Origin of the sequence: Phytoplasma sp., assembly GCF_035187685.1 — a bacterium.
Lineage (GTDB): Bacteria > Bacillota_I > Bacilli_A > Acholeplasmatales > Acholeplasmataceae > Phytoplasma.
On record NZ_CP131022.1, the window covers coordinates 57672 to 115342 of the forward strand.

General features: G+C 24.8%; 33 protein-coding genes, 14 tRNA genes and 3 rRNA genes (2 of these 50 cut by a window edge). 26 read left to right on the forward strand and 24 right to left on the reverse strand.

Going from position 1 to position 57671, the window contains the following annotated elements:
* The 23 genes from ffh to Q2306_RS00365 form a co-directional block, all read right to left on the reverse strand.
* Positions 1–714 carry the 5' portion of a signal recognition particle protein gene (gene ffh / locus Q2306_RS00255; RefSeq protein ID WP_323847764.1) on the reverse strand. Its footprint begins 636 nt before the window's first position, so only the first 714 of its 1350 coding nucleotides appear in the window; it begins with the start codon at positions 712–714; its stop codon lies beyond the left edge, outside the window.
* Between the two features lie 47 nt (positions 715–761).
* On the reverse strand, positions 762–1718 hold the full coding sequence (gene ftsY, locus Q2306_RS00260; protein ID WP_323847765.1) for a signal recognition particle-docking protein FtsY: 957 nt from the start codon (positions 1716–1718) through the stop codon (positions 762–764).
* 71 nt (positions 1719–1789) lie between these two features.
* Positions 1790–3745, reverse strand: coding sequence for a type I DNA topoisomerase (gene topA, locus Q2306_RS00265; protein ID WP_323847766.1), 1956 nt, complete (start codon positions 3743–3745; stop codon positions 1790–1792).
* 46 nt (positions 3746–3791) lie between these two features.
* A complete protein-coding gene (gene ylqF, locus Q2306_RS00270) occupies positions 3792–4643 on the reverse strand; it encodes a ribosome biogenesis GTPase YlqF (protein ID WP_323847767.1) in 852 nt (283 codons plus the stop codon).
* 42 nt (positions 4644–4685) lie between these two features.
* On the reverse strand, positions 4686–5423 hold the full coding sequence (locus Q2306_RS00275; RefSeq protein WP_323847768.1) for a hypothetical protein: 738 nt from the start codon (positions 5421–5423) through the stop codon (positions 4686–4688).
* Positions 5424–5504: 81 nt separating this feature from the next.
* Positions 5505–6755 (reverse strand): tRNA lysidine(34) synthetase TilS, encoded by a 1251-nt coding sequence (gene tilS, locus Q2306_RS00280; RefSeq protein WP_323847769.1) that lies wholly within the window; start codon positions 6753–6755, stop codon positions 5505–5507.
* Positions 6756–6796: 41 nt separating this feature from the next.
* Complete coding sequence (aspS, locus tag Q2306_RS00285; protein WP_323847770.1) at positions 6797–8542, reverse strand: aspartate--tRNA ligase; 1746 nt, start codon at positions 8540–8542, stop codon at positions 6797–6799.
* Between the two features lies 1 nt (position 8543).
* On the reverse strand, positions 8544–9806 hold the full coding sequence (hisS, locus tag Q2306_RS00290) for a histidine--tRNA ligase (RefSeq protein ID WP_323847771.1): 1263 nt from the start codon (positions 9804–9806) through the stop codon (positions 8544–8546).
* A 9-nt stretch (positions 9807–9815) separates the two neighbouring features.
* On the reverse strand, positions 9816–12041 hold the full coding sequence (locus tag Q2306_RS00295; RefSeq protein ID WP_323847772.1) for a RelA/SpoT family protein: 2226 nt from the start codon (positions 12039–12041) through the stop codon (positions 9816–9818).
* A 78-nt stretch (positions 12042–12119) separates the two neighbouring features.
* A complete protein-coding gene (mnmA, locus tag Q2306_RS00300; protein ID WP_323847773.1) occupies positions 12120–13268 on the reverse strand; it encodes a tRNA 2-thiouridine(34) synthase MnmA in 1149 nt (382 codons plus the stop codon).
* A 42-nt stretch (positions 13269–13310) separates the two neighbouring features.
* Positions 13311–15068, reverse strand: coding sequence for a nitrilase-related carbon-nitrogen hydrolase (locus Q2306_RS00305; RefSeq protein ID WP_323847774.1), 1758 nt, complete (start codon positions 15066–15068; stop codon positions 13311–13313).
* A 61-nt stretch (positions 15069–15129) separates the two neighbouring features.
* Positions 15130–15882: a YitT family protein gene (locus Q2306_RS00310; protein WP_323847775.1), complete on the reverse strand. Its 753-nt coding sequence runs from the start codon at positions 15880–15882 to the stop codon at positions 15130–15132.
* Between the two features lie 129 nt (positions 15883–16011).
* The gene (gene prfB / locus Q2306_RS00315; RefSeq protein WP_323847776.1) at positions 16012–17100 is read right to left on the reverse strand and encodes a peptide chain release factor 2; all 1089 of its coding nucleotides are present in this window, start codon (positions 17098–17100) and stop codon (positions 16012–16014) included.
* A gap of 32 nt (positions 17101–17132) precedes the next feature.
* The gene (gene secA, locus Q2306_RS00320; protein WP_323847958.1) at positions 17133–19652 is read right to left on the reverse strand and encodes a preprotein translocase subunit SecA; all 2520 of its coding nucleotides are present in this window, start codon (positions 19650–19652) and stop codon (positions 17133–17135) included.
* Positions 19653–19885: 233 nt separating this feature from the next.
* Entirely contained in the window at positions 19886–21229 is a 1344-nt protein-coding gene (locus tag Q2306_RS00325; RefSeq protein ID WP_323847777.1) for an FAD-dependent oxidoreductase, read from the reverse strand.
* Positions 21230–22635: 1406 nt separating this feature from the next.
* Positions 22636–24735: an ATP-binding cassette domain-containing protein gene (locus Q2306_RS00330; protein WP_323847778.1), complete on the reverse strand. Its 2100-nt coding sequence runs from the start codon at positions 24733–24735 to the stop codon at positions 22636–22638.
* Positions 24736–25512: 777 nt separating this feature from the next.
* Positions 25513–30048, reverse strand: coding sequence for a DNA polymerase III subunit alpha (gene polC / locus Q2306_RS00335; protein WP_323847779.1), 4536 nt, complete (start codon positions 30046–30048; stop codon positions 25513–25515).
* A 138-nt stretch (positions 30049–30186) separates the two neighbouring features.
* A tRNA-Leu gene (locus Q2306_RS00340) sits at positions 30187–30273 on the reverse strand.
* Positions 30274–30412: 139 nt separating this feature from the next.
* Complete coding sequence (locus tag Q2306_RS00345; RefSeq protein ID WP_323847780.1) at positions 30413–32191, reverse strand: ABC transporter ATP-binding protein; 1779 nt, start codon at positions 32189–32191, stop codon at positions 30413–30415.
* A gap of 1 nt (position 32192) precedes the next feature.
* Positions 32193–33860, reverse strand: a complete 1668-nt coding sequence (locus Q2306_RS00350; protein WP_323847781.1) for an ABC transporter ATP-binding protein — start codon at positions 33858–33860, stop codon at positions 32193–32195.
* Positions 33861–34141: 281 nt separating this feature from the next.
* Positions 34142–35758 carry a chaperonin GroEL gene (gene groL / locus Q2306_RS00355; RefSeq protein ID WP_323847782.1) on the reverse strand — a complete coding sequence of 539 codons (1617 nt, stop codon included), beginning with the start codon at positions 35756–35758 and terminating at the stop codon, positions 34142–34144.
* A 77-nt stretch (positions 35759–35835) separates the two neighbouring features.
* Positions 35836–36111, reverse strand: coding sequence for a co-chaperone GroES (locus tag Q2306_RS00360; RefSeq protein WP_323847783.1), 276 nt, complete (start codon positions 36109–36111; stop codon positions 35836–35838).
* A gap of 826 nt (positions 36112–36937) precedes the next feature.
* Positions 36938–37450, reverse strand: coding sequence for a hypothetical protein (locus Q2306_RS00365; protein WP_323847784.1), 513 nt, complete (start codon positions 37448–37450; stop codon positions 36938–36940).
* Between the two features lie 980 nt (positions 37451–38430).
* Here Q2306_RS00365 and Q2306_RS00370 point away from each other — a divergent pair.
* The 20 genes from Q2306_RS00370 (at position 38431) to smpB (ending at position 48625) form a co-directional block, all read left to right on the forward strand.
* Entirely contained in the window at positions 38431–39606 is a 1176-nt protein-coding gene (locus Q2306_RS00370; RefSeq protein ID WP_323847785.1) for a hypothetical protein, read from the forward strand.
* Between the two features lie 242 nt (positions 39607–39848).
* Positions 39849–39934 (forward strand) — tRNA-Tyr (locus tag Q2306_RS00375).
* Between the two features lie 89 nt (positions 39935–40023).
* Positions 40024–41557, forward strand: a 16S ribosomal RNA gene (locus Q2306_RS00380).
* 80 nt (positions 41558–41637) lie between these two features.
* A tRNA-Ile gene (locus Q2306_RS00385) sits at positions 41638–41714 on the forward strand.
* A 75-nt stretch (positions 41715–41789) separates the two neighbouring features.
* A 23S ribosomal RNA gene (locus Q2306_RS00390) occupies positions 41790–44654 on the forward strand.
* Between the two features lie 44 nt (positions 44655–44698).
* A 5S ribosomal RNA gene (gene rrf, locus Q2306_RS00395) occupies positions 44699–44813 on the forward strand.
* Together the 16S, 23S and 5S rRNA genes with 13 tRNA genes alongside form the textbook arrangement of a ribosomal RNA operon.
* 7 nt (positions 44814–44820) lie before the next feature.
* Positions 44821–44896: transfer RNA gene (locus Q2306_RS00400), tRNA-Val, on the forward strand.
* A gap of 31 nt (positions 44897–44927) precedes the next feature.
* Positions 44928–45003: transfer RNA gene (locus tag Q2306_RS00405), tRNA-Thr, on the forward strand.
* Between the two features lie 8 nt (positions 45004–45011).
* Positions 45012–45087 (forward strand) — tRNA-Lys (locus Q2306_RS00410).
* Positions 45088–45129: 42 nt separating this feature from the next.
* A tRNA-Leu gene (locus tag Q2306_RS00415) sits at positions 45130–45215 on the forward strand.
* An 8-nt stretch (positions 45216–45223) separates the two neighbouring features.
* Positions 45224–45299, forward strand: a tRNA-Ala gene (locus Q2306_RS00420).
* A gap of 118 nt (positions 45300–45417) precedes the next feature.
* Positions 45418–45495: transfer RNA gene (locus Q2306_RS00425), tRNA-Met, on the forward strand.
* A 3-nt stretch (positions 45496–45498) separates the two neighbouring features.
* Positions 45499–45576 (forward strand) — tRNA-Ile (locus Q2306_RS00430).
* A gap of 21 nt (positions 45577–45597) precedes the next feature.
* Positions 45598–45686: transfer RNA gene (locus tag Q2306_RS00435), tRNA-Ser, on the forward strand.
* A 48-nt stretch (positions 45687–45734) separates the two neighbouring features.
* A tRNA-Met gene (locus Q2306_RS00440) sits at positions 45735–45811 on the forward strand.
* 52 nt (positions 45812–45863) lie between these two features.
* Positions 45864–45939 (forward strand) — tRNA-Asp (locus Q2306_RS00445).
* Positions 45940–45959: 20 nt separating this feature from the next.
* Positions 45960–46035 (forward strand) — tRNA-Phe (locus Q2306_RS00450).
* 140 nt (positions 46036–46175) lie between these two features.
* Entirely contained in the window at positions 46176–47468 is a 1293-nt protein-coding gene (locus Q2306_RS00455) for a hypothetical protein (RefSeq protein ID WP_323847786.1), read from the forward strand.
* Positions 47469–47546: 78 nt separating this feature from the next.
* On the forward strand, positions 47547–48083 hold the full coding sequence (locus Q2306_RS00460; protein WP_323847787.1) for an inorganic diphosphatase: 537 nt from the start codon (positions 47547–47549) through the stop codon (positions 48081–48083).
* A gap of 95 nt (positions 48084–48178) precedes the next feature.
* Positions 48179–48625 carry an SsrA-binding protein SmpB gene (gene smpB, locus Q2306_RS00465; protein ID WP_323847788.1) on the forward strand — a complete coding sequence of 149 codons (447 nt, stop codon included), beginning with the start codon at positions 48179–48181 and terminating at the stop codon, positions 48623–48625.
* A 1232-nt stretch (positions 48626–49857) separates the two neighbouring features.
* On the opposite strand, the gene Q2306_RS00470 is transcribed toward smpB, so the two are convergent.
* The gene (locus Q2306_RS00470; protein WP_323847789.1) at positions 49858–50064 is read right to left on the reverse strand and encodes a hypothetical protein; all 207 of its coding nucleotides are present in this window, start codon (positions 50062–50064) and stop codon (positions 49858–49860) included.
* Between the two features lie 406 nt (positions 50065–50470).
* Here Q2306_RS00470 and eno point away from each other — a divergent pair, with 406 nt between their 5' ends.
* The 6 genes from eno to Q2306_RS00500 form a co-directional block, all read left to right on the forward strand.
* Complete coding sequence (gene eno / locus Q2306_RS00475) at positions 50471–51763, forward strand: phosphopyruvate hydratase (RefSeq protein WP_323847790.1); 1293 nt, start codon at positions 50471–50473, stop codon at positions 51761–51763.
* 48 nt (positions 51764–51811) lie between these two features.
* Positions 51812–53338 (forward strand): 2,3-bisphosphoglycerate-independent phosphoglycerate mutase, encoded by a 1527-nt coding sequence (gpmI, locus tag Q2306_RS00480; RefSeq protein WP_323847791.1) that lies wholly within the window; start codon positions 51812–51814, stop codon positions 53336–53338.
* Positions 53339–53544: 206 nt separating this feature from the next.
* Positions 53545–54510 carry an ATP-dependent 6-phosphofructokinase gene (locus Q2306_RS00485; RefSeq protein ID WP_323847792.1) on the forward strand — a complete coding sequence of 322 codons (966 nt, stop codon included), beginning with the start codon at positions 53545–53547 and terminating at the stop codon, positions 54508–54510.
* A 137-nt stretch (positions 54511–54647) separates the two neighbouring features.
* Positions 54648–55853 (forward strand): phosphoglycerate kinase, encoded by a 1206-nt coding sequence (locus Q2306_RS00490; RefSeq protein ID WP_323847793.1) that lies wholly within the window; start codon positions 54648–54650, stop codon positions 55851–55853.
* A gap of 16 nt (positions 55854–55869) precedes the next feature.
* Entirely contained in the window at positions 55870–56880 is a 1011-nt protein-coding gene (gap, locus tag Q2306_RS00495) for a type I glyceraldehyde-3-phosphate dehydrogenase (protein WP_323847794.1), read from the forward strand.
* 141 nt (positions 56881–57021) lie between these two features.
* On the forward strand, positions 57022–57671 hold the 5' portion of the coding sequence (locus Q2306_RS00500; protein WP_323847795.1) for a ketose-bisphosphate aldolase. Its footprint extends 217 nt past the window's final position; the window shows 650 of its 867 coding nt (coding positions 1–650); its start codon is at positions 57022–57024; the stop codon falls past the right edge of the window.

The following is a 57671-nucleotide window of genomic DNA, read 5'->3' on the forward strand; positions in this document are numbered from 1 at the left end:
TCCTATTTGTTCATGGAATCTTTTAGCTATATTAACTGCTTGTTGACCTAAAAGTGCGTCAGCCACAATTAATATTTCAGAAGGATTAACTTTTTGTTTAATTGTTTTTATTTCTTCTATCATTTTATTATCAATAGTTAAACGTCCAGCGGTATCAATAATAACTACTTCAAAATTATTTTTTAAAGCATATTTTATTCCATTATCAATAATGTTCAAGGTTTTTTCATTTTTTTCCGAAAAAACTTCAATATTTATTTTTTGACCAATAGATTTTAATTGTTCTATAGCTCCAAATCTATAAATATCAGCAGCAATTAATAAAACCTTTTTTTTCATTTTGTTTTTAATAAAAAAAGATAATTTACCAGCAGTTGTTGTTTTGCCGCTTCCTTGCAACCCCATTAAAAGAATAATATCTAAATTTTTATTTAAATTTAAATTAACATTTTTATTTCCTAAGATAATTATTAAAACATCTTTTATAATTTTAATAATTTGTTCTTGAGGTTTAATTCCTTTAATAATTTCTTTACCTAAAGTTTTTTGTTTTATCAATTCATTAAATTCAGTAATAACTTCATAGCTAACATCGGCTTCTAAAAAAGATAAACGAATATCTTTCATTATTATTTCGATATCTTTTGCGTTAATAAATTTTTTGCCTTTAATTTTATTTATAATTTTAGTTAAACTGTTACTTAAAAAACTCATTTTCTTTATTTGTCTTCGCTTTCTTTATAGTTGTTTCACTAAATTTATTAATTTCCAAACAAAGTATCAATATAATGATTAATATCAAATTCTATTAAATCATCAGCATGTTCTCCAATTCCTATATATTTAGTGGGTAAATTGTACATATTTTTAATTGTTAAAATCAAGCCACCTTTTCCAATTCCATCCAATTTCGTCAAAATGATGCCACTTAAATTAATAGTTTTATTAAAAGTTTCTACTTGTTTTAAGCCATTTTGCCCAAACATAGCATCTAAAATTAAAAAAACTTCATGAGGAGCATCAGGAATTATTTTTGCAATAACTCTTATGACTTTTTCTAATTCCCTCATTAAATTCACTTTGTTTTCTAATCTACCTGATGTATCACATAAAATAATATCAAAATTTTTATTTTGCGCATAAGTTAAAGCTTCAAAAAATAAACTTGATGTTTTAATGTTGCCTTTTTTATAAAAAACTTCATTATTAGTTTTTTCGCCCCATTTTTTTAATTGTTCTATGGCACCAGTTCTAAAAGTATCACCAGCCACTAATAATATTTTTTTCCCTTTTTGTTTTAATTTAGCAGCTAATTTCCCTATAGTTGTTGTTTTACCTACTCCATTAACTCCAACAAACAAAAAAACTTTTTTGTTTGTTTTTTCTGTATTTACATTTCTTGTTTTTAACATTTTATTATCTTTTGTATAAAAAGTAAAAATTTCTTTTTTGATTAAAGGCAATAATTCTATAGATTTCACGATCTTGTCTTCTTGAATTTTTTGTCGAATTTTAGAAATTAAATAAGCAGAAGTTTTAACTCCGATATCTGATTTAATAAATAAAATTTCTAAATCGTTTATCAAAGATATATCAATGTTTTCTTTTTTTAAAATAGATTCATGCCATTGAATAAAATTATATTCTAATTTTTTAACCCCTAATAAAATTTCTTTCTTAGGTTTTTTGTTAAATAAATTTTTAAAAAAATTAAACATAATAAACGCCTCTATCATATTATTATATATTATATAAAAATTATATTTATAAAATATAATTAAATATTTTTTCATTCATTTGAATTATTTTTTTTTGAATTTTGTGTTAAATTTACAATTTTATTACACTTAGGAAAAGTGCTACAACCTAAAAATTTACCGCGTTTGCTTTTTCTCTTTATTAAAAAAGAACCACATAAATCACATTTTTCTTCTGTTAACGAATTTTTTTTTGTTAAATTAACAACTTTTTTACATTTAGGAAAATTACTACAACCTAAAAATTCTCCGTATATACCGTTTCTCTTCACTAAAAAAGAACCACATAAATCACATTTTTCTTCTGTTAAAATTGGTTTAGGTTTTTCTATTTTTTTATTAGCTATTTCATAAAGTGTTTTGAATTCATTATAAAATTTTTTTAAAAGAGTTATTTTATTAATACGACCAGAAGAAATATCATCTAAGTTTTGTTCCATTTTCGCTGTATATTCGACATTAATTATCGAAGAAAAAAACTTCTCTAAAATATTTTTGGTTAATACACCCGATTTTGTACAAACCATTTTACCATCTTCGATAACAACATAACATCTTTTTTTTAATATTTCAATGATATAAGCATAAGTAGAAGGTCTGCCGATTTTTAAATATTCTAATTCTTTGATTAAAGAAGCTTCTGTAAAACGAGCTGGAGGAGTAGTCATTTTTTTAATTATTTCGATTTTGGTAGGTATATATTCTTTATCTTTTTCCCAAGAAGGTAAAACGGTATTTTTAAATGCTTTGTTTAATATTTTTTGATAACCGTCGAAAAAAATTTCGTTCCCTTCTGCTATAAAAAGATATTGATCAACTTCAAAAAAAAATTGAGTTGTATTAATAACAGATTCTGACATGAAACTACCCAAAGTAACTTCATAAATCCTAGTATATAAAGATAATTCATATTTATTTAAATATTTGCTTAAACTTTCAGGTGTTCTTGTGATATCAGTTACTCTGATAGCTTCATGAGCATCACTAATATTTTTGTTTTTCATATTGGGGATTTTCTGATTATTACCTACATATTCAGGACCATAAGTGTTTAGAATAAAAGATTGAATTATTTTTTCAAATTCATTAGAAACTCTAAAAGAATCAGTTCTCATATAGGTAATTAAACCAATTCGTAAATTATCTATATCTATTCCTTCATAAAGTTTTTGTGCTGTTGACATTGTATTTTTAGCGCTCATAGAAAGATTTTGAAAAGCATCTTGTTGCAAAGTAGATGTAATAAAATTTTTAGGAGGTTTCTTTTTGATTTTTTTATTTTTAATAGTTTTTAACAAAAATTTTTTATCTTTAATTTTATTAAAAATTTGTAGAGCTTCTTTTTTTTTTATTTTATGATTTTTGGGTTTAATAACTAAATTAGCTTGAAAATCTTTAAAATGTACTTTAATTAAATTATATTCTTCTGGAATAAATTTATTGCGTTGTTCTTCTAAATCAACAATTAATTTTAAAGCAACTGATTGAACTCTTCCTGCTGATTGAGAATTAATTTTTCTTACTAAACGTGATAATTTAAAACCAATAATTCTATCTAAAATTCTTCTTGTTTCTTGAGAATCTACTAATTTTTCATTAATTATACAAGGAGATTTAAATGCTTTTTGGACTACATTTTTAGTAATTTCATTAAATAAAATTCTGTTTTTTTCTTTTTTATCTAAACCTAAAATTTGTGCTAAATGCCAAGCTATTGCTTCTCCTTCTCTATCTGGATCCATTGCTAAAAAAACTTTTTTATTTTGGGTTTTTTTGATTAAGTCTTTTACTATTTGTTTTTGTTTATCAATAATTATATAATCTGGTTTAAAATTATTAGTAATATCAATTCCTAAACGTTCTGAACCTTTTAAAGATAAATTTCTAACATGTCCTTTGGAATATACAACTAAAATATTATTACCTAAATAACTACTTATAGTTTTTGCTTTAGAAGGAGATTCTAAAATAACTATTTGATTTTTCATCAATATACATAACTTTCTTTTTTATACATATTTTTTTATGTATCTTCTATAAAAAAGTTCTAAAATTAAGATCATAATTTATTTTTGGCATTTTCTTACTTCGAACTTTTTTTAAAATAATAGATGATAAATTCTTTTCTTGTTCAAAATCAAAAAAATTGGAATCATTATTATATATTTTATTTTTTAAAACTTGTAATAAATTGTCTTGTTTTAGTTCCGCATCATTTAAATTAAAAAGTTTTTTAATGCTTTTTGGATAATTTTCTTTTAAATATTTAAATAAATAATCAACAATTTCTTTGTCAATAAAAAGATTTTCTTTTATACAACCACAAATAGCTAAAGAATAACCTATTTCTTTATAACTAAATTTTGGCCATAAAACACCAGGAGTATCCAACAGTTTCATATTATTATCTAGGTTAATCCATTGCATGTGTTTCGTCACGCCTGGTAAATTAGCAGTTTTAGTTACTTTTTTACCTGCTAAACAATTAATTAATGTTGATTTGCCTACATTAGGAACACCCACGATCATCAATTTTAAAAACTTTTTGATTTTTTGATTTTGAGATTTTAAAATTTCTGTAATTTTAGGATATATTTTATTAATATTAATTTTTTGTTTAGCATCAATGTTTAAAGTATAAAATATTTTCTTTTTATAAAAAAAATTTAGAAAAAAACTATTTTGTTCTAAATCAGCAAGATAACTTTTATTTAATAAAATTAAAAATGGTTTATTATTTAAAAACTTTAAAAGTTCAAAATTCATACTCGAAAAGGGAATCCTAGCGTCTAAAATAATTAAAATAAAATCAACTAATTTTAAATTATTTTTGATATTTTTAAAAGTTTTAGACATATATCCTGGAAACCATTGAATATTAATCACTAATCGAATACCATTTTTCTATTTATTATAATAATACCGTATTTATTTTGTATTTTTTATTTCTTCATTTAATTCATTCAAAATATCATTTATATCTATATTTTTATCTTTTACAAATCTTTGCTTACTATAAATTTGAGCAACTTCTTCCCCCACAATACTAATAATCAAACATCCTATTTTATCAATAAGTGTATTATAACAAAGTTTTGTAAAAATTTTTTTAGCCCAATGAAAAGGATTAATTACATTTAAAGTATTAGAAGCTATATTTAATATTTTATTAGTTTTTTGATATTTTTCAATATATTTTTTATCTATTAATTTATGTTTTAAAATAAAAATTTGTTTTAAAGTCATTTTTTTAAAAAAAAATATAATTTTTTTATTAAATAAATCATCTATTCTATCATGCATATATTGCATTAATAATAAGCTTTCTTCGATGGTAATTTCTAAATAAGGAACACTGGAATTAGGATAAAAACCATAAGATATGGATAAAATTAAACTTTTACAATTTTGTAACAAATATAACATATAATTGTCTTGGTTTGTTTTGATATCTTTTTTAAACATGTCTTGTGTATTTTTAATTAATTTATTAATATCTGCGTTCGTTAGTTTATCATTTTTATTTTTTATTTTTTGTATTTTTTTATTAAATTGTTTTAAAACAGAAAATAAATATAACAAACAAAAAATTACTAAACCGAAACAAAATCCTACAAAAAAAGAAATAAAGATGTTTAAATTATTCCAATTTATTGATAAATCCATTATTTGTAAAAAACCCCTTATTGTCAAAATAAACTTCTTATTTTATTGATCTGAAAATAAGAAATTGAAATAATATTATCTTTATTCAATTATACCAAAATATATATTTTGTTTGTCACCTAGTGTGGAATTAAAATATAAACGAGGTATCCAAATGATAATATTTTGTTGATCTACTACCAACCAAATTTTTTCTCTTTGAGTTAAATTAATTTTAGAATTTATCAAAAATTTTTTTAATTTTTGTCTTCCAAAATGAAATTGTAAAATATCACCTGGCTGTTTTTGTCTTAATATAAAAGGTGGTTGAAGGCGATCTACATCATAAAATATTTGTTGAATAGAAGAACAAAACGATAAAACATTTTTATTATTATAATGTAATGAAGGTTTTGTCATTTGGTTAACTTGTTCCGTTTTTATTTTTTTTTGCCAAAAAAATTTATGATATTGTTTAATTAATAACCATTCTAAAGAAGGGAAAGCCCATGTAATATTAGGTTTGTTATTATTTTGCAATCCTTTTACAATATTATTTATTAAATAAAAATTTTTATAAATATTTTTTTTTTCTAATAAAGATACAATAATATCTTTTTGAATAACAATATCTAATTGTAAAAAAGATTTTAAATCAAAAAAATTATTATTCATTTTTTTTAAAAAAAAATTAGTTTGTCTTTTTAAAAAGGTATTCATTTCAGTAATTTGAAAATGAAATTTTTGAATATTTTTTAAAAAATTATTTATTTTTTTAAAAAAAGGAATAATTTGGTTTCTTATTTTATTACGAGTATATATATTTAACTTATTGGTATAATCTTCTAAAAAAGGAATTGCGTTTTTAATAGCATAAGATGTAATTTTGTCTTTTGAAATATATAAAAATGGTTTTAAAAAATAAAAATTATCGTGACAATATGATGATTGCATTCCGCTATACCCTAACAAAGAACTGCCTCTTGAAAGTTTTAATAAAATGGTTTCTGCTAAATCATCTAAATGATGAGCTGTTATTAAATAAGGAGTTTTATATTTAGAAGCAATTAATTTTAATTTTTCTTTTCTTAATATTCTAGCTTTATTTTGAAAATTTTGGTCTTCTATGTTTAATTCAAAATAATAAAAAGGAATTTTTTTTAAAAGACAATATTCCTTTATCAAAATTTTATCTTTTAATGATTCTTTTCGTTTTAAATGATTAAAATGAACCACAATTAAATTATACTGTAAATGATATAAATAATCTAATAATACCATAGAATCAATGCCACCACTTACAGAAATAATGTAAATTTGTTTTTTATCCATTTCGAGACACAAAGATAACATCATAATTCAATTCCTTTTTAATTATCATTTAAACTATTTTATTATTTGTTTTTTTCTAATTTTTGTAATTTTAAAATTGTTAATTGTTTTTCGTCAATGAAATCAGGACTTTTCATCATTAAATCTTGACCACTTTGTGTTTTAGGAAAAGCAATAACATCTTTAATATTATTTGTTTTAGTAAATAACATTACTAAGCGATCTAAACCTAAAGCAATTCCGCCATGAGGAGGTGCACCGTATTTTAAAGCTTCATTAAAAAAACCAAAATTTTGTTGAATTTCTTCTTTGGTCAGTCCTAATTTCTCAAAAATAAATTCTTGAACTTGATATTGATAATTCCTTAAGGAACCTCCACCAATTTCATAACCATTCCAAATTAAATCATAAGTTTGTGCTTTTACTTTATCAGGTTCTTTATATAATTGTTCTATATTTATGGGCGCAGTAAAAGGATGGTGAATAGAAACATATTTCATTTGCGATTCATCCAATTTTAATAAAGGAAAATCAACAATCCATAATAAAGATTCTTTGTGAGGTTCATATAATTCTAAATCTTGCGCTAATTTATTTCTTAAAAAACCTAAAGCTTTTAAAACATTATTTTGGTTAATTTCTTTTACTTTGTTAAATAAAATAAAAAAATAAATTTCTTTTTCTTTTATAAAAGATGAATTTGTTATAAAATTGCTTAAATATCCTTTGAATGTGTTGTTTTGCTTTTGAATAAAATTTAAATCTAAAGTAAATTTTTCTTTAATTAATTTTTTATAATAATCTAATTTTTTTCTTGAAAAAAAATCTTTATGATTATTTATATCTAATTTAATTCCTTTGATGTGTTTTTTAATATTATCTTTATTTAAAAAATCAACTTCAAAATAAGATGTTAAGTTTTCAATCAACAAATCAAATCTTAAATCAGGTTTATCTGTTCCATATAAGTTTAAAGCTTCATCATAAGTTATCTTTGTCAAAGGAGTTTTTAAGTTTTGTTTGAAAATACAATCAAAAAGGTTTTTTATTATTTCTTCTATTAAAGTCATAATGTTTTCTTTAGTACAAAAAGAAGCCTCGATGTCTATTTGAGTAAATTCTGGTTGTCTATCAGATCTTAAATCTTCATCGCGAAAACAACGTGCTATTTGAAAATATCTTTCGAAACCAGATAACATATATAACTGTTTGAAAATTTGTGGAGATTGAGGCAAAGCATAAAAACTTAAAGGATAAATTCTGGAAGGAACTAAATAATCTCTAGCTCCTTCAGGCGTAGATTTAGATAAAATAGGGGTTTCTAATTCTAAAAAATTATTATTTAAAAGAGTTTGTCTTATATTTTGAGTAATTTGATGACGTTTCACTAAATATTTTTTTTTTTCTTCTTTTCTTAAATCTAAATAACGATATTTTAAACGATGTTCTTCTGAAGCTTTTGTTTTTTCAAAAATATTTAAAGGTAAATCTTGAGCTTCAGATAAAATTAGGCATTTTTTAATTAAAATTTCGATTTCTCCTGTTTGTAAATTTAAATTTTTATTTATTCTTTCTCGAACTAAACCTTTAATTTCAACTACACTTTCTGTCTTTAAAGAAGCTATTTGATGATATTGAGTATGTTCTTTATCGATAACTAATTGTATAATTCCAGAAAAATCTCTTAAAATTAAAAATATTTTTGCTCCTATATTTCGTTTTCTTGCGATCCAGCCCTTAATTAAAACTATTTGCCCTTCATTTTTTAATGTTATTTCTGTATTAGACAAAATGTATTTTGTTTTCATTCTACGCAAACAATCTTTCTTTTAAAAAATGTATTATTTTTGATTTATTTATGTCAGTATTTTGATGCGTTAAAACATTTTTAATGGTCACTTTATTTTTTTCCATTTCTTTTTTACCTATAAAAATAATATATTTAGGTTCTAAATATAAGATTTTGGAAAATTGTTTTTTAAAATTAAATATTTTATAATTCATTTCAGATTTTATATTATTTTTTCTAATTAACCTTAATAAAAATACAGCATCTAACATAAGTATATCATCTAAAACAAATACATAAACATCTAAACATTTTTTTGGGTAATTTTGAAAAAAAAGATTTTCTTCTAAAACTAACATTAAACGTTCCATTCCAAATGCACAACCTATACTATTAATTTTATGACCACTAAATTCTTTGATAAGTTCATTGTAATTGCCACCGCCGCCTAAAATTAAATTTTGTTTTTGTTCAAGTGAAAAATAAGAAATTTCAAATATAATATCAGTATAATAATCTAAACCTCTAACTAATTGAAAATCAACTTCAAAATTAATCTGAGCTTTTTGCAAAATATCTAAAATAGTTTGAAATTTATATTTAGATTCTTGTGTTAAATAATCAAAAATAACAGGAGCTTCTTTTAAAAATTTTTTGAAAGCACATTCTTTGCAATCAAAAATTCTTAAAATATTTGTTTTTATCCTTTTTAAACATAAATTGCATAATTGATTTGTATTTTGTATTATATAAGGTCGAAAATTTTTTAAAAAACGATTGCGAGATTCTAAATCTCCTAAACTATTAATTATAATTTTAGCTTTTAAATTGAGTTCATCTAACAAATCGTTTATTAAAATAAAAATTTCTATTTCTGATAAAAAATTTTGAATTCCAATTACTTCAAATCCTATTTGATGAAATTGACGATAACGTCCTTTTTGAGGTCTTTCGTAACGAAAAAAAGGGCCATAATAATAAAATTTTTTTAATTCATTATCATGATAAAGTTTATTTTCGACATAACTTCTAACAATAGAAGCTGTCCCTTCAGGTCTTAAAGCTATTTTTCTATTTTTTTTGTCTATAAATTGAAAAATTTCTTTTAAAACCATTTCAGAATATTGAGCGGAACGTTGAAAAACTTCCAAATATTCTATAATAGGAGTTCTAATTTCTTGAAAATTATACTTTGCTAAATATTTTTTTATTTTATTTTCTATAATAATCCATTTATCAAGTTCAGGAAATATTAAATCATGCGTTCCTTTAATTTTGTTCATAATTGTTTTTTAATTAATTCCTCTATAAATTTGATAAATATTAGGTAATTGAGATAAATCAGAAATAAGTTTATCTATTTCTTGGATATTATTAATTAAAATTTTTAATCTAATTTTGGTTTCTGATGTTTTGTAATTGATTACATTCATTTTTAAAATATTAATACCTAATAAATTAATTTTTTTATTTATATCAATAAAAACCGAAGGATCCCGAGAAATTATTAAAAAAATCCAAGTAAAATATTTTGATTTAGAATTATTATGCCAATAAGCAGAAATCATTCCATCAGAATTGTTTTTATATAAATTTGGACATTGTTTTCTGTGAATTTTGATACCTTGACCTTTGGAAATAAAACCTATAATATCTTCATTAAAAACAGGAGAACAACAATTAGCTAATTGTAATTTGACATTTTTAACTCCTTCTATAAAAATACCAATATCCTCGCAATAAGATAATTTATTATAATTTGTAAGTGTTTTGTTTTCTACTTGAACTTTTGTTTTTTCTAAAACATTATTAATTTTACTAATAATTAAATTACAAGTAATTTTTTTATTAGCGATAGCGATATATAATTCGTTGATATTTTGGATGTCTTGTTTATGAAAATGTTTATTTAAAAAATTTTGATCAATCACAAAATCTATTTTTTTATTATTTAATTCTTTTTCTAACAGCTCTTGTCCTATTTTAATTAAATATAAATGTTCTTTTTTATTTTTATGTAAAATTTTTTTAATTAATTTTTTAGCATGAACTGTTTTAACTATTTGTAACCATTCTTTGTTAACACGAAAAACATTTTTATTAGTTTTAATATTTATAATATCGCCGTTTTTTAAAATGTAATCTAAAGAAACAATTTTCCCATTAATAATAGCGTTTGTCATTCTATAACCAATAGAAGAATGAATTAAAAAAGCAAAATCAATTGGTGTTGAACCTTTTGGTAATTCATATACTTCTTGTTTGGGAGTGAAAACGTATACATTTTCTGTTAAAATTTCATTTTTAATAGCATTTACAAAATGTTGAGAATTTCTAGGAAAATTACTTTCTGAATCTTGGGTTATTTTAATTAATTCTTGATACCATCTTAATTTTTTAGCAATTTCTAATTGTTTATCTTGTTTGGAATAAGTTTTATTTTCTTTATAACCCCAATGAGCAGCAATTCCTTGTTCAGCAATTTCATTCATCTGTTTAGTTCTTATTTGTAATTCGAATAAAGTTCCATCTTTAGATAAAACAGTATTATGTAAAGATTGATATAAATTAGATTTAGGAACCGCAATATAATCTTTAAATCTTAAAGGCAAAGGAACATAATTAGAATGAATAATTCCTAAACAACGATAACATAAATCTACTTCATCTACAATAATACGAATAGCTAATAAATCAAAAATTTCTTCAAAACTTACTTGTCTTTTTGTCATTTTTTTATAAATGCTATAAATATTTTTGCTTCTGCCACTAATAGAAAAATTTTTGATATTAGAACTATGAAATAACTTTTCAATATTATTAATAATTTGTTTAATAGATTTTTCTCTTTCGTTTTTTTTCATATTAATTAAACTAGAAATTCGATAATATTCTTCAGGATTAATATAGCGAAAAGAGAGATCTTCTAATTCTGATTTGATTTTAAATAAACCTAAACGATGTGTTAAAGGGACATAAATACTTAAAGTTTCTTTCGAAATACGTATTCTTTTATCAGGTCTCATTATTTTTAAAGTTTGCATATTATGCAGTCTATCAGCGAATTTTACTAATATTACACGAATATCATTGGCCATAGCTAAAAACATATTTTGTTGATTATCGATTTGTGTTTGTTGTTGATTAAACACAATTTTAGTTAATTTAGTGGTTCTTTTAACTATATCAGCAACATCTTCGCCTGCAAAAGATTTTAATTCTTCAAAAGTTAAATCAGTGTCTTCTAGAGTATCATGCAACAAACCTGCGATCAAAGTGTTAGGTTCGCTTTTTAATTCAGATAGAATTTTAGTCACATGAATAGGATGAATAATAAAATCTTCTCCTGTTGCTCTTTTTTGATTTTTGTGTTTTTCTTTAGCTAATAAATAAGATTTATGTATTTTGTTTAAAATATCTGGATTTTTAATATATGAATTAATTTGCATTGTTAATTCTTGATATATTTTATCTTCTGTTTTAGGTCCTTTATTGGATTTATTTTCTAATAATAACACAAACAAATCACCCTATTATCTTTTATATTTTTATTATTGATATTTTTAAAAAATGAACTATATAAGTTTAAAGTAAATTTATACATACATCAGTTTTTGATTTTGATAATAAACTTCTTTTATTATACCAGCTCCTAAACAAAAATCTTTTTTATAAAAAGAACAAACTTGACCAGGAGTAACTAATTTAATTTTTTGATAATAATAAACTTTAATTGTATTTTCGCTTAAAAATATTATTTCAACTTCTTGATCAGGTTGGCGATAACGAAATTTAGCTGATACCCTTATTTTATCATTTTTTTTATCAAAATAAAAGCCGCAATTTCTCCAAACAACATCAATAACTAAAGCTGAATCGCTATATAAATAAGAACTATTAGAGTTTTGGTCAACGTAAAGAGTATTAGATTTTAAGTCTTTGCCAACAACGAACCAGGGGGATTGGTTTTCTTTTGTTACGTTTAAATTTAATCTTTTTCTTTGTCCAATAGTATATTTGATAACGCCTTCGTGTTCTTTTAACAAAACACCGTTTATATCTTTGATAGGTCCTTTTTTGGTTTTTAAATAATTATTTAAAAAAACAAAAAAATTTCTTTCTCCAATAAAACAAATGCCTGTGGAATCTTTTTTGGTAGCGGTAATGAATTTTTCTTTTAAAGCGATTTGTCTTACTTGTTCTTTATTTAATTCACCTAAAGGAAAAAGAATATTTTGTAATTGTTCTTCTTTTAATTGAGATAAAAAATAAGTTTGATCTTTATTATTATCTAAAGCTTTAGCTAAGATATTTGTTTTATTTTTATAAATAATTCTAGCGTAATGCCCCATAGCTATATAATCGGGTTTGAATTTTTGAACGTATTTTATAAAAGCATCAAATTTAATTCTATTATTACATAAAACATCAGGATTAGGAGTTAAATTTGCTTTTAAACTATTTAAAAACGAAAGAAAAACTTTATTCCAATAATCTTCTGATAAATCTACTTTATGGCATTTAATTTTTAATTGTTCAGCAACTTTAAGAGCATCTTTAAAATCTTGTTCTTGAGGGCAAATATTATTATTAATAAAAGGATTGCCTTTGATATCATAATTTAAACTACTATCCCAATTACGCATAAAAACACCTTCAACATCATAACCTTTTTTTTTTAAAAGAAAAGCAGCTACACTACTGTCGACGCCGCCAGATAATCCAATAATTACTTTTTTTTTCATATTTAAACCTTTAAAATTAAGATTGTTTGTGAATCTGTTTTTTTAATCTCTTTCGATATTAATTGGTAGTTTTAATTCTGTACGATAAGATAAACCACAAGATAAAATTTTAGGCCCTGGAGACATTCTGTTTCTCTTATATTGATTTTTATAAAAATTTTTAATATATTGAGAAACCAATAATAAAATTTCTTTATAATCGACAAGAAAAGTTTTTTCCACTAAAAAAGCTATTTTTTCTTTTGAAAAACTATTATTTAAATGATAATATAAAATGAAATCTTCTATAATAATTTGTTGATTTAAAAATTTTTCTGTTTGTTTAAAATAAAAATATTTAATATTTTCTTCTATAAATTCATATTTTGTTTGAAAGTAAAACAGAATTAATTCTGTCATTAAAGTGTTAGGTATGCCTAAATTTAGGTTGTATAAGTAACTATTAGATTGACAATTATAATTTATTTTTCCACTAGCATTATCAGATAAATTATCACTTACTAAAACTAACTTATTAAATTCATGATTAAAAAGTGATTCGAAACATTCATATTTTTCTTGATGAATCGTAATATTAGTTATTCCCAAATTTTTGATTAATTTTTGTTCAAAAGAAAATCTTTCAAGATCATCTTTGTAATTTTTTTCTTTTATAATAATTTCTAAATCTTCTAAAGGTTTTTGATTATCTTTTAAATATTGAACAACTGCTAAAAGAGTTAAAATTTCATTTAATCTATTTGTCATTTCTAATAAAATTTTAGCTTTGGGATTAGAAGATAATTGAGTTTTCAAAGATAAAACTTGAATAATGTTAGATAATTTCAATTGTTTATTTAATTCTTTTTTATTTTCAGCTAAAAAAGGTTTCATATTTAAAGGTTTTTCGAATTCATAAAATTCTACTTCATTTAAATCAAAATAAGATTTATGAAAAGGAAATTCTTTACCGATGATTTGATCTGCATAAGTTGTATCTATTCTTCTTTGGTATTTAATAGATTCCATAAAGACATCTACCACTAAACTAATATTTTGATTATTTAAATCTTGTTCTCCTATCATTTGGCCTAAAACAGCAGCAATTTTATGATTAGAAAAAAGAGTATCCAAAGAAGATTCAGTTATACCACTGCTAGTATAAAAATAACCTCCAATTTGTTTACGAGAATGATTTAAAACAGCTAATTTACGAAGAGTATCTTTGTCTACGTGTTCGGTAGAAGAAGATAAATTAAAAATTAAATGAGCACCATTTAAAACCATTAAATCGCTAGGAGTTTCAATTGTCCATAAATCTTGACAAATTTCAACACCGAATACAATATCAAATTGTTTATTAATAAATAAAATATTTCCTATCGGTACTTTTTGTCCTAAAAAATTAATTATTTCAGTTTTTATATTTTTTCCTGATTGAAACCATCTTTTTTCATTAAATTCTTTGTAATTAGGAATAGTTTGTTTCGGCACAATTCCTAAAATTTTTTTATTTTGAATAACAACAGCCACATTCAAAATAATTTCTTTCAATAAAAAAGGCATTCCAATAAAATAAACACCTTGAAAAGAAGTATTATTAATAATAAATTCCAGAGAATTTAAATTTTCTTTTAAAAAAGTAGTTTCGAAAAATAAATCTCCTGCTGTATAACCACTCAAACATAATTCAGGAAATAATAAAAAATTTGCTTTACTTTTGTTCAAAACTTGAAGAATATTTTGAGCATTTTTCAAAGAATTACCGATATGCAAATTAGGACTCGACATTTCTATTTTAACAAAATCATTTTTGTACACTATCGAAAAACCTTTCTTATATTATGTATTTGTTATTTTATTTGATATAAATTTTAAATAATTAAAAATTATTTGTTTTAATAAATTTTTTTATTTTAGATTTTTGATTTAAAAAATCTCTTTTTTCCATTATAAAACCGACAATAATTACAGATAAAACAGAGCAAAATAATCTAATGAAAAAACTATTTGAATTTTTACCTTCTATTAAAGAAGAAGCAAAAATAATAATTCCGTCGGTTAATAATAAAGCTATAATAAAATTTATACCATAAATATCTTTTAAAATTTTTTGCAAGATATCCATGCCACCTGTATTATAACCTAAATTACGTATATTACTTAAGGTGTAACCAATAAACAAACCGCCTAAAATAGAATATATCACAAAGATAAATTCATTAATCGGAATTAAACTTTGAAATTGGAGCAAAATTTTTTGATTATTATCGTATCCTATATAATGATTTAAAAGAAAAAAACAAAAAGTTAAAAAAAAAGCTAAAAACAATGTTTTTTGACAAAAATCTTTACCAAATAATTTATAACCTAAATATATTGCTAATAAATTAAATAAAAAAACAAAAATAAATATCCATAAATCGAAAATTTGACCAGATAAATTAGTTGAAGAAAAAAAATTAATAATTTGAATTGTTAATAAAGATAAACCATCTAAACCACCATTATTTAATTTAGGACCTATAATAAAAAAATAAATTGCAAAAGCTAAAATAATATCGTTAATTATAAGGATCGACCATTTATAAAAAGAACGTTTAAAATTTTTATTATAATTTATCTCATTTTTCATAAAAATAAAATCGCCTTTGCATCAAGATTTATATAAAATTAACATTTTAAATGTTAAATTATTTGAGAATAAAATTTTTGAAAAAAGCATTTTTTGTAAAAATTGAATTTTATTTATTTTATATATTCTTTATTGTTTTAAACAAGCATTTATAAATTCGTCTAAATGACCATCCATAACTAAATCTATTTGAAAAACTTCATGATTAGTGCGATGATCTTTTACCATTTGATAAGGATGAAAAATATAACTTCGAATTTGATTACCCCAACTAATATTTTTTTGTCCTTCTTTTAAAATATTTTCATTTTCTTTTTTTTGGGCAGAGGCTAAATCTAATAATTTAGTTTTTAAAATTTGTAAGGCTTTTTCTCTATTTTTAATTTGACTTCTTTCGTTTTGGCAATTGACTACTGTATTAGTAGGCAAATGAGTTATTCTGACCGCTGAATCTGTTGTATTAACATGTTGGCCACCTGCTCCGCTACTTCTAAACACATCAATTCTTAAATCTTCTTCTTTGATATCAATTTTAATTTCTTCTTTAATATCTGGTAAAACTTCACAAGATACAAACGAAGTATGTCTTCTTAAATTAGAATCAAAAGGAGAAATACGGACTAATCTATGAATTCCCATTTCTGATTTTAAATATCCATAAGCATATTGACCTTGAATCAATAAACTAACTGTTTTTAATCCCGCTTCTAATCCTTGTTGTAAATATAATATTTTGACTTGAAAGTTTTTTTTTTGGGCATATTTTTGATACATTCGACATAACATTTCACACCAATCTTGTGATTCTGTGCCACCAGCACCTGGATGCAAAGTCAAAATAGCATTATTTGTATCATAAGGTTGATTTAATAAAATATTAATTTCAATATTTTTAATATCTTTTTGAAGTTGTTTTAATTCTTTTATCAAAACAGCTAAATCCTCAGTATTTTCTTCTACTATATCTGATAAAAACATTAAATCATTTAGTTTTTTTTCTAAATTGGTAAAATTATCAATTTGCTCTTGTAATTTGTGGAATTTTTTTGTGATTTCAGCAATATTATTATTATTTTGCTCCCAAAAAGAAGGTTCTGCCATTGATTTATTTAATTGATTCATTTTTTCTTTTTTTTGTGTTAAATCTAATTTTTGTTCTAAATTTGTTAAAATTATTTTTAAATGCTCTAAAATTTTATTAATTTCATATTTTTCCATATGATCGAATCAATCCTTGTAATGCAGTTATTTTAATTCCATGGGTTTTTAACTATTTTGTTTTTTGTTCTTCTTTTTTTTCTATTTAGAGTATCTCGATTTAAATTATTTTTTTGTAAATTATTTTCTGGTTTTTTATTTATTTCTAATAAATCTTCTTTAGTCAAAGAAAATTTTAAAATCATATGTGTTATTTCATAAGAGATCTTGTCGATCATTTCATTAAAGAAAATACGTCCTTTGTCTTGGTAAACTTTTAAGACGTTTTGTTGTCCATAACTTACAAAATTAATACTTTTGCTTAAAGCATGCATATCTGAAATATGAGATTTAAAATGATTATCAATATTTTGAAGCATAATAAATTTTAAAGTTTGAGTGTAATATTCTTTATCATCGATTATTAAGTTTTCTTTGTGTTTTGTCAAAATATTTTTTATTTTGTCATGCACTAATTGAATTATTTCTTTTTCAAAATTATTTTTATTTTCTGTTTTTTCTTTTAATTCTTCTATTTTTATAGTATCTTTAGGAAAAAATAATTTTTCTAAATAATTAATAAAATTAATTAAATTTTGTTCTTCTTGTTTTTTCATTTTATTGGATAAAAAATATTTAACTTTTTCATCTACTTTTTTAGTTATCATGTTTAAAGCTAATTCTTCTATTTTATTAGTAATTAATATTTCTTTTCTTTGTTGATAAATAATTTCTCTTTGTAAACCTAATACAGAATCAAATTGTAAAATAAATTTACGATAATCAAAATTGGAAGATTCGATTTTTTTTTGCATATTAGTAAAAAATCTAGTAAAAAATTTAAAAGAAATATTTTTATTATTACCGTTTTTATCTTTATTTTTTTGTAACAACATAATTATATTTTGAATTTTATTAGCACCGAAACGTTTTACTAAATCATCTTCTCCTGATACAAAAAATCTTGAAAATCCGGGATCTCCTTGACGACCAGCACGTCCTCTTAATTGGTTGTCTATTCTTCTAGATTCATGTCTTTCAGTTCCTAAAACAGCTAAACCACCTAATTCTACTACTCCTTCGCCTAAACGAATATCTGTACCACGTCCTGCCATATTAGTAGCTATTGTAATAGAACCTTTTTTACCAGCTTTAGCAATAATTTCAGCTTCTTTTAAATGGTTTTTAGCATTTAAAACTTCGTGGAGAATTTTTCTTTTTTTTAATTGTTTGGAAATTTGTTCTGAAATTGCCACAGTAACAGTACCTATTAAAATAGGTTGTTTTTTTTTATATCTTGTTTCTATTTCTTCAATTAAAGCTTCCCATTTATCATTTAAAGTCGCGAAAACAAAATCAGGAGCATCTGTTCTAATCATTAATTTATTAGTCGGAATTTCAATAACTCTCATATTATAAATATTAATAAATTCTTTTTCTTCTGTTTTAGCTGTACCTGTCATACCAGATATTTTTTTATAAATACGAAAAAAGTTTTGATAGGTAATAGTTGCACTAATTTCTGTTTCCGCTTCTATATGACAACCTTCTTTAGCTTCTAAAGCTTGATGTAAACCTTCGCTAAATTGGCGTCCACGTAAAATTCTTCCTGTAAATTGATCAATAATTAAAATCCTATTATTATCCACTAAATAATCTTTATTTTTTTTCATAAGAAAAAAAGCTTTTAAAGCGTTTTTAATACAGTGCAACAAATTATAATTACTACCGTTATATAAATTTTTAATTTGAAAAAAAGTTTCAGCTTTTTGAATTCCTTGTTCAGTCATTTCAATTGTATTAGATTCTAAATCAATAACATAACAATCTTCTCTTAAGGTTTTAGCAAAACGATTAGCATCTCTGTAAAATTTTGTGCTTTGTCTAGCAGGACTAGAAATAATTAAAGGCGTTCTAGCTTCATCAATTAAAATCGAATCTACTTCGTCAATAATAGCATAATTATATTCTCTTGTCATCAATAAATCTTCAACACTAGTTTGAATATTATCTCTTAAATAATCAAAACCTAATTCGCTATTAGTAGAATAAATAATATCGCACTTATAAGTTAATTTTTTTTCTTCAATGTTTTTTTCTTTAATATTTAAACCCACAGTCATTCCTAAAAATCGAAAAATATCACCTATTTCTCCTTCAGATTCACGGCGAGCCAAATATTCATTAACGGTAACAATATGAACGCCTTTACCGTTTAAAGCATTTAAATAAGCAGGCATAACTGAAGTTAAAGTTTTACCTTCACCTGTTTTCATTTCAGCAATTTGTCCTTTATGTAAGACAATAGCTCCTAACATTTGAACATTATAAGGATCTAAACCTGTTACTCTTTTACAAGCTTCTTTTGCTAAAGCAAAAGCTTCTGCTAATAAATCATCTAAAGAAGCTCCTTCGTTATAAAGTTTTTTTAATCTTTCTGTTTCTTTTGGAAAATCTTCATTATTTAATTTTGAAAATAAATTATTGAATGTTTCGATTTGATTTACTAATGGTTTTATTTTTTTTAAATATTTATTGGAGGAATTAAAAAAATTTTTTACAAAGTTAAAAATCATTTTATATTAGGCCTTTCTTAAAACATATACAACGGAATTATTTTAAAAAAATTTAATAATTTGTTTTAATAATATAAATATTTAAAAAAAACATAAAATTTTTATATTTTTGTAAATTTTGACATAACATTCAAATATTTATATTGTTTCGATATCAAAAAATTTTAATAAATAAAAATAAAAACTATGTTTATGTGTATTAAACATAGTTTTTAAAATTACTATTTATATTATTTAACAGTTTCTAAATATTTTATTCCTGCTAAATTTAACAAACTCCATGGTTTACTGAAATATGGGTGAAAAGAAAAATCTTTAAAAGCTAAAATATCAATAGTAGTTTTTTGTTCAATACAAATACTTAAGGTATTCATTTTCTCAGTTAAATCAGTAGTAGATAAAATTTGCCCTCCTAAAATAACTCTTGTATCTTTGTTAAATAAAATTTTTAATAAAACTTTATTATATTCAGGCATAAATTCAGGTCTGTTAGCGTCTTTTATTGTGATTGTATCATAATTAATGCCGAATAATTTAGCACTATGTTCATTTAAACCTGTAGAAGAAATACTTAAATCATTAATTTGAATGCAACTTGTACCTTGAGTACCTAAATATTTATAAAAATTTTTTTGAATATTTAATCCTGCAATAGTTCCAGTTCTTATAGCGTTTGTAGCTAAAGGAATATACATACTTTTCTTATCATTTGGATTGTAAATAATATTTATACAATCCCCACAACCATAAACATCAGGATGTGAAGTTTGTAAATATTCATTAACTTTTAAAGCGTTATTGGAATCTAATTCTAAAATACCTTTAACTAAATCTGTATAAGGTCTAAAACTAATACATGCAATAACCATTTCTGTTTCATAAGAACCTTTATCTGTTGTTACCTTAGTTACTAAATCATCTTTAGTTTCAAATTCAATTACTTTTTGACCTAAAGCTAATTTGACATTATGTTCTTTTAAACTTTCTTCAGCTATATCAGTAAACTCTTTATCTAAATACTTCGGCATTATTCTATTTTCGATATCTATCAAAGTTACTTCTTTTTTTTGTCTAGAAAAAGCTTCAGCTAATTCTACTCCTATATATCCAGCACCAACAACTGTTATTTTATTAATATCCTTAGCATATTCAATAATTTGATTAGCATGTTCTAAATTTTTAGATAATAAAACATTTTTAGAACGAATACCTTTTATGTTAGGAATGATCGGCCAAGAACCAGTTGAAAGAATTAATTTATCAAAATTATCAATAAATTCATGACCAGTTTTTAAATTTTTAGCTAAAATTTGTTTTTTATTTAAATCTATTTTAATAATTTCGTGTTTTAATTTTACATTAGCCCCTAAATTAGATAATTCTTCAGCACTAGAATAAAAAAGACCTTTTCTATCTTTAACTACCCCACCTATATATAATGCTATTCCACAAGATAAAAAAGAAACGTTGTCGTTTTTTTCATAAATATTAACTTCAATATCTTTGTTTTTTTTTAACATTGTTCTAACTGCGGCTGTTCCTGAGTGATTACAACCAATGACAATTACTTTCATTATATATCCTCGCCTTAATGATTTTTATTGTTTTTCGTAACAACATAAAAAAATAAAAAATAACTATTCAATATAATTATAACTTAATTTAAATTGTTTATTAATTTTTTTTCATGTAATATAAAAATATTATTTTTTTCATAATAAAAATTTTTAAAAAGTTTTATTTTTATATTTTTTGTTTTTGCCTAAACAATTAATAGTTCTAATGTATTTTGTGAAAATTATTGTTTTTAAGTTTTTTTAAATTAACATTCTTAAATACGATTCGTAATTATAATATATAATTATTTAATTTGAAAATTTGTAAAAATTTTTTATTTTATGTTATATTAATAATTAATTGTTATTTGATATTTAAGATAAGGAGACAAAATTTTTTATCCGTTATATTATCAACTACGTCAGTAAATTTATACTCTAAATATTAATTTTTTTTGAATTTGAAACATGTAGAAATTAGATATATTTTGTCTGAACTATATAAAAAGGAATTTGTATTTGCCTATTGATAATAAAAAAATTCTCGAAGATTGGAAAGATATTCTAGACGGATTTAATTAAAAAACGAATAACATACATTATCTAAATGTTAAAATAAATAATTATCTAGAATTTGATAATGCAGAAGCTGTCGACTTTGATATCGAATATGATAAAAATTGACTCTTAATTGAAAGAAGATCAAATATAATATTAATAAAATTAACAAATATAACCTAGATTTAGAACAAATAATATTATTTAAGAACAAAAATCTATATATAGTTTTTGTATATTTAAAAAGTACATATTTGTAAAACGTTTACATAATTTGCTTTTTTTAATTGTATTTTATATAATCAAAAAAATATATCTTGTAAATTACAAAAAAAGATTTTTACAAAAATATGCAAAATAAATTATAAGACGTTGAGTTGTTCCAAAAGTTTAGACATTTTTTGGAACAACTCAGATATTTTATATCGATAATTATATTTGATATTATCATTGTATCGTTTTCATTATTATTATTCATTCGATATAAAAAACTACATCTTTTATCGCCTTTATTTCTTGTTACTTAATAAGTAGTATACAATTAAAGGAACCAAAATAAAATATATCCCCTATTTGCTGTTATTTTTTTTAATATTATTTAGATAAGTTGGCATATTTTAAAAGGTGATTTATAATCTAATTTGCTTAAAATCTAATTTTTGTTACAAAAAGAAGCGAATTTTTTTATTTATTTTATCAAATGAATCTAAAAAAAGTGTAAAAAGATATTTTTTTATTTTGAAAAGATATGAAATTATAGTCTTGATTTTAAATTTTTAAAGAAAAATTTTAAATGCCAAAGAATGCTCTAAAGGTCGTACTTAAAAAAAGAAACATCACAAACAATATAAATTATTCAATAGCAATCATTTTTCTAAAATAATGTCAATAGGTTTTTTAATTGTGATATTAAAAATTTGAATGAAGCAAGAGATTAAAAGAATAATTAAGGAAGTTAACGATACGGTAATTATTTGATATAATCCAAATTTAATTATATGAACCCAAATTAGATTAGAAATTAAATAATTACCATACCAAATAATTGATTTAATAACTAAACAAGAAATTGTTGAAATTATAAAAAAAATCAATAAAATTTCTTTTAAAAAAATATTACAAACATCTTTGCTACTTGCACCAATAGCCCTTAAAATGCCAATTTCTTTTTTTTTATCTTTAATAGTAGATGAAATAAAATTAAAAATTAAAACAATTGCAAATAAAAAATAATTAAAGCTTATAAATATAAAAACATAACTTATTTTTTTAAAAATAGGTTCTACTGAATCAGCGAAATGAACCATAGGAGAAGATAAAGTAAATTTAGAATTTTGAGTATTTATATTTTTTGTATGATCGGATATTAATTTTTTTAATTTTTCATCTTGCAAATAACTTGATTTAACTCTGAAGAATTTTAATTTTAAATTAGAATTTTTTATTTGCGCTTGTTTTAAAAAAGATTCTGAAATATAAAAATTACTCTCATAACTTTCATTTTTATTTATTTCAAATAAATTATATGAAGCAATTTTTATTAAATTTCTTATAGGGTCTTCATACATTTTGGTTATTTCTTCTTTTTTTAAATTTTTAACATCATCAAATCTTTTGTTTTCTTGTATATTATTCTTAATTATCCCTATTTTCGAACAAATTTTTTGGAAATTTTGTAAAGCATTGTTTTTTAATTCGATATCGGAATTATTGTAATTTTCTTCAATCATTTCTTTGATTTTTTCTATAAAAAACTGAGGAATAAAAAAATTAAATTCTTGTGACGAAGGCATTTGTGTAATTTTTAAGCCTTTTATTTTAAAATAATTTTCTAATTCTTCAAATTTTAAATCATATTTAACAAATTGCTTTTCTGTTAATTGAAAAATATCACAAATATAATATAGGTTTTCGTTAAAGTTTTGTTTAAAAATATTTTTACATTCTTGATCAAATGTATATACAGGTTCCCAATTATTATCTGTATATTCTTCAATAAATTTTTGAATCTCTGTATTATTCATTTCATTCATTTTAGAAATTAATATCATATTTGAATTTTTTTTAAAAGAATTATAAATAGTTTCATTTTTGTTATATAAAGCGAAACATAAACCTACTCCAAAAAACACTAAAGAAAAAATAGTTAATAAAATATTTAGAAACATATTTATAGGTTTATATTTAAAATATTTAAAAGCTATTTTAAAAGATTTAGCAAAATTTAAATTTGAAGTTTTCTTATTAAACGAAAAGTTTTCATTTTTATTATTAATTTTTTTGTCTAATGTTTCTATTATATTTGCATTATTTATTTTATCAGAAACAATTTGACCATCTTTCATTTCTATTATTCTATCTCCATAATTTAAAGCAGCATTTAAATCATGAGATATAATAATAACTAATTTATTTTTGGATATTTTTTTAATAATTTCTAAAATTTGTTTGCCTGTAACACTATCTAAAGCACCTGTTGGTTCATCTGCTAAAATGATTTTAGGTTTTTTAACTAAAGCTCGTGCAATCGCAACTCTTTGTTTTTGACCTCCTGAAATTTCATTAATCTTCGAATTTTTAAAATTTTGTAAATCCATTTGTTTTAAAATATCATCAATTTCATAAGTTAAAGCTTTTTTATCTTGTAATTCCAAAGCAATTGAAATATTTTCAGCAACAGTAAAATCTTTCAATAAATTGTATTCTTGAAATATAAAACCTAAATAATAATTACGAAATTTATCTAATTGTTTTTGATTAAAAAATTTAGTTGATATGTTATCAAGCATAATTTCTCCGTCAGAATATTTATCTAAACCACCTAAAATATTCATCAAAGTAGTTTTGCCGCTACCTGATTTTCCTGTGATAAAAATTAGCCCTTTATTTCCAAATTCGATATTAATGTTTTTTAGAGCAATAAATCCTGTTTTATACTTTTTAGATAAATTTAAAATTTTTAACATATATACTTCTTTCTTTTTATTAAACATAAGTTTTGTAACATAAATAAATTAAAAAATAAATTTTTATTTTATTCAAATTTATTTTTTTCTAAAAAACTTGTTTGTTTTTTAAAAAAATAGAACTCAAAATAATATCTTTAAAGACGCATTTTTATATTTTTCAAATCAATTATAAAAACAAAAACCAAATCAAAGAAATAATTATTAAAACCAACATCAATAAACTATAAACTTTGCAAATATAACAACTAGAATTTCAAAAACTAGATAAATATGGAAAATTAATTAAAAAAAATTATAACAAATAGTTTAAACATTATATACTATTGCGAAGATGAGTTAAAATATTTCATAATTCTTAACTAAATTTAAAAAAGGTTGTTATCGTGTTAAAAAAACATCCTATTTATAAATATATTTCAAAACAAAACTACTAACAGTTTTATAATACTTTTGATCTCTTCCTTGTTTTAATACAGTTTTTATTTTTGAAATAATTCTTTAAGATTTAAAATCAAGCTTATTATTTCATATTTTTTAAAACTCAAAAAATAAATTTTATGTTATTATAAAAATAATTAATAAAACAATTTTGATTTCTAAAAAGTGTTTTTTAGAACAAAACGAGATTTTCTCATAGATTAGTTTTTAAGAACACTCCAATAATTAAATAAGACCCTTTAAAAAGGTCTTATTTAATTATAATATAAAACAAAATAAAAAAATATAAAATATTAAGCCATTCTTTTTAAACTTAATTGAAACCAAATTTTCTATTTATTCTAAAGGTAATTTTTCTACTAATTTTAACTCTTCTATAATTCTTTTAGAAATAGTTTTATTTAATTTGACTCTTTTTTGAAAATCTAATTGTGTAAATAATTTATTTTTTCTTTCAGTAATTATATTATGAGCAACTTTTTCTCCTAAACCATCTAATGAAATAAAAGGCATAATTAAAGAATTATTATTATGTATAACAAATTCAAAAGCTTCAGATTTATTTAAATCAATTGGTAAAAACTTAAATCCCATTTGAATCATTTCTGATGCAATATTTAAAGTATTTATCATGTTTTGTTCTTTAGAAGTATTTTTTTGTTTGTCATTTTTTTTGACTAAATTTTGAATTTTGGCATCAATTTGTTCAGAATTTGTTAACATTATATCATAATCAAATTGCTCTAATCTTGTAGAAAAAACACCACTATAAAATAAAAGAGGATGATTTACTTTGAACCAAGCAATTCTTATAGCCATTAAAACATAAGCAGCTGCATGTGCTTTAGGGAAAAGATATTTAATTTTTCTTAAAGATTCTAAATACCATTCTGGTATTACTTTTTCTTCTTTTAGCCAAGTCATTATTTTTTGCCATTTGTTAGGTTCAGAGTATTGTTTCCCTTTACGAACTAATTCCATAATTTCAAAAGCTTTTGATGGAACAATATTTTTTTGAATTAAATATAACATAATATCATCACGACAACCAATAATATCATCGAAAACAATATCATTTCTGTTGTTTAAAATATCTTTAGCATTTTGGGACCAAACATCTGTTCCATGTGATAAACCCGAAACTTTAACTAAAGTACCAAAATTAAAAGTTTTGTTTTCTTTAGCATAAATATCTTTTAACATGTTTTTTACAAAATCTGTTCCAAATTCCGGAATAGCAATTGTTGTAATAGGTTTGCCGTTAGGCATTAAATTTTCATTAGAAAATAATTTATAAACTTTAGGATCGTTAACAGGAATATTTTGATAAGAATTAAAATTAAAATTTTCTGGATTTTTTTTAACATAATCCATAAAAAATTTAATCAACATAGGATCATCATGACCTAAAATATCCATTTTGAATAAATTATCTTCAAAAGAATGGTAATCAAAATGAGTAGTTTTCCAATTAGATTCTACATCGTTAGCTGGAAATTGAGTTGGAGTTACGTCATATACAGAAATATCTCGTGGAATAACAACGATCCCGCCAGGGTGTTGCCCAGTGGAACGTTTCACTCCTTCAATTGCATTGGCTCTTCTAGAAATTTCGAAAGGCCTTATTTTGTCTTCTATTTGTTTATCTTTAATAAAACCTTTAATATAACCGAAAGCAGTTTGTTTTGCTACTGTTTGAATTGTTCCAGCTCTAAAAACACAATCTTCACCTAATAATTCTTTCATATAATCATGGGCTTTAGGTTGGTAATCTCCTGCAAAATTTAAATCTATATCAGGAGTTTTATTACCTTCAAAACCAAGAAAAGTTTCAAAAGGGATATCTTGACCATCTTTTAAAAAGTTAATGGAACAAAAAGGACAATTCATATTCGGTAAATCATATCCTGATAAAACATTTTTTAAATTAGAATAAATATTAGAATCTAAACCTTTTAGTTTTATATATTTTTGATAATCTTTTTCTTCTTCTATAGTCATATTTGGAAAGACAGTATATTGACATTGCGGGCAAATATAATGAGGTTTTAAAGGATTAACTTCTGTTATTCCTAAAAGAGTTGCTACAAAAGAAGAACCAATAGAACCTCGTGAACCTACTGGATAATCATTTTCTATAGATTTTTTAGCTAATAAATAAGCTAAATAATATATGGGCGCTATATTATTATCTGTATTTTTGTTATCAGAAACAATACTTTTTAATTCTTTTGTTAATCTTTTTTCAATTATAGGATGTAAATCTTTTCCATATATTTGTTTTAATTGTTTTTTTATTAATTTTTGTATTTCTTTTTTAATGCTTGGAATTTTTAAATTTGTAGCAAAATTATTATCTTTTAATGAAAAAATTTTTTGAGGAAAGATTTGTATTTGTTCTATTTTATCATTTAATAAATGAGTATTGTTGATAACTAAATCCTCTTTAAGTTTTTGATCGTTAATAAAATCAAAAGCATTTAACATTTCTTGAGTAGTTAAAAAATAATTATCTGGTAAATTATAGGATGGATATTTAGACAATTTATGTAAGCCACCGCCAACTAATTTTGCATTAATATAAATTTCTCTATAAATTTTGTCATAATGATTTAAATAATGAACATCTCCAGTAGCAATAACAATTTTATTTTGTTTTTGAGCCTCTTTTATAATTTTGCAAATTATGTCTTGAATTAATGCTTTGCCTTGGTTATTTTCATCATCTCCATTTAAATCATAAATAACATGTTTATAACTATTAACAGGTTGGACTTCAATATAATCATAAAAAGAAATAACTTTGCTTAATTCTTTATCGTTTTTATTTAAAGCAGTTTGAAAAACATTTCCTTCGAAACAACCGCTACCTATTAGTAATCCTTTTTTATATTTTTCAAAATTAGATTTTAATAATCTAGGAGTTTTATAAAAATCTTTAGTTAAAGCATCACTTATCATATAAAATAAATTTTTATAACCTATCTGGTTGCTTACTAAAATATTAACATGATAAGGTCTTTCAAATTTGGGAGGCAAACTGCCCTTTAAATCATAAAAATGTAAAATATTTTGTTCCTCTAATAGATCAAACATTTTTAATAAAATATGTGCTGTAGTACAAGCGTCAAATAAAGCTCTATGATGATTACCTTTTATGTCTGGATTCACTTTAAAATATTTAGCAAGTCTTTTTAAAGAAAAATATTTTAAGTTTTTTTCAAAATATTTTTGACTCAAAGCTAAAGTATCTATAAAAGGTTGTTCTTCGAAAGATATATTTAAATGTTTAGCTTTTTCTTTTAAAAAACCCATATCAAAAGAATAATTATGAGCGACTAAAACATAGCCTTTGATCCATTCGAAGAAATTAGGTAAAATTTCTTCTATGATGGGTTTATTTTCTAAATCTTTTTCTGTAATTCCTGTTAAGTCTGTAATATTTTTATTTAATTTTAATTCAGGGTTAATTAATTCATTAAAAAAAGATTTTATTATTTGTCCGTTTTCTATTTTAACAGCTGATATCTCAATAATTTTGTCTCTAAATTCTGAAAAACCAGTAGTTTCAATATCAAAAACAACATATTTATGTTTTTTTAACGTAAAATTCTTGAAATTAGGATATTGTTCTAAGTTAGTAATAAAAATAGGTTTTTCTTCAATAAATTCTAATTCTACCCCCAAAATAGGTTTAATAGGTTTATTACGAGAAAATTGATCTATCTCAGGATAAGCATAAAGCCCATTATGATCTGTAAATGCGATCGCTTTATGTTCCCATCTTATAGCTGTTTCGATATAATCTTTAGCACTATTTGTAGCATCTAAATTAGACATTTTTGTATGAAGATGAAATTCAATTCTTTTTTTACCTTGATAATTATCTATTCTTTCTAGATGTAAAGGTATCGAATTTACAATGTTATAATCATTTAATTGAAAACAAAAATCTTCTTTTTTATAATTATTGTTACTATATTTTACAGAAGTTAAAATTTCGATAAAACTTCCTTCTTTAATTTCTTTATCTATTTTTTTATAAAAATTTTTGTTAGGATCTAAAAAATTTCTATAAAAAATAGAATCTTGTTTTGTATCTGGATCAATTAAATAAAAAGTAAATGTAATTTGTTTATTTTTATTTTCTCTTTTTGAAATTTGTTGAACATAACCTTTTATCCAAAATTTATCATATTTTTTTGTAAAATATGTAGTTTCTTTATATAATACTGGTATATCATTAAATTTTAAAAAAAATCTATTATTAATTATATTATTTGAATCATTTATTGCCGGTGATAAATGAGGAAAATGAATTTTTTGTATAATTAAATTTAAATTAGAACCGTATTCTTTTTTTAATATTTTTTCTAATTTTATAATTATATTTTTTAATTTTATTTCATTGTATTCTTTGAAATATTGATTGAATATAATGTGTATATGACATTTTTTTTCATAAAAATCAATATTTGTAATTTCGATTTTTGAATTAATTGTATCTTCTAACATAGAAAATATTTTTTTTGTATCTTCTTTTTGAATTATTTTTTTTAAAAGATATTGAAATATTTTAATCCATAAATCTGAATCATACACATCATTAAAATTAGCGAATGAAATATGAATATCATTATTCAAATTCGGAATGAATTTTTTAGTTTCGTCACTAATAAATTGTTGCGTTTCTTGTTCAAAAATGTCTAAATAATCAATATTCAATGAATTTTTTTCTCCTGAAATATTCAAAATCCATTTGTTTGCGTTTGTATAAACAATTGTTTTGTCTAACTTATAAGTGGTTTTTCTTTTATTATTAAATTCTTGTATAAAAGAATTAAATTTATTAGATATATTCTGAGAAGACATATTTTTTTCTCTTATAATTTTTTAGATTTTTAAAATAATATTTTTTTCAATATAGGTATATAAAAAAATAAAACACATGAAAAAAGTTTCTCATTTCTCATGTGATGTTTTTTTATTTATAAAAATAAAAATTGAATTTGGTACTGATGGTCGGACTCGAACCGACATGAGCTTGAACTCGTTTGATTTTGAGTCAAATGCGTATACCAATTTCGCCACACCAGCTTATTTTATATAATCCGTTTGTAATTTTTAATAATTCTAATTATAATTCTATTATATCATAAGAACAATAATAATAAAATGTAAATTTAAAATAATTTATCAGACATAAATTTATAAACTTTATTTCTGATATTTTAGTTTATTGTTGAAATTGACTATGATAAAGACTATGATAAACTCCTTTTAGTTCTAATAGTTCTTCGTGTTTGCCTTGTTCAATAATAAATCCGCTTTTCAAAACTACAATAACATCAGAGTTAACAATTGTAGACAGACGATGCGCAATAACAAAAGAAGTTTTGTTGGCGCATAATTTTTGAATAGATTTTTGACAAATTATTTCCATTTGTGTATCAATAGTAGAAGTAGCTTCATCTAAAATTAAAATAGAAGGATCGCGTAACAAAGTCCTAGTTATCGTAATTAATTGTTTTTCTCCTTGAGATAAATTATCTAATTCTTCATTAATAATTGTTTGATAACCTTTATCTTTAAACATAATAAAATCATGAATTTTAGTTTGTTTAGCTATTTCTATGACTTCTTCATCTGTTTTGTCTTCACTACCATATTTAATATTTTCTAGAATAGTGCCTTTAAACAACCAAACATCTTGTAGAACTAAACCTAAAATTTGTCTTAAATATTTTTTGTTAAAGTCTCTAATGTCTATTCCATCAATAGTTATAGAACCTTCATCGATTTCATAAAATCTAGTTAAAAGATTGATTAAAGTTGTTTTTCCTGAACCAGTAGAACCTACAATAGCTACTTTTTGATTTTTATGAATATTTAAATTAATATTTTTGATTATAGGTTTATCTTTTGAATAGCCAAAAGAAACATTAGAAAAAGTTACTGCTCCTTCGATTTTATTTAAAGATAAATCTTTTTGATTAAAATCTTTTTCTTCGTCTTCGTATAAAAAATCAAAAACTTTTTTAATAGCGGCTTTAGTGGATTGAGTAATAACAAAAAAATGACTTAAATCGTTAATAGGATTGCCTAGACGCCAAACAAATTGTATAAAAGCTTCAAACATACCTAATTGAATAGCTACAAAGCCTAAATTTTTAAGTAAATTTGGAATGTTAGCGTTATTAGGATCAGGAGATATCAAAAAATATCCTAAAATAATAACAATAGTTTGTATGATATATGTAAAAGAATTAACAATAGGAATTGCTAAGCTAGATACAAAATTAGATTTGAAAATCATCTTAGATAAATCTTGATTAATATTTTGAAATTCTTTAAAAACATTTTCTTGTTGATTATATAAAATGATTTCTTTTTGACCGTTGAATTTTTCTTGTAAAAATCCATTATATTCAGATGTTTTATCAAATCTTTGAATAAAAATATGACGTGATTTCTTGTTAATAACGAAAATAACCATAAATGAAAAAGGTATCATCAAAGAAATAACTAAACCAAAAGAAAGGTTTATATACAACATATAAATGAATAACATTGTTATATGAAAAAAAGAATAAATTATAGAAGCAAAAGTTTGTTGTAAACCATTGGAAATAATATCAACATTGTTAGTCATTTTATTCATAATATCTCCAACAGTATTTTGGTCAAAATAATGAATAGGTAATCTATTGATTTTAGCATAAATATCTTGGCGCATATTTTTAATACCTGTATGAATAGAGGTTATTAAAAATTTATTATAAATGAATTTTCCGACAGCACATAAAAAATAAAATAAAAAATTTAAAATTAAAATTTTATTAATTTTAGAATTATATGTTTCTATATTGTCATGGTTTTTTGAATTAATGATATCTAATACTTTGCCTTCAAAGATTGGGATATAACATTGAAAAGCAGAAATAATAAAAATTAAAAAAATACTAAATATTATTCGTGTTTTAAAAGGTTTTAAGTATTTAAATATTTTCAGCATTTTATAAAACCTCTTTTATTTTTTGGGATGAAGCAATATTTTGATATACAGGGCATGTTATTATTAATTCTTTATGCTTTCCAATGCTTACTATTTTACCTTCATCTAAAACAACAATTTTATCAGCATTCAAAATAGAATTTAATCTTTGCGCTACTATCAATACAATAGCTGTTTTGTTTTTTTCAAAAAAAACTTTTCTAATAGCTAAATCTGTTTCATAATCTAAAGCGGAAAAAGAATCATCAAAAATATAAACATCCGGTTGTTTTAGTAAAACCCTTGTAATGGAAAGTCTTTGTTTTTGACCACCAGATAAATTTAAACCTAATTCACTTACTGGTTCTTCTAACTTAGCATTTTTATTTTGGATGAACTGGTAAGATTGAGCTATTTTAGCTTTTTCTAACATTTCATCAGCATCAGCATTTTCTTTACCAAATAATAAATTACTATAAATAGTGCCTTTGAATAAAATATTTTGTTGAGATACAAAACCAATTTTACTTCTTAAATTGTGAACTTCATAATTTTTAATATCTATGCCGTTAATCTCTATAACTCCTTTAATAGGATCGATTAAACGAGGAATTAAATTCATTAAAGTAGTTTTTCCAGAACCTGTTTTTCCTACAAAAGCAACTACCTCTGATTTATTTAATTGTAAATTAATATTTTCTAAAACTAAATGATTATTATTAGGATATTGATAATAAACATTTTTAAATTCTAATGTGTTAATAGTTTGTAATTTTTCAGGTTGAATTAAATAATTTGTTACAGAAGGTTTAATATTAAATAAATATTGAATTTTTTCTAAAGCAATCAAAGTTTTAGGAAACATCATGAATAATAATAAAAAATTTAAAATTGCATTTAAAATAAGAACGTTATAAATAATACAAATATATAAATCGCCCATTTGAGTTTTGTTTTTAAAAATAATAACAGAACCAATTTTAAGAGTAATAAGAATAGAAATATTTAATAATAAGTAAAAAAATGGTTCAATAGAAAGAACTGAAGTAAATAATTTAATTGCTAAGTTTTTAAAATGCGAATTTGTTTTTTCGAAATTTTTTTCTTCATTTTTTTCTTGGTTTAAACTTCTAATTATTTTAACTCCTGTTATAGAAGCCCTAATTTTATAATTCATTTCTTCTAATTTTGTATGTTGCTGTATTGATAAAAGGTAATTTTTTTTAATAATTAAAACTAAAAGAATTACAAAACAAGGAACTATAAATATAATTCCGTACCCTAATGTAGGGTTTATATTATTAATAATAATGAAACACGAAACTACAACGATAGGGGTAACAATAAAAGTTTTATAAAAAGTAATAACAAAATTAATTATTTGATAAACATTATAAGTGATTCTACTAACTATTGCTGAAACACCTAATTGTTGCATTTCTATAAAAGAAAAAGTTTGTATTTTTTTAAATAAATCAGTACTTAAATCTTTAAAAATTAAAGATGCTACTTTAGAAATACAAAAATTAACAATTAAATTACCGCAAATAATAAAAAAAACCATCAAACATAAAAGTAAAAAAATAGTTATAAACTTTGCATCATCGGTATGTTTAACGATTTTTGTTCCTACAAGATAGGGTATAGATAGCTCTCCGCAAATAATTAATAAAAAAGAAAAAATATTCAATGAAAGAAGCGTTTTGTATTTAAAAATGTATTTCGAAATTAATTTCATATGATTTATTAGTAAAAAATACTTTCTTTTTAAGATATTGAAAATAAATCCAAATTTTAGATAAACTAAAAAATTATATTTTATCAATATTTATTAAATATTTTAACATTTTTTTATTATTTTTGCAACCTAATAAAAAATAATAAAAAAATTTTCTTTCCAATGCAATAATGTTGGAAAGAAAACTATTATACTTTTGTAAATTTTATCTTAAATTTGTGTTAAAAAATTTCTTAAAAAGAATTATTATCTGTAAATGTAGGTAATCCTTTTTTTTCTTTCACAGAAGCAACAGCAGCTCCAGTAGTTACCAACATGGAAGCGATAGAAGCTGAATTTAAAATAGCTTGTTTTGTTACTTTAGTAGGATCAACGATTCCTGTTTTAAATAAATCAACATGCTCACCTGTATTAGCGTTAAATCCAAAACCTTCTTTTTGTTTTAATTGTTCTTTTATAATTGAATCTCCGTCGAAACCTGCATTTTCAGCAATTTGATAAGTAGGAATTATTAAACTATCTAAAACAACATTAATCCCTTTTTGAATATCTGGTATTGAGCTTGTTAATGTTTCTTTTAATTCTTTATAAATTTCTATTAAAGTTTTACCACCACCAGCTAAAATACCTTCTGTTACAGCTGCTTGAGTAGCGTTTAAAGCATCTTCGATTCTTAATTTTTGTTCTTTTAATTCTGTTTCTGTCGCGGCACCTACTTTAATAACTGCAACTCCTCCTGATAATTTAGCTAAACGAGATTTTAAATTTGTTAATTCATGATCATTAGCTGTATGTGAAATATGACTTTCGATTTCTTGAATTCTTTTTGCTAAATCAGGGCTTTTAGAAGCTCCTATCAAAACAGTATTATCTTGTTTAATAATTGCTTTTTTAATTTTTCCTAAATCTTCGATTTTAACATTTTGTAATTTAATATTTAAATCTTTTGAGATAAAATTAGCTTGAGTTAAAACAGCAATGTCTTTTAATAATTCTTTTTGATTATCACCAAAACCTGGCGCTTCGGTAATAGCAATATTTAAAGCTCCATGAAATTTATTTAATGCTAAAATATTAATTACGTCATTATCAAATGAATTAGCAATAATTAACAAAGGATTTGATTTATCTTTAACCATTTCTAATAAATTACTAATTTCATTAATATTATTAATTTTATGATCAGTAATTAAAATTAATGCTTGATCTAATTCAACAGACATATTAGCTAAATTATTAACAAAAATGCTGGATAAATAACCTTTATCATATTGCATCCCTTCAACAACTTCTAATTCTGTTTCTAATCCTTTAGATTCTCCTATAGTTATAACACCTTTTTCAGTAACTTTATCCATAGCAGAAACTATAATTTTTCCTATTTCTTCGCTTCCAGAAGAAATTGTAGCAATATTAGCTATTTCTTCTTGTGTAGAAATTGGTTTAGATTTTTTTAAAATATTTTCTATTACTTTGTTCGAAGCTTGAAGAATCCCTTTTTTAATTAAAGTAGATTTAAAACCAGAATTGACAAAACTAAAACCTTTTTGAATCATGCTTTGGGCTAAAACAATTGCTGTTGTTGTACCGTCTCCTGCATTATCATTAGTTTTTGTTGCTGCTTCGCGAACTAATTGAGCTCCCATATTTTGAAAAGGTTCTGATAATTCTATTTCTTTAGCGATTGTAACTCCATCATTAACAATTAAAGGTAAACCATGATTTTTTTCTAAAGCAACATTATTACCTTTAGGCCCTAAAGTAAGTTTAACAACATTTGCTAAAGCATCAACGCCCTTTAAAATTTCTTTTCTAGATTCTTTGTCAAAAAGAACTAATTTATCTGCCATTTTAAACAATCTCCTTTTTTCTAGAATTTTTGTAATATTTTTTATTTATTTAAATTAATAACGCAATTATTTCTTATTTAAATTAATAACGCAATTATTTCTTCGTTTTTTAAGATCAAATAATCTTTATCTTTAATTGTAATTTTAGTACCTGAATAACTTTTATAAACCACTTCAACATTAGGTTTTATTTCTTTAGATACTTCAGGTCCACAACTTAAAACAATGCCAGTGCAATTTTGTTCTGTTTTTTGATCATCTAATCTTAAAATAATACCACTTTGGCTTTTATTGTCTTCTTTTTTATATGTTAATACAACATAATCATTTAAAGGTTTAATCAAAATAATCATTCCTTTCTAAATATTATTCAAAAAATCAATGTATTATAATAAATTTTAAATAAAAATTTATGTATTTTTTTAGATCTATATTTGAAATTAAAATATTCAATGAATACATAAATATACTAATATATTATACATTAATTTGTTTAAAAAAATAACTAATAAACTTTAAAAAAATAATTTTATATGAACTTGCAGCACTAATAATAAACAGGTATAAAATTAAAATGTAAGATGTTGTTGTGCATAGAAAAGCTTTTATAAGAACTATTAAATTTGTAAGAAATGCTTAGTGCTTAGGCAAGTATATTTTGATAATTGATTATCAAAATCTCCTAAACATAATTAGTTTGATAAAATATTTTTTTTAATTAGAGGAATAAATACGGATGAAAAAGATGCAGCATTCAAAGATACAGTAGTTTAATAAATTACTTATTGGTAGTATGAAAATGTGATTTCATCACTATTTTGGTACGGCGCTGACATCATTAAAATGAAAATTGGAACTTTAAATTAATGTTTTTTTAATGTTTTTTAGACTATGTAAAATATATATATATGTTTGTTAAAGACTTTTTGAAGTCATGTTCCTTTGTTTGAAATATGTTTATTTTTTTGAGATATTAAAAAAAAGATATTATATAAGACATTTATTAGTTATAGAATATATGATTTTAAATACTCTATTTTTAAAATACCCAAATAAATAGAGCTACTTAATCTATTAGTATATTACTTTGAATAAATAGACTTTAATGTGATCATTTAACGATGATTTTATTGAGAAGTCTACAATATTGGAATTATTTTTTTATATATATTAAAAATTTTATTTAATTTTGTTCTTTTTAAAAGAATATTTATGTGTTAACTTTTCTTTATCGTTATACTCTTTTATTCGATTTATTTTATTACTTTTATTTTTAGAACTATAAACATAAGTAATATGTTTCAATATTTTACCTAACGAAGTATATTCAAATACTTGGGTTATATAATTGTTATCTATATCAAAGCACACTTCTTGTATTAAACCTTCATCAGGAAATGGTTTGGTTTGATTTATCAAATTGCCTTTTGAATCATATACAACGCCTTCATTCATAATTCCTTTTTTATCATATTTACGTATAAAATGTATTTGATTACTATTATAATAATATTCAATTATTTTTTTTAATTTTCCATTAGGGTAGAATGTTTTTTGAGATAATATACAATTATTGCTTCTTTTTTTATTAATATTGAGATTATTTTGAAGAGAAACAGTAATAGTATATTCTTTATCATTAGTATCAGAATAAGCTAATAATATTTTGTTGTTGACAATAATATACAACATTATTATAATAATCGTCTTTTTTATTCTATTTAATATATAAATTAAACTAAAAAACATATTTTGATGGAGCCATACTTTCTTATTAATTTCAATTTTTGATTTATATCGAAAGAAATTAAAAAATTCAATATAAATGTTTTTGATAATCAAAAATATAAAATAATTATAATATTTTTTTAAGATTTGAAATGAATTTTTTGTTTCGTATAATTAAATTTAAAAAACTATTCTATTCCTTTATTTTTAATACAACTTTTATCTTTAAAATCTTTCAAATTATTTTTTAAGATTTAAAATTAAGTTTATAATTTCATATCTTTTTAAACTAAAAAAATATTTTTTTAATATTTTATTTGTTCATATATATAATACTAGATAAAAAAATTTAAAAATACTGTAACTAAAATTTAATTTTTTTTATATATTATATCACTTTTATTTAGAAAAATAATATGATAAAGACACCTTTTTAGAAGATTAAGTATTTAAAAAAATTATTTATCTTAGATGTTGAAAATATATGAAGTAGTGATAAATAATTCAATTTAGCTAAAAGCTATTTTTTTGATTTTAAAAAGAAGGAAAGTGATTGATTATTTTTTTTATTTTTCTATATTAAATGTTTAAAAAATAAAAAGTGTCTAAAGCTTTAGAACGCTTCAAAATTAGTAAAACATATTTTATTTATAAATTATAAATATTTTACTTATATTCAGACAAGTAACTATTATGTTTAAATAAATTGAACTTAAATTATTTATTTAAAAATAATAAATGATTTAAATTTTGTATTATATAGCTTTTTTATTAAATATTTGTAATAAAAAATATTTTTTAATTTTTTTAATTTTTTTTATTGTAAAATGAATATGTATTAATATATATTAAAATATTTATACGATTTTCATATTTTTTTGAAGTTAATTAAATTATTTAAATTAAATTTATAAATATAAGATGGAAAGAGTTATAGAGACTTAATGAAAATGAAACAAACAAATAAAAAAATGAATGTTAAAATTTCTATATTTTTATTTTTTGTTTTTATGATTTTATTTTTTAATAATATTGCTTTAATAAGTGCTATCACAGAAAAAGAATTAGCTCCAGATATTACAGTTAAATCATTAGGAGAAATAACTAGAGAAATTAATAAAAGACCAGAAGATCAGATTTTAGACGTATTGGAAGATAAAAATAAAAATTTGAAAATAGATAAACTGCTTGTAAGTATAAAAGATGATAATAAAAAAGCCGATATTAGTGTTGCAGATGGTAATACTTATTATAAAAAAGACACGGGAAAAGCAGTAGAAGTTAGTTTTGTTTTTAAAAAAACGAAATTATCCGAAGTATTTGCTAATCAAAAGTTAGGCGAAATAAAGTTATCTTCAAAAAATAAAAAAGATTTTTTATCTGAGGATCTTTTAAATAAAATATTAGAAAAAAATCCGCAACAAGATTCGAGCAAAAAAGAATATTTTAGACAAAAGTTAATTTCGTCTTTGAAAAATGCTGATTTGAAAAAAGGACAATTTAAAGTTCAAGCTAAAACAGATGGAATTGATCCTTCAGTTTATGAAGGTGAAGTAGATTTTACTTACAGTTATTATTTTGATTTGGCTAATTTCATAAATCCTTTAGATGAGTTAAAAGTTAGTTTGCCTCAAGGCAAAACAAAATTAAACAAAAAAGTGTTTGAAGACAATGTGCGTCAATATGTAAAAAGCAAAATACCAAAAGATTTAACATTATTGAAAGATACTGACATTATAATTGATGGTATTAATCCAGAAATAACAGATGATTCTGAACATAAACAAGGAAAATTTAATCTTTCAATCAATAATTCTTTAAATAATTCTTTAATTAAAGGTCAATTGGCAAACTTAAAATGGATACAAGTTGAAACTTCAACTTCATTCGAAAACTCTGGTAAAGTAGACGAATTAAAACCGTCGACAGAACTTAAAAAAGATTCAGAACCTAAAACAGATTCAGATGCTGAAGATGTTACTAAACAAGTTAAAGAAGATAACAAAGATAAAAGAAGTAATGCAACATGGTTGATTTCTTTGGGAATTGCTTTAGTTATAGCAACATTAGCTTGTATAGGTTATTATGTATATAATCAAAAGAATAAAAAATTAGAATAAAATTTTGTTATAAAATATTTGATAAATCGAATAATTTAAATATAGATTATTCGATTTTTTTATTTATTATTCTTTTGAAACTAAATTATATATTTTTATAATTAAAATAATTATATATTTTTATAATTAAAATAAATATTTAAATTTTTTTCAAAAAATATTTATTTTAATTATAAATTATGTTAAAATTAATTGTAGTTTTTTTATGTAGGTAGAAATGCTTATTTTTAATTTTTATGTTTGGAGGGGTAGCGAAGTGGCTAAACGCATCAGTCTGTAAAACTGCTCCGTAATAGGTACGATGGTTCGAATCCATCCCTCTCCACCATTAAATTTATTTCTTTGAAAACTGAAGATGATATTTTATAAAAAATTTTAATTAAACATTTTAATTTCATTTAATATGAAATTAAAAATAAAACGAAGAGTTTGATCCTGGCTCAGGATGAACGCTGGCGGCGTGCCTAATACATGCAAGTCGAACGGAAACCCCTCAAAAGGTTTTAGTGGCGAACGGGTGAGTAACACGTAAGTAACCTACCTTTAAGACGAGGATAACAACTGGAAACGGTTGCTAAGACTGGATAGGAAACAGAAAGGCATCTTTTTGTTTTTAAAAGACCTTCTTCGAAGGTATGCTTAAAGATGGGCTTGCGCCACATTAGTTAGTTGGTAGGGTAATGGCCTACCAAGACGATGATGTGTAGCTGGACTGAGAGGTTGAACAGCCACATTGGGACTGAGACACGGCCCAAACTCCTACGGGAGGCAGCAGTAGGGAATTTTCGGCAATGGAGGAAACTCTGACCGAGCAACGCCGCGTGAATGATGAAGTATTTCGGTATGTAAAGTTCTTTTATTGAAGAAGAAAAAATAATGGAAAAATTATCTTGACGTTATTCAATGAATAAGCCCCGGCTAACTATGTGCCAGCAGCCGCGGTAAGACATAGGGGGCGAGCGTTATCCGGAATTATTGGGCGTAAAGGGTGCGTAGGCGGTTAGGAAAGTCTATAATTTAATTTCAGTGCTTAACGCTGTCTTGTTATAGAAACTACCTTGACTAGAGTCAGATAGAGGCAAGCGGAATTCCATGTGTAGCGGTAAAATGTGTAAATATATGGAGGAACACCAGAAGCGTAGGCGGCTTGCTGGGTCTTGACTGACGCTGAGGCACGAAAGCGTGGGTAGCAAACAGGATTAGATACCCTGGTAGTCCACGCCGTAAACGATGAGTACTAAGTGTCGGGATAAAACTCGGTACTGAAGTTAACACATTAAGTACTCCGCCTGAGTAGTACGTACGCAAGTATGAAACTTAAAGGAATTGACGGGACTCCGCACAAGCGGTGGATCATGTTGTTTAATTCGAAGATACACGAAAAATCTTACCAGGTCTTGACATGCTCTGCAAAGCTATAGAAATATAGTGGAGGTTATCAGGGACACAGGTGGTGCATGGTTGTCGTCAGTTCGTGTCGTGAGATGTTAGGTTAAGTCCTAAAACGAACGCAACCCTTGTCGTTAATTGCCAGCACGTAATGGTGGGGACTTTAGCGAGACTGCCAATTAAAAATTGGAGGAAGGTGAGGATTACGTCAAATCATCATGCCCCTTATGATCTGGGCTACAAACGTGATACAATGGCTGTTACAAAGAGCAGCTGAAGCGCGAGTTTTTAGCAAATCTCAAAAAAGCAGTCTCAGTTCGGATTGAAGTCTGTAACTCGACTTCATGAAGTTGGAATCGCTAGTAATCGCGAATCAGCATGTCGCGGTGAATACGTTCTCGGGGTTTGTACACACCGCCCGTCAAACCACGAAAGTTAGCAATACTCGAAAGCAGTGGCTTAACTTCGAAAGAAGAGGGAGCTGTCTAAGGTAGGGTTGATGATTGGGGTTAAGTCGTAACAAGGTATCCCTACCGGAAGGTGGGGATGGATCACCTCCTTTCTAAGGATAATAAATAAAAATCATCATCTTCAGTTTTGAAAGACTTAAATTGTTAAGTTTTTCTTTTTTTAAGCGCCAAAGGGCCTATAGCTCAGTTGGTTAGAGCACACGCCTGATAAGCGTGAGGTCGGTGGTTCAAGTCCATTTAGGCCCACCATGATTAAAAACAGGTCCTGCTTAAAAGAAAGTTCTTTGAAAAGTAGATAAATATAACTCTATAATTCTTAATAAAATTGAAGAAAGTAAGGGCGTACAGTGGATGCCTTGGCACTAAGAGCCGATGAAGGACGCAATTAACGGCGATACACCATGGGGAGTTGTAAATAAATGGAGATCCATGGGTTTCCGAATGGGGCAACCTACTACAATAAACTTGTAGTTTTTTGATTTAATTATCAAAAAGGGAACGCAGTGAACTGAAATATCTAAGTAACTGCAGGAAAAGAAAGTAATAACGATTCCGTCAGTAGCGACGAGCGAACATGGAACAGCCTTGGATACTAATTACTAGTTACAAAATAAAAAACAACTTGAAGTTTTTGGAAAGAAACACCATAGAAGGTGATAGTCCTGTAAGGGAAAGTTTTTTATCTAGAGTATCCTATAAAGTACGGCAAGACACGAGAAATCTGGTTGGAAGACGGGAGGACCATCTCCCAAGGCTAAATACTTCTTAGTGACCGATAGTGAACTAGTACCGTGAGGGAAAGGTGAAAAGAACCCCGGGAGGGGAGTGAAATAGATCCTGAAACTGTATGCCTACAATTAGTCAGAGCTCGTTAAGGAGTGATGGCTTGCCTTTTGCAGAATGAACCGGCGAGTTATGATATAGAGCAAGGTTAAGTTTGAAGGAACGGAGCCATAGCGAAAGCGAGTCTTAAAAGGGCGTTTAGTTGTATGTCATAGACCCGAAACTGAAGTGAGCTAGCCATGAGCAGGTTGAAGTGTGATTAATCTCACATGGAGGACCGAACCAGGATACGTTGAAAAGTATTTGGATGACTTGTGGCTAGGGGTGAAATTCCAATCGAACTCAGAGATAGCTGGTTCTCCCCGAAATAGCTTTAGGGCTAGCGTTGATTTTAAAATTTTCATGAAGGTAGAGCACTAAATGAGTGATGGCTTCATCTCGGGGTACTGAACTCAATTAAACTCCGAATGTCATGAAAAATAATCAGCAGTCAGACTGTGGGTGATAAGGTCCATGGTCAAAAGGGAAAGAGCCCAGACCGTCAGCTAAGGTCCCCAAATTAATGTTAAGTGGAAAAGGAAGTGGAGACGTTAAAACAGCTAGGAAGTTGGCTTAGAAGCAGCCATCTTTTAAAGAGTGCGTAATAGCTCACTAGTCTAATGACTTCGCACCGAAAATTTATCGGGGCTCAAACATTATACCGAAGCTACGGATACTAACTTTAATGTTAGATATGGTAGGGGAAGCGTTCTGATGTCAGTGAAGCCATAGCGGAAGCAGTGGTGGAGAAATCAGAAGTGAGAATGCCGGTGTAAGTAACGAAAAGATAGGCGAGAATCCTATCCGTCGAAAACCCAAGGTTTCCAGGGGCAGGTTCGTCCGCCCTGGGTTAGTCAGGTCCTAAGGCGAGGTAGAAATACGTAGTCGATGGCAAGCAGGCGAAAATTCCTGCACTAAAAAAACAACTGATGGAGGGACAAAGCAGGCTAGGCATGCCCTTTATATGGATTAGGGTTGAAGGATCGAGTTTGAGAAGACAGGTAAATCCGTTTTCTTATTCCAAAAAATGAGATTCGAAGGTAAGATGACCGAAGTCATACTTTCAAGAAAAGCTTCTAGGGTTAATTGTTTTTTTACCTGTACCGTAAACCGACACAGGTGGGATGGTAGAGTATACTAAGACGCGCGAGAAAACTCTTGTTAAGGAACTCGGCAAAATTGCTCCGTAACTTAGGGATAAGGAGAACTTTTGCGTAAAAAGTAAAAGTCACAGAAAAGAAGCCCAAGCGACTGTTTATCAAAAACATAGGTCTCTGCTAAACCGTAAGGTGATGTATAGGGGCTGATGCCTGCCCGGTGCTGGAAGATTAAGAGGGGATGTTCGGGTTAAACCAAAGCATTGAATTGAAGTCCCAGTGAACGGCGGCCGTAACTATAACGGTCCTAAGGTAGCGAAATTCCTTGTCGGGTAAATTCCGACCCGCACGAAAGGCATAACGATTTGGGCGCTGTCTCAACAAGAGTCTCGGTGAAATCAAATTATCGGTGAAAATGCCGATTACCCGCGACAGGACGAAAAGACCCCATGGAGCTTTACTGTAGCTTAATATTGAATTTGAGAAATCGATGTACAGCATAGGTGGGAGACGGAGAACTTTAGACGCCAGTTTAGAGGGAGTCACCTTTGGGATACCACCCTTTGATTTTTTATGTTCTAACCTGCGTAAGTGTATTACGAGGGACAGTGTTTGGTGGGCAGTTTGACTGGGGCGGTCGCCTCCTAAAGAGTAACGGAGGCGTTCATAAGGTTCCCTCAAAATGGTCGGAAATCATTTAGAGAGCGTAAAGGCATAAGGGAGCTTGACTGCGAGACCTACAAGTCGAGCAGAGACGAAAGTCGGACTTAGTGATCTTACGATACCGTATGGAAGGGTCGTAACTCAACGGATAAAAGCTACCCTGGGGATAACAGGCTTATCGCTTCCGAGCGTTCACAGCGACGAAGCGGTTTGGCACCTCGATGTCGGCTCATCGCATCCTGGAGCTGGAGAAGGTTCCAAGGGTTGGGCTGTTCGCCCATTAAAGCGGAACGCGAGCTGGGTTCAGAACGTCGTGAGACAGTTCGGTCTCTATCCGTCGTGGGCGTTGGAAATTTGAAAAGAGCTGTCCCTAGTATGAGAAGACCGGGATGGATGTACCTCTGGTGTTTCAGTTGGTTCGCCAGGACCACAGCTGAGTAGCTATGTATGGAAAGGATAAACACTGAAAGCATCTAAGTGTGAAGCCTCCTTTAAGATGAGATTTCCCTATGAGATCCCTGAAAGACTATCAGGTTGATAGGTCAGAGGTGTAAGAAGAGTGATCTTTTAAGCTGACTGATACTAATAGATCCATTGACTTTGATTTTATAAAAGAATTAAAAAAGTTATATTTATCTAGTTTTGAAAGATCCTTGGTTATTTATAAAAGGGGAAACACCTGTTCCCATTCCGAATACAGTAGTTAAGTCCTTTTAACCTGACGATAGTTTTTGTTTACAAAAGCAAAAATAGGATTAGCCAAGGTCAACTTTAGAGGATTAGCTCAGTTGGGAGAGCGTCTGCCTTACAAGCAGAATGTCGGGGGTTCAAGTCCCTCATCCTCTACCAATATCTTAACAACAACAATAACAATGAAAAGGCCAAAATAGCTCAATTGGTAGAGCAACTGACTTGTAATCAGTAGGTTACGGGTTCGATTCCTGTTTTTGGCACCATCATTAATGTCCCGTTAGCTCAGTTGGTAGAGCACTTGACTTTTAATCAAGGTGTCAAAGGTTCGAGTCCTTTACGGGACACCATTTTTTAATTAATTTTTATAAAATAAAATAATTTTTAAAATTGCCTGGATGGTGGAATTGGTAGACACGTGGGACTTAAAATCCCATGGTTAAAAGCCGTGCCGGTTCAAGTCCGGCTCTAGGTACCATTTTAAAAGGGGTTTTAGCTCAGTTGGTAGAGCACCTGTCTTGCACACAGGATGTCAGCGGTTCGAATCCGCTAAACTCCACCATTTTAAAATATTATAGTAATAAATAATAAAATTTAGATAATTTATAATATAAAAGTTTATAATATAAAAAGAGTAACAATAATAAAAAAATACAAAAAAACCAACATAACAAACTAAAGGCGGTGTAGCTCAGTTGGTCTAGAGCGTTCGGTTCATACCCGTGAGGTCGAGGGTTCAAATCCCTCTGCCGCCACCAGTTGGACCTGTAGCTCAGTTGGCCCAGAGCTACCGGCTCATAACCGGTTGGTCGTAGGTTCGAATCCTACCAGGTCCACCATTATTATTTTCAGAGATTGTCGGAGAAATACCCAAGTGGTTTAAGGGGCCAGTCTTGAAAACTGGAAGGTCTGTAAGGACGCGGGGGTTCGAATCCCTCTTTCTCCGCCAAGTTTGTTAAAATGAATTTTATATTTTTTTATAAGTTATATAAATGATCGCGGGATAGAGCAGATTGGTAGCTCGTCGGGCTCATAATCCGAAGGTCGGAGGTTCAAATCCTTCTCCCGCAACCAAAACAATTAATAATATATTAATAATATAAAAAAGAATAAAAAAATTAAAAAAGGTCTGGTGGTGTAGTGGTTAACATGCTTGCCTGTCACGCAGGAGATCGCGGGTTCGAATCCCGTCCGGACCGCCATTTTATTGTATATAAATAAAGGCTCTGTAGCTCAGTCGGTAGAGCAGTGGCTTGAAGAGCCTCGTGTCGGCAGTTCGATTCTGCCCGGAGCCACCATTAGTATTAAAATTTTTATGTTTAAAGTTAAATTTTTTTAAAGAAATTTTGTTATGTTTTTTTATTTTTTTTGATTTGTCATGATATTTATTTCATTTATTGATATAAAAAATGATATAGATTTAGGTAGAAATAAAAAATTGAAAAGAAAAAATTTTTTTTTAAAAAAAATTAATTTTATTATATTGTTTTTTATTTTATATTTTTTACAAATTAATTTAATTTGTGTAAAAGCAATTAACAATAGTGAAAATTTACAAGTTAGTGAATTAACAAAAACATATTCTCAAAAATATAATCACAAAATAATAAATAATGATAATTTAGATAGTAAATTAAAATTTAAAGATGTTTCTGTGGTTTTTAAAGATTTAAAAGAAAAAAATAAATTAATTATTTCTGATATTATTTTTAATACCCAAAATGAAGAAATAGAAATTTTAAAAAAAGAATATAAAAAAGATTTAAATGCTAAACATCCTATTATAGGCTGGAAACATGATTTAGGTTCTTTATTTTCTAAACAAATAAGATTGTTTTATAATATTCATGAAAATGCTAAAACTGTTCCTTGCTCTTCTTTTCAAGAAATTTTAAATTTTAAACAAATAATATTAAACTTATTAGAACATCATATTCCTAAAATAGAAATTTTATTTGATTTTTTAGATATTGCAGGTCTTAAAGAAGAATTTATAGATAATAAATATGATAGAATAGGTCTGGAAAGTGTTTCTTTTTATTCTTTATTGCAAAAAAATCCTGAATTAGGTTGTTTTTATTTTCAAGATGAAGATAGACACAAAATTCATTCTGTTGATATATCTTTTTGTAATTGCAAAACTTCTGGTTATTCAATTGTAGATTTGATTTTTGAAATAATTAATTTTAAAAGCGAAGATTTAATTATTTTCAAACAACATTTAACGAACTATATTAACCATTTAAAACAAATGGATAAAGAAGGAACATCTCAAAAGGACATTGATAATTTAATTGAAGAATTTTTAGCAAATGTTATTGAAATTACTGATATAGAAATTTTAGATAAAAATTTTCTTTTGCATTTGATGAGAAAATTTATTTCTATATTTATACCTAAATTTTTTTCTCTTCATCATTCGATAGATTATAAAAATATAAAACCTTTAAAAGAGATGAAATTAGAGATATCTTCTAAAAAAGAACATCAAACAACAGGTTTTTTGTTGCAAATTGAAAAAAATAACGAAGATGTTTTTTATCTTTGTTTTTATGAAATTTTTTTAGATGAACAAAAAATAGAAGAAAAATTAAAATTAATAGATAAAATTTTAATTTTAGATTCTAAAACACAAGAATATTTATTTTTTAATCATTTATCTATTGATATCAAACAAAATAAAAAGCTATTTATGACAAAAACTAAATTGTTTGGGCTGAAAAAAAAATAAATTAATATGTTGTGCATTTGTGCATTATATATAAATAATGTCTATTATTTATTTAAATTAAAAAGGAAAATTTAATATATGAATTTTTTAAACCAAATTAATCCTCAAAGAATTACTGAAAATGATTTTCTTGTCTTAATTGAGATTTCTAAAGGTAGTAACAAAAAATATGAATTAGATAAAGAAACAGGTTTTTTAAAATTAGATCGTATTTTAAATACTTCTTTTGTTTATCCTGCTAATTATGGTTTTATTCCTTTAACACATTGTGATGATAATGATCCGTTAGATGTTTTTGTTTTATCTAAAGAAGTATTAGAACCAATGGTTATTGTCCAATGTAGACCTATTGGAGTCATTAATATGATTGATAACGGAGAATTAGATGAAAAAATAATTGCTGTTCCTATAAAAGATTCTTTCATGCAAGAATATCAAGATATTAAAAACATTCCAAATGCTGTTTTACAAGAAATAAAACATTTTTTGCATCATTACAAAGATTTAGAACAAAAAAAAGTTGTTATAAAATTGATAGATGACAAATCTAAATCATTAATTGTTATTCGTAAATGTTTAGATAAATACCTACAATTGAAAAAAAATTATAAATAAATTATGCATTTTATTTGCAATATTAAAATCCTAAATTATATTATTGACATTAAATAATATAATTTAGGATTGGATTAAAAAAGTGATTGAAAATAATGATAAAAACAATTTTAATTAATAAAAAAGCTTTTTATGATTATTTTTTAGAAAAAAAATATGTCGCTGGAATTCAATTACTAGGCAATGAAGTAAAAGCTATTCGATTAAAAAAAGTTCATTTAGATAATGCTTATGTTAATGTTCAAAATGATGAAATTTTTGTTTTTAATATGTTTATAGATAAATATGTATTTTGCAATTCATTCGATTACGATGAAAAGAGAAAAAAAAAATTATTATTAAAAAAAAGAGAAATTTTACAAATTAAAAATAAAATCCAAATGAAAGGTTTGAGTGTAATTCCTGTTAAAATTATTTCTGATAGAAATTTGTTAAAATTAGAGATTTATTTAGTGCGTGGTAAGAAAAAATATGATAAAAGGGCAACCTTGAAAAAGAAAGATGATGATGCAAAAATTAAAAAAACTTTATCATATTTATAAAGTATAAAAAGGAAAGATATTCCAACTAAAATAGTTTAATTAATTTTAATTATGAGTTTGTATAATCAAAAAAAATTTCTTATTTTTGGCTATTTAGGCAAATGAATTCTTTTTCTTTAAAAAAATTTTTATCTTTAAAAAAATTTTTATTAGTGATAAATATTGGAAAAAATTTAAAAATAGATGAATTTTTTATAATAAAATTCAAATTTGTCAAAAAATTATTGCTTTATGTAAGTTCATTGAATGTTTTAATTATTTTGTGATTTTCATCAATAAAATTAGTAATTTCGCTTCAAAAGAATTAATTTTTTAAATTATAAGAAGTATTTTGTAATTCTTTAAAAAAATAATAAATTATCTATTTTTTTCCTTTTTATGGTTTATATTTGTATTTAGAATTAATAAATCTATTCAACGGAATAAGTATAAAATAAAAAGAATAAAAAGATTGATATAAAATTAATTAATTTTATATCATGATTAGTTAAAACCTATTTAGCACCTCTAGAATCAGTTTTTTTTAAAGATTGACGCAATTTTCTTCTTGTTCTAATTTGTCAAAATTTTTAGCATTAGCATATAACTGTTAAAAGTTTGAGTATCTGAATCGTGATAAGGATCGAAACAAAACAAATTATTTGCTTTAAATTTTTTTTATGGATCAAATTATTCAAATAAATATTAATTTTAACTAATTAAAAGGAGTATTAAATTTATTTTGAGAAGTTAAACCTTATAAAACTCATTGAAACAAGTTTTGTTGAGAAAGATAAAATATGCCGTTTTTTAAATATTATTCAAACAAAAAATATCTTGGTTTCTAAAATTGATAATAAAATTTTTCTCCTGAAGAATTTAATTTATTTATGTATTTTTTGACTAAATAAATTACAGCATTAGATTTTACTTGCAAAGTTTGTCAAGAAATAATTAATTCTTCATTAATATCAGATAAAATAATTTTTTTAGTTAATAAACTTAAAAAATTATTTTCGCCTTTAAAAAGGTTCAAAATATGTTTTATATTATTATATCCATAAAAATATTTAAAAAAGGTAATAATTGATTTTTTTCGCCTGCTTATTTCACAAATAGTTGGATTTTTGTTTTCGATTCCATTTTTTTAATCTTTTTTATAACATTTATTTTGTAAATCAAATTCGTATTAATGTAAATGAATTAAAAAATATTAAGATCCTCTTAATCGAGGATCTTTTTTTGCTTCATGTTTATTTTTTGTTTTTAATAAATTTAGAAATTTGATTCGTTAATATATTTATATAATCATACCATTTGATTAACCAAATATCTAAGTTACTTTTTGATGTTTTTAATTTGTCTATTGGAAAATCTAAAATAAATTTGTATAAAATAGCTCCTACAAAAATTCCTATAAATATACCTGATAATAAAATTATTAATTTAGTTACAAACATGATTTTTATTTATTAAACCTCTTTTTTATTTATATTTATCTTAATATTTTTTATCAATAGTTTTATTTTTATGACCTTTTTATAAAAATTATTAACATTTTATATTTAGTTATTAATTTTGGATCATACATAATTCTAACATATAATATATATTTTTTATTTTTTATGAAAAATAATATAATTTTTTCTAAAATTTAATATAACTTAAATTCATCAAAATATAAGTTTTTTGTGATATTTCCTTGTTTAAATTATACTATTATTCTTATTTGAATAAAAAATAAAACTTTTTATGTATAAAAATATTTGCAAATAATATTATAATAACTATGTATTTTATTAATTAAAAAATTGTTTTTGTGTGGTTTTTTATTTTTTTAAGTTTAAAAAAGGAGTTTTTATAAAAATGCCGTATATTGATAAAATTTTTGCTCGTGAAATTTTAGATTCTAGAGGGAATCCTACAATAGAAGTAGAGATTCTTACTTTGACAGGTTTTTCAGGAAGAGCTATTGTTCCTTCTGGCGCTTCTAAAGGTGAATATGAAGCGATAGAATTAAGAGACAACGATCCTAAAAGATTTTTAGGTAAAGGTGTTTTAAAAGCGGTTGAAAATGTATCAAAAATCATTGCACCTAAATTACAAAAAATGTCTGTTTTAGAACAAAGTTTGATTGATAAAACTTTAATTGAATTAGACGGAACACATAATAAATCTAAATTAGGTGCTAATGCAATTTTAGGAGTTTCTTTGGCATGTGCAAAAGCAGCAGCTAATTATTTATATTTAGAATTTTATGAATACATAGGCGGCATTCAACCTAAACAAATGCCTGTTCCTATGATGAATGTTATTAATGGCGGTGCTCATGCTTCTAATAATATCGATTTTCAGGAATTTATGATTTTGCCTACTAATTTTTATACTTTTAAAGAAGCCTTACGTTGTGGTGCTGAAGTTTTTCATCATTTAGGCAAAATTTTAAAACAAAAAAACTTACCAACTACTGTAGGAGATGAAGGTGGATACGCCCCTGATTTCAATTCTAATGAAGAAGCATTACAAAATATTATTCAAGCTATCATAAATGCTGGTTATAAACCAGGCAAAGATGTTTTTTTAGGTATGGACGTTGCTGCTTCTGAATTTTATGATAAAGATCAACAAAAATATGTTTTAGCTTCGGAGAATAATAAAATTTTTGATAGCGAAGAATTAGTTGCTTACTATGAAAAATTAGTAGATAAATATCCTATTATTTCTATTGAAGATGGCTTAGATGAAAATGATTGGGACGGATGGAAACTTTTAACAAAAAAATTAGGTCATAAAGTTCAATTAGTCGGCGATGACTTATTTGTTACTAATGTTAATAAATTATCTCAAGGAATAGAAAATAAAATAGGAAATTCTATTTTGATTAAATTAAATCAAATAGGAACTTTAACAGAAACTTTAGAAACTATTGAAATGGCTAAAAAAGCTTCTTATACAGCTATTATTTCACATCGAAGTGGTGAAAGCGAAGACACTACTATAGCTGACTTAGCTGTTGCTACTAACGTAGGGCAAATAAAGACAGGTTCTATTTCAAGAACCGACAGAATAGTTAAATACAATCAATTATTAAGAATCGAAGAAAAATTACAAAACGCTCCTTATTTAGGATTAAAAAGTTTTTATAATTTAAAAAAATAATTTTTTTATTCAAGTTAAATAAAAAAATTAATTAAAAGTGAGGTTTTTTTGAATAAATTCGTAGGTTTAATTATTTTGGATGGGTTAGGGTTATCAGCTAAAAAAGAAAATAACGCTGTTTATTTAGCTAAAACTCCTTATTTAGATTATCTTTTAGCTAATCATCCTAATACTACTTTAAAAGCTTCTGGATTAGAAGTAGGATTGCCAGAAGGTCAAATGGGTAATAGCGAAGTAGGACATTTAAATCTAGGTTCTGGAAGAGTTATCGATCAATATTTAACAAAAATAAATAAATCTATTAATGATGAATCATTTTTTTTAAACGAACAGTTTTTAAAAGCGATTAATCATGTTAAACAACATAACAGCAAAATACATTTGTTAGGGTTAATTTCAGACGGAGGAGTTCATTCTTATTTACCACATTTTGAATCTTTATTAGATTTAATGAAAAAACATCAAGTAGAAGATAGAACTTATTTACATGCTTTTACAGATGGAAGAGATACTGAGCCTTATTCAGGTATAAAGTATATGCAACAAATTTTAAATTATGGTTTTAAAGTTGCTTCTGTAAGTGGTAGATATTTTGCTTTAGATCGTGATAATAACTGGGATCGTATTAATTTGGTTTATAACATGTTAACTTCGCATCAAGCATCTATAATTAAATCTCCCTTAGAAGGAATTCGAAATTCTTATACAGAAGGCATTAGTGATGAATTTATTCAGCCTTTTATTGTAGATGAACAAGGACTTATTGATGATAATGATAGTGTTATTTTTGTAAATTTTCGTTCTGATCGCATTATCCGTTTGGCAGTGGCTTTATCGAATCCTTCAATGACTTCGCATTTTCAAACCATAGGAAAACAATCTTTTCAAGGTAATAAATTAATCAAAAATATTTTTTTAGTTACTATGACTTTTTATTCTCAATATGTTTCGGGCGTCGTTGCTTTTAAATCAGCAAACTTAAAAAATATTTATGGCGAAATTATTTCGTCTCATGGACTACATCAATTAAGAATTGCTGAAACAGAAAAATATCCTCATGTAACTTTCTTTTTTGATGGCGGAAAAGAGCAAAATTTTTTGAACGTGGATAATATTCTAGTTCCTTCACCTAAAGTTAAAACTTACGATTTAAAACCAGAAATGAGTGCTTTTATAATTGTTGACAAAGCTAAAACAGCTATTTTATCTCAAAAATATCAAACTATGATTTTAAATTTTGCCAATCCAGATATGGTAGGTCATACTGGTTCTTTAGAAGCAACAATTAAAGCTGTTGAAACAGTTGATAAATGTTTAAAAGAAGTCGTAAAGGTTATTTTAAAAATTGGCGGAATTGCTTGTGTAGTAGCTGATCATGGTAACGCAGAACAAATGGTAGATGATAGAGGTGAACCACATACTTCTCATACAACTAATTTAGTACCTTTTATTTTGATTAATAAAAAATGTAATTTAAGAACGGGTTCTTTATGTGATGTGGCTCCTACTTTATTAGAGTTACTTGAGATTTCGAAACCTCAGGAAATGAAAGGCCAAAGTTTAATTTTGCATTAATTTCAAAATTTATTTTTACAAAAATAAATAAAAAATGAATATATTTATAATATTTTTTTATTTTAAATCAAAGATTTTTAAATTATTTTTTTAATAAAAAAATCAATTTATATTTTTTTATTCTTTTTTCTTAAAAAAAGAATGTAAAATTAAATTTGTAAAATAATATTAAGATAAATTGAATAAAAACAAAGGAATTATTGTGAATGACAAATAAAGAAGAAGCTCGCAAAATAGCAGTTTTAACTTCAGGCGGCGATTCACCAGGAATGAATAGTGTAATTAGAGCTATTTTAATATCAGGCAACAAAAATAATTATGTCATATATGGTATTAAAGATGGTTATTTAGGATTATATAATGATGAAATAGAGATATTAAATTTTAATAAATTGCCATTATGTGCAATTAATAGAGCGGGAACTTATTTAGGCACTGCCCGCTTTTTGTCTTTTCAAAAAGATTTAAATGTGCGTCAAAAATGTGTTCAAAATTTAAAAAAAAGGGGCATTGACAAATTAATTATTATTGGTGGCGATGGTTCTTATCGTGGAGCTATGAAATTAGAAGAATTAGGCATAAAGTGTATAGGAATTCCAGCGACTATTGATAATGATATTAATAAAACAGATTTTACAGTCGGTTTTAGTACAGCTGTTAATAATGTAATGAATGCTATTGAAAAATTACGTGATACTTCTTTATCTCATAATAGATGCATTATTATTGAAGTCATGGGTCGTAATAAAGGAGACTTAGCTTTATATGGTGGACTCGCTACGAATTCAGATTTGATTATCACAAGAGAAAATCTTATTCCAAAACAACTTATTTTAGACAAAATTAAAAATTTAAAAATACAAAATAAAAGACATGTGATTGTAGTTATCACTGAAAACATATTAGATGTTTACCAATTGGCTAAAGAAGTGGAAAGTTATAGCGGATTTGAAACAAGAGCTCAAATTTTAGGACATATACAAAGAGGTGGTTCTCCTACTGTAGAAGATCGTATTTTAGCAATACAAATGGGAACTTATGCTTTAAATTTATTAAAACAAAATATTCACAATTGTGCTGTAGCAATAAATAAAAATGAATTAATTCATGTTAATTTTGAAAATATTTTAGATGTTGCAAATGTTCGTAATCCGCTTTTGGATATTTTTTAATATGTATAAATAAAGCAAACTTATTATTTGCTAAATATATTAAAAATTTTTGTTTTTACAAAAATAATTATTTTTGTATTTAAATAAAATAAATGTAGGCAGAATTAATTCAAAAAATATATAAAAGGAGATATAAAATGCTAAAAACACTGCATAATTTAGATATCTCTAAAATTGTAAATAAAAAAATTTTATTAAGAGTTGATTTAAATGTTCCTTTAGAAAAAGGTAATATAACTGACGATAATAGGATTAAAGCTATTTTACCTACTTTAGAATATCTTATAAAAAATAAAGGTAAAATAATTATTTTTTCTCATTTAGGCAGAATTAAAACAAAAGAAGATTTACAAAAATTTAGTTTACAAAAAGTATCAGAAAGATTATCTTTTTATTTAAACCAACAAGTAGTTTTTGTTCCAGAAACTAGAGGTGAATTATTAGAAAGAGAAATTAATAAATTACGTCTTGGTTCTGTTTTGATAGTTGAAAATACCCGTTTTGAAGATTTAAATGACAAAAAAGAAAGTAAAAATGATATCCAATTAGGAAAATATTGGGCCTCATTGGGAGATGTTTTTGTGAATGATGCCTTCGGAATTTGTCATCGTTCACATGCGTCTAATGTAGGTATTGCTACTTATATTTCGGAGAAGTGTTTTGGTTTTTTAGTAGAAAAAGAAATTAATTTTTTACATAAAATTGTTAATTTACCTCAAAGACCTTTAATAGTTGTTTTAGGGGGTTCTAAAGTATCTGATAAGATTAAAATTATTGAAAATCTTTTAAAAAAAGTGGATTTTCTTTTGATTGGTGGGGGAATGTCTTTTACTTTTTTAAAAGCTCGTGGTTTTGAAATAGGGAAAAGTTTATTAGAAGACAATGAAATTACTTTAGTTCAAAAAATATTATCTTCTTCTGAAGGAAAAAAAATTATTTTACCTCAAGATTTTGTTTGCGGAGAAAAATTTTCACCAGAAACTGAAGCAATTATTTATGATTATGATAAAATTCCTTTTGATATGATGGGTTTGGATGTTGGCCCTAAAACTATTTCATTTTTTAAATATTATCTTATGTCTGCTAAGACCATTTTATGGAATGGTCCATTAGGAGTTTTTGAATTTGAAAAATTTGCTCAAGGAACACAAATGATAGCTCAAATAATAAGTGAATTAAAAAATAAAATCATCACAATTATTGGTGGCGGAGATAGTGCAGCAGCTGTAATTAAATTTAAATTAGAAAATAATTTTAGTCATATTTCTACTGGGGGCGGAGCTTTTTTAAAATATTTAGAAGAAAAAGAGATGCCAGGGTTGACATGTATTGAAAGTATTTAAAGAAAGTTGGAAAATTATGAAAAAAAAAATAGCAATTAACGGTTTAGGACGTATTGGAAAATTATCATTTCGTGCTTTATTTAGCAATCCTCAAATTGATATTGTAGCTATTAATGATTTAGCTACACCTGAAACTCTAGCTTATTTATTAAAATATGATAGTATTCAAGGTCGTTATAAAATCGATGATATTCATTTTGAAAAAGATGCTTTGATAGTGGAAGGTAAAAAAATTTTTATTTTTCAAGAAAAAGATCCAAAAAATTTGCCTTGGAAAGCTTTAAGAATAGATATAGTTTTAGAATGTACTGGGTTTTTCACAAGCGAAGAAAAAGCTAAATTACATTTAGAAGCTGGATCCAAAAAAGTTTTAATTAGTGCTCCAGCTACTAGCGATAATATTAAAACAATTGTTTTCAATGTTAACGATGATATTTTAAATAAATCAGATAATATTGTTAGTGGCGCTTCTTGTACAACAAATTGTTTGGCACCAATTGTAAAAGTTTTAAATGATGAGTTCGGTGTCAATCAAGCTTTTATGACTACTGTTCATAGTTATACAAATGATCAATCACTTATAGATCAAAATCATCCTAAAAGCATTTGGACAAGAAGGGGAAGAGCTGCGGCATCAAATATTGTCCCTAGTTCTACTGGTGCTGCCAAAGCTATTGGTTTAGTTATTCCTGAATTAAAAGGTAAAATAGATGGAATAGCAATTAGAGTTCCAACTTTAAGTGGTTCTTTAGTAGATTTGACAGTTGAATTAAATAAAGAAGTTACTCTAGAAATACTTAATAATTTGTTTCAAAAAAAAGCTAATGAAACTTTAGCTTATATTCAAGATCCGATTGTTTCATCTGATATTATTGGAACAAGTTACGGCTCATTATATGATTCTAATGCGGTTCAAGTTTTAAAAGACAAACCTCGTTTTGTTAAGTTAATTTCTTGGTATGATAATGAAATGAGTTATGTAAGTCAATTAGTACGTTTACTTAATAAAATGACTTGTTTGATTTAAAAAACAAAATAATATTAATTTGTTTTAAATAATTTGGATAATTTTTTTATTTCTTAAAAAATAAAATTTAATGAATTTTTATTTTTTAAGAAAGTTATAATTTAAATATTGGACTTTAATCCCAGAAAGGAAATAAAACGAGTGTTAACTTCAGATAGAAAAGTTATTGATAAAGCTCATGAAAAAGGATACTCGATTATTCAAGTTAATATTAATAATTTGGAATGGATAAAAGCTGCCTTAGAAACAGTAGAAGAATTGAAATCTCCAATTATTTTAGGAGTTTCTGAAGGAGCTGCTAAGTATATGGGCGGTTTTAAAACAGTATTTTCTTTAGTCAAAAATCTAGATGCTTTTTATAATATTTCTGTTCCTGTTATTTTACATTTAGATCATGGTTCTTATGAAGGGGCATATCAAGCTTTAGAAGTAGGGTTTAATTCAATTATGTTCGATGGAAGCTGCTATCCTTTTGCAGAAAATTTAAAAAAAACAGAAGAAATTGTAAAAGCTTGTCATGCAAAAGGTCGTTTAGTTGAAGCTGAAGTAGGTAGTATCGGCGGCGAAGAAGATGGCGTTATTGGTCAAGGAGAAATTGCTGATCCTTATGAATGCTATCAAATCGCTCAATTAGGAGTTGATATGTTGGCTGCTGGAATCGGAAATATTCATGGTAAATATCCTTCTGATTGGAAAGGACTGAATTTGGATGTTTTTAAAAAAATTAGAGATTTAACTAATAATAAAACTCCTTTAGTGCTTCATGGAGGCACTGGTATTCCAGATGAAAT

Excerpts from the sequence above, each read along its gene's own strand:
- ftsY (WP_323847765.1), bottom strand. The coding sequence starts at position 1,718 with ATGTTTAATTTTTTTAAAAATTTATTTAACAAAAAACCTAAGAAAGAA.
- topA (WP_323847766.1), bottom strand. The coding sequence starts at position 3,745 with ATGAAAAATCAAATAGTTATTTTAGAATCTCCTTCTAAAGCAAAAACT.
- Q2306_RS00275 (WP_323847768.1), bottom strand. The coding sequence starts at position 5,423 with ATGGATTTATCAATAAATTGGAATAATTTAAACATCTTTATTTCTTTT.
- tilS (WP_323847769.1), bottom strand. The coding sequence starts at position 6,755 with ATGTTATCTTTGTGTCTCGAAATGGATAAAAAACAAATTTACATTATT.
- aspS (WP_323847770.1), bottom strand. The coding sequence starts at position 8,542 with ATGAAAACAAAATACATTTTGTCTAATACAGAAATAACATTAAAAAAT.
- hisS (WP_323847771.1), bottom strand. The coding sequence starts at position 9,806 with ATGAACAAAATTAAAGGAACGCATGATTTAATATTTCCTGAACTTGAT.
- mnmA (WP_323847773.1), bottom strand. The coding sequence starts at position 13,268 with ATGAAAAAAAAAGTAATTATTGGATTATCTGGCGGCGTCGACAGTAGT.
- Q2306_RS00310 (WP_323847775.1), bottom strand. The coding sequence starts at position 15,882 with ATGAAAAATGAGATAAATTATAATAAAAATTTTAAACGTTCTTTTTAT.
- prfB (WP_323847776.1), bottom strand. The coding sequence starts at position 17,100 with ATGGAAAAATATGAAATTAATAAAATTTTAGAGCATTTAAAAATAATT.
- Q2306_RS00325 (WP_323847777.1), bottom strand. The coding sequence starts at position 21,229 with ATGAAAGTAATTGTCATTGGTTGTAATCACTCAGGAACAGCCGCAGTT.
- Q2306_RS00330 (WP_323847778.1), bottom strand. The coding sequence starts at position 24,735 with ATGTTAAAAATTTTAAATTTATCTAAAAAGTATAAAACAGGATTTATT.
- polC (WP_323847779.1), bottom strand. The coding sequence starts at position 30,048 with ATGTCTTCTCAGAATATATCTAATAAATTTAATTCTTTTATACAAGAA.
- Q2306_RS00345 (WP_323847780.1), bottom strand. The coding sequence starts at position 32,191 with ATGCTGAAAATATTTAAATACTTAAAACCTTTTAAAACACGAATAATA.
- groL (WP_323847782.1), bottom strand. The coding sequence starts at position 35,758 with ATGGCAGATAAATTAGTTCTTTTTGACAAAGAATCTAGAAAAGAAATT.
- Q2306_RS00360 (WP_323847783.1), bottom strand. The coding sequence starts at position 36,111 with ATGATTATTTTGATTAAACCTTTAAATGATTATGTTGTATTAACATAT.
- Q2306_RS00365 (WP_323847784.1), bottom strand. The coding sequence starts at position 37,450 with ATGTTGTATATTATTGTCAACAACAAAATATTATTAGCTTATTCTGAT.
- Q2306_RS00370 (WP_323847785.1), top strand. The coding sequence starts at position 38,431 with ATGAAAATGAAACAAACAAATAAAAAAATGAATGTTAAAATTTCTATA.
- Q2306_RS00460 (WP_323847787.1), top strand. The coding sequence starts at position 47,547 with ATGAATTTTTTAAACCAAATTAATCCTCAAAGAATTACTGAAAATGAT.
- smpB (WP_323847788.1), top strand. The coding sequence starts at position 48,179 with ATGATAAAAACAATTTTAATTAATAAAAAAGCTTTTTATGATTATTTT.
- Q2306_RS00470 (WP_323847789.1), bottom strand. The coding sequence starts at position 50,064 with ATGTTTGTAACTAAATTAATAATTTTATTATCAGGTATATTTATAGGA.
- eno (WP_323847790.1), top strand. The coding sequence starts at position 50,471 with ATGCCGTATATTGATAAAATTTTTGCTCGTGAAATTTTAGATTCTAGA.
- Q2306_RS00485 (WP_323847792.1), top strand. The coding sequence starts at position 53,545 with ATGACAAATAAAGAAGAAGCTCGCAAAATAGCAGTTTTAACTTCAGGC.
- Q2306_RS00490 (WP_323847793.1), top strand. The coding sequence starts at position 54,648 with ATGCTAAAAACACTGCATAATTTAGATATCTCTAAAATTGTAAATAAA.
- gap (WP_323847794.1), top strand. The coding sequence starts at position 55,870 with ATGAAAAAAAAAATAGCAATTAACGGTTTAGGACGTATTGGAAAATTA.